General features: G+C 49.9%; 45 protein-coding genes and 5 pseudogenes (1 of these 50 running past the window's edge). 45 read left to right on the top strand and 5 right to left on the bottom strand.

Annotation, left to right across the window (positions count from 1 at the left end; genetic code table 11):
* From coaE to DWX76_RS09145, 5 genes are all read left to right on the top strand, one after another.
* Positions 1-187, top strand: partial view of a dephospho-CoA kinase gene (gene coaE, locus DWX76_RS09165; protein ID WP_107000385.1) — the 3' portion only. Its footprint begins 395 nt before the window's first position; 187 of the gene's 582 nt are visible here — the last part of the coding sequence; its start codon lies beyond the left edge, outside the window; it ends in the stop codon at positions 185-187.
* A 7-nt stretch (positions 188-194) separates the two neighbouring features.
* The gene (locus DWX76_RS09160; RefSeq protein WP_118570530.1) at positions 195-992 is read left to right on the top strand and encodes an MBL fold metallo-hydrolase; all 798 of its coding nucleotides are present in this window, start codon (positions 195-197) and stop codon (positions 990-992) included.
* Positions 993-1356: 364 nt separating this feature from the next.
* Complete coding sequence (locus tag DWX76_RS09155) at positions 1357-1629, top strand: ACT domain-containing protein (protein ID WP_022360436.1); 273 nt, start codon at positions 1357-1359, stop codon at positions 1627-1629.
* 30 nt (positions 1630-1659) lie between these two features.
* Entirely contained in the window at positions 1660-3024 is a 1365-nt protein-coding gene (locus DWX76_RS09150) for a PFL family protein (protein WP_106999746.1), read from the top strand.
* A gap of 58 nt (positions 3025-3082) precedes the next feature.
* A complete protein-coding gene (locus DWX76_RS09145; protein ID WP_243022511.1) occupies positions 3083-4441 on the top strand; it encodes a class I SAM-dependent methyltransferase in 1359 nt (452 codons plus the stop codon).
* Between the two features lie 44 nt (positions 4442-4485).
* On the opposite strand, the gene DWX76_RS09140 is transcribed toward DWX76_RS09145, so the two are convergent.
* Entirely contained in the window at positions 4486-5379 is an 894-nt protein-coding gene (locus DWX76_RS09140) for a selenium metabolism-associated LysR family transcriptional regulator (protein WP_147353847.1), read from the bottom strand.
* A 415-nt stretch (positions 5380-5794) separates the two neighbouring features.
* Between DWX76_RS09140 and yedE the strand changes: the two genes are divergently transcribed.
* Genes yedE through DWX76_RS09125 form a run of 3 tightly spaced genes read left to right on the top strand, consistent with a single transcriptional unit; the run spans position 5795 to position 7378 of the window.
* A complete protein-coding gene (gene yedE / locus DWX76_RS09135) occupies positions 5795-6868 on the top strand; it encodes a YedE family putative selenium transporter (protein WP_118570528.1) in 1074 nt (357 codons plus the stop codon).
* Positions 6869-6887: 19 nt separating this feature from the next.
* Complete coding sequence (locus DWX76_RS09130; RefSeq protein WP_118570527.1) at positions 6888-7109, top strand: sulfurtransferase TusA family protein; 222 nt, start codon at positions 6888-6890, stop codon at positions 7107-7109.
* Between the two features lie 32 nt (positions 7110-7141).
* Positions 7142-7378 carry a DUF3343 domain-containing protein gene (locus tag DWX76_RS09125; RefSeq protein WP_106999761.1) on the top strand — a complete coding sequence of 79 codons (237 nt, stop codon included), beginning with the start codon at positions 7142-7144 and terminating at the stop codon, positions 7376-7378.
* 223 nt (positions 7379-7601) lie between these two features.
* On the opposite strand, the pseudogene udk reads toward DWX76_RS09125, so the two are convergent.
* Both udk and DWX76_RS09115 read right to left on the bottom strand, forming a co-directional pair.
* Positions 7602-8252: pseudogene (udk, locus tag DWX76_RS09120) on the bottom strand (uridine kinase).
* 203 nt (positions 8253-8455) lie between these two features.
* On the bottom strand, positions 8456-9673 hold the full coding sequence (locus DWX76_RS09115) for a nucleotidyltransferase family protein (protein WP_118570526.1): 1218 nt from the start codon (positions 9671-9673) through the stop codon (positions 8456-8458).
* Positions 9674-9970: 297 nt separating this feature from the next.
* Between DWX76_RS09115 and pta the strand changes: the two genes are divergently transcribed.
* The 19 genes and pseudogenes from pta (at position 9971) to DWX76_RS09025 (ending at position 30914) form a co-directional block, all read left to right on the top strand.
* Positions 9971-10966, top strand: a complete 996-nt coding sequence (gene pta / locus DWX76_RS09110; RefSeq protein ID WP_117795259.1) for a phosphate acetyltransferase — start codon at positions 9971-9973, stop codon at positions 10964-10966.
* A 231-nt stretch (positions 10967-11197) separates the two neighbouring features.
* Positions 11198-12388: an acetate/propionate family kinase gene (locus DWX76_RS09105; protein ID WP_118570525.1), complete on the top strand. Its 1191-nt coding sequence runs from the start codon at positions 11198-11200 to the stop codon at positions 12386-12388.
* Positions 12389-12486: 98 nt separating this feature from the next.
* On the top strand, positions 12487-13005 hold the full coding sequence (locus tag DWX76_RS09100) for a YceD family protein (protein ID WP_022360443.1): 519 nt from the start codon (positions 12487-12489) through the stop codon (positions 13003-13005).
* Positions 13006-13007: 2 nt separating this feature from the next.
* On the top strand, positions 13008-13190 hold the full coding sequence (rpmF, locus tag DWX76_RS09095; protein WP_003499726.1) for a 50S ribosomal protein L32: 183 nt from the start codon (positions 13008-13010) through the stop codon (positions 13188-13190).
* Positions 13191-13472: 282 nt separating this feature from the next.
* On the top strand, positions 13473-14891 hold the full coding sequence (locus DWX76_RS09090) for a Na+/H+ antiporter NhaC family protein (protein WP_182429764.1): 1419 nt from the start codon (positions 13473-13475) through the stop codon (positions 14889-14891).
* Between the two features lie 168 nt (positions 14892-15059).
* Positions 15060-16400, top strand: a complete 1341-nt coding sequence (locus DWX76_RS09085; RefSeq protein ID WP_182429763.1) for a lanthionine synthetase LanC family protein — start codon at positions 15060-15062, stop codon at positions 16398-16400.
* Between the two features lie 233 nt (positions 16401-16633).
* The gene (locus DWX76_RS09080; RefSeq protein ID WP_118524102.1) at positions 16634-17635 is read left to right on the top strand and encodes a hypothetical protein; all 1002 of its coding nucleotides are present in this window, start codon (positions 16634-16636) and stop codon (positions 17633-17635) included.
* 157 nt (positions 17636-17792) lie between these two features.
* A complete protein-coding gene (locus DWX76_RS09075) occupies positions 17793-17972 on the top strand; it encodes a hypothetical protein (protein ID WP_118570522.1) in 180 nt (59 codons plus the stop codon).
* A gap of 73 nt (positions 17973-18045) precedes the next feature.
* Positions 18046-19398 (top strand): SLC13 family permease, encoded by a 1353-nt coding sequence (locus DWX76_RS09070; protein ID WP_118570521.1) that lies wholly within the window; start codon positions 18046-18048, stop codon positions 19396-19398.
* Between the two features lie 12 nt (positions 19399-19410).
* Entirely contained in the window at positions 19411-20025 is a 615-nt protein-coding gene (locus tag DWX76_RS09065; RefSeq protein ID WP_118570520.1) for an AAA family ATPase, read from the top strand.
* A 366-nt stretch (positions 20026-20391) separates the two neighbouring features.
* Positions 20392-21219 carry a patatin family protein gene (locus DWX76_RS09060; protein ID WP_412693813.1) on the top strand — a complete coding sequence of 276 codons (828 nt, stop codon included), beginning with the start codon at positions 20392-20394 and terminating at the stop codon, positions 21217-21219.
* A gap of 175 nt (positions 21220-21394) precedes the next feature.
* Positions 21395-22384: a phosphate acyltransferase PlsX gene (gene plsX, locus DWX76_RS09055; RefSeq protein ID WP_106999768.1), complete on the top strand. Its 990-nt coding sequence runs from the start codon at positions 21395-21397 to the stop codon at positions 22382-22384.
* A gap of 101 nt (positions 22385-22485) precedes the next feature.
* Positions 22486-22716 carry an acyl carrier protein gene (acpP, locus tag DWX76_RS09050; RefSeq protein ID WP_118570519.1) on the top strand — a complete coding sequence of 77 codons (231 nt, stop codon included), beginning with the start codon at positions 22486-22488 and terminating at the stop codon, positions 22714-22716.
* Between the two features lie 185 nt (positions 22717-22901).
* Positions 22902-23594, top strand: a complete 693-nt coding sequence (gene rnc / locus DWX76_RS09045; protein WP_107000387.1) for a ribonuclease III — start codon at positions 22902-22904, stop codon at positions 23592-23594.
* A 2-nt stretch (positions 23595-23596) separates the two neighbouring features.
* On the top strand, positions 23597-25936 hold the full coding sequence (smc, locus tag DWX76_RS09040; RefSeq protein ID WP_118570518.1) for a chromosome segregation protein SMC: 2340 nt from the start codon (positions 23597-23599) through the stop codon (positions 25934-25936).
* A gap of 310 nt (positions 25937-26246) precedes the next feature.
* Positions 26247-27053, top strand: a pseudogene (locus DWX76_RS15080) (AAA family ATPase); the annotation flags it as partial.
* 162 nt (positions 27054-27215) lie between these two features.
* Complete coding sequence (ftsY, locus tag DWX76_RS09035) at positions 27216-28166, top strand: signal recognition particle-docking protein FtsY (protein WP_182429765.1); 951 nt, start codon at positions 27216-27218, stop codon at positions 28164-28166.
* A 168-nt stretch (positions 28167-28334) separates the two neighbouring features.
* Complete coding sequence (gene ilvA / locus DWX76_RS09030) at positions 28335-29612, top strand: threonine ammonia-lyase (RefSeq protein ID WP_118293662.1); 1278 nt, start codon at positions 28335-28337, stop codon at positions 29610-29612.
* A 48-nt stretch (positions 29613-29660) separates the two neighbouring features.
* On the top strand, positions 29661-30914 hold the full coding sequence (locus DWX76_RS09025) for a chloride channel protein (protein ID WP_118570517.1): 1254 nt from the start codon (positions 29661-29663) through the stop codon (positions 30912-30914).
* Positions 30915-31042: 128 nt separating this feature from the next.
* Here the strand turns inward: DWX76_RS09025 and DWX76_RS09020 are convergent, their stop codons facing one another.
* Positions 31043-31336, bottom strand: coding sequence for a helix-turn-helix domain-containing protein (locus DWX76_RS09020; protein WP_022360458.1), 294 nt, complete (start codon positions 31334-31336; stop codon positions 31043-31045).
* A gap of 527 nt (positions 31337-31863) precedes the next feature.
* Between DWX76_RS09020 and pyrH the strand changes: the two genes are divergently transcribed.
* The 13 genes and pseudogenes from pyrH (at position 31864) to DWX76_RS08955 (ending at position 51478) form a co-directional block, all read left to right on the top strand.
* Entirely contained in the window at positions 31864-32565 is a 702-nt protein-coding gene (gene pyrH, locus DWX76_RS09015; protein WP_106999774.1) for a UMP kinase, read from the top strand.
* Positions 32566-32578: 13 nt separating this feature from the next.
* Positions 32579-33133, top strand: a complete 555-nt coding sequence (gene frr / locus DWX76_RS09010) for a ribosome recycling factor (protein ID WP_022360460.1) — start codon at positions 32579-32581, stop codon at positions 33131-33133.
* A 125-nt stretch (positions 33134-33258) separates the two neighbouring features.
* The gene (locus DWX76_RS09005) at positions 33259-33984 is read left to right on the top strand and encodes an isoprenyl transferase (RefSeq protein ID WP_117795278.1); all 726 of its coding nucleotides are present in this window, start codon (positions 33259-33261) and stop codon (positions 33982-33984) included.
* A 12-nt stretch (positions 33985-33996) separates the two neighbouring features.
* Positions 33997-34797: a phosphatidate cytidylyltransferase gene (locus DWX76_RS09000; protein ID WP_106999776.1), complete on the top strand. Its 801-nt coding sequence runs from the start codon at positions 33997-33999 to the stop codon at positions 34795-34797.
* A gap of 42 nt (positions 34798-34839) precedes the next feature.
* Positions 34840-35982, top strand: coding sequence for a 1-deoxy-D-xylulose-5-phosphate reductoisomerase (locus DWX76_RS08995; RefSeq protein ID WP_118467607.1), 1143 nt, complete (start codon positions 34840-34842; stop codon positions 35980-35982).
* 1 nt (position 35983) lies between these two features.
* Complete coding sequence (gene rseP / locus DWX76_RS08990) at positions 35984-37111, top strand: RIP metalloprotease RseP (protein WP_118570516.1); 1128 nt, start codon at positions 35984-35986, stop codon at positions 37109-37111.
* Positions 37112-37201: 90 nt separating this feature from the next.
* Positions 37202-38277, top strand: a pseudogene (gene ispG / locus DWX76_RS08985) (flavodoxin-dependent (E)-4-hydroxy-3-methylbut-2-enyl-diphosphate synthase).
* 4 nt (positions 38278-38281) lie between these two features.
* A pseudogene (locus DWX76_RS08980) lies at positions 38282-42807 on the top strand (PolC-type DNA polymerase III).
* 72 nt (positions 42808-42879) lie between these two features.
* A complete protein-coding gene (locus DWX76_RS08975; protein ID WP_117795288.1) occupies positions 42880-44154 on the top strand; it encodes an O-acetylhomoserine aminocarboxypropyltransferase/cysteine synthase family protein in 1275 nt (424 codons plus the stop codon).
* A 262-nt stretch (positions 44155-44416) separates the two neighbouring features.
* Entirely contained in the window at positions 44417-45958 is a 1542-nt protein-coding gene (gene cls, locus DWX76_RS08970) for a cardiolipin synthase (RefSeq protein WP_412694031.1), read from the top strand.
* A gap of 106 nt (positions 45959-46064) precedes the next feature.
* Positions 46065-46625: a DNA-3-methyladenine glycosylase I gene (locus tag DWX76_RS08965; RefSeq protein ID WP_118570514.1), complete on the top strand. Its 561-nt coding sequence runs from the start codon at positions 46065-46067 to the stop codon at positions 46623-46625.
* Positions 46626-46813: 188 nt separating this feature from the next.
* Positions 46814-49993 carry an ATP-binding protein gene (locus DWX76_RS08960; RefSeq protein WP_118570513.1) on the top strand — a complete coding sequence of 1060 codons (3180 nt, stop codon included), beginning with the start codon at positions 46814-46816 and terminating at the stop codon, positions 49991-49993.
* Between the two features lie 33 nt (positions 49994-50026).
* On the top strand, positions 50027-51478 hold the full coding sequence (locus DWX76_RS08955) for an AAA family ATPase (RefSeq protein WP_118570512.1): 1452 nt from the start codon (positions 50027-50029) through the stop codon (positions 51476-51478).
* Between the two features lie 136 nt (positions 51479-51614).
* On the opposite strand, the gene rpmB is transcribed toward DWX76_RS08955, so the two are convergent.
* A complete protein-coding gene (gene rpmB, locus DWX76_RS08950; RefSeq protein ID WP_003504147.1) occupies positions 51615-51800 on the bottom strand; it encodes a 50S ribosomal protein L28 in 186 nt (61 codons plus the stop codon).
* Between the two features lie 560 nt (positions 51801-52360).
* On the opposite strand from rpmB, the gene DWX76_RS08945 reads away from it, so the two are divergent.
* From DWX76_RS08945 to DWX76_RS14450, 5 genes and pseudogenes are all read left to right on the top strand, one after another.
* Positions 52361-52717: an Asp23/Gls24 family envelope stress response protein gene (locus DWX76_RS08945; RefSeq protein WP_022359718.1), complete on the top strand. Its 357-nt coding sequence runs from the start codon at positions 52361-52363 to the stop codon at positions 52715-52717.
* Between the two features lie 15 nt (positions 52718-52732).
* Positions 52733-54427 (top strand): DAK2 domain-containing protein, encoded by a 1695-nt coding sequence (locus DWX76_RS08940; protein ID WP_118570511.1) that lies wholly within the window; start codon positions 52733-52735, stop codon positions 54425-54427.
* Positions 54428-54705: 278 nt separating this feature from the next.
* A pseudogene (recG, locus tag DWX76_RS08935) lies at positions 54706-56761 on the top strand (ATP-dependent DNA helicase RecG).
* Between the two features lie 224 nt (positions 56762-56985).
* Positions 56986-57552, top strand: coding sequence for a hypothetical protein (locus DWX76_RS08930; RefSeq protein ID WP_243022510.1), 567 nt, complete (start codon positions 56986-56988; stop codon positions 57550-57552).
* A partial coding sequence (locus DWX76_RS14450) for a ParB N-terminal domain-containing protein (protein ID WP_243022513.1) occupies positions 57500-57671 on the top strand: 172 nt, incomplete at its 3' end. The genes DWX76_RS08930 and DWX76_RS14450, both read left to right, overlap by 53 nt.

The raw sequence follows: 57671 nt of genomic DNA, 5'->3' as shown, positions 1-57671 counted from the left end.
GGTGGAGAACCGCATCAAGCGTCTGATGGCAAGCCGCGGCTACAGCGAGGAAAAATGCCGGGGCATCATGGCAAATCAGGCATCCGAGGACGATTACCGGAGTTTTGCGACGCGTGTGCTGGACAACAACGGCGGGATTGAGGATATTCGGAAGCAGATAGCGTCATTTTTAGGAAAAGAGGATTAGGATACATATGCGGATGGTTAGTATTGCCAGCGGCAGCAGCGGGAATTGTATTTATATAGGAAGCGACAACACCCACGTTCTGGTGGATGCGGGGATCAGCAACAAGCGTATTGAGATGGGGTTAAATGACCTGGGGCTGAATGCGCGGGAACTGGATGGAATTCTCATCACGCATGAACATTCCGACCATATCAAAGGGCTCGGCGTGCTGGCGCGCAAATATGGCACACCTATTTACAGCACAAAAGAGACATTAGAGGAAATTCAGGATTCCAAGAGTCTTGGCGAGATTCCGGAAGATCTGATGCACCCGATTACGCCGGATGTTGATTTTATGGTAGGAGATCTGGAAGTCAAACCGTTCCGGATCGACCATGATGCAGCGAATCCTGTTGCCTACCGGGTTCAGAATGAAAAAAGATCGGTGGCGGTGGCGACGGATATGGGGCATTATTCCCAGTATATCATTGACCATCTGCAGGGGCTGGATGCGATTTTGCTGGAAGCCAACCACGATGTCAAAATGCTGGAGGTAGGACCGTATCCGTATTACCTGAAGCGTCGTATCTTAGGCGATTACGGACACCTTTCCAATGAAAATGCGGGACGGCTTTTAAGTTCCATTCTGCATGACAATTTGAAGCATATTTTCCTGGGGCATCTGAGTAAGGAAAATAATTACGAAGAGCTGGCATATGAGACGGTGCGTCTGGAGATCACAGAGGGAGATACGCCGTATAAGGCGAATGATTTCCCGATCACAGTGGCAAAACGCGATGCAGTGTCGCAGATTGTGACGGTGTAGAAGACGTAAAAGTATTAAAATTGGTTATACAAAGTCTGAAAACAAGCCAGAAGATATATTTGGGGTTATGGCTTGGAGGCATGGACAAACGTGTGGGGTTGACAGAAATATCGTTACTGTACACGCATACGTGTCCAGTAACGGAATTTGCCGTGGCTTCGCATTTAAATACGGCAAATTCCTGCTGGCACCACGTTTTCTTACGGCACTTTCGGTTCCAAAAGTGCCTACCCGTGTACAGCAACGAAATATCATTTTAGGTGTAAAAGTCAGCAGCCGGATGGCAGTTGAATTTTTATAGAAATTAGTAAGTCATAAAAACATTTCCGCCATAGGACGGAGAGCACACAGGAGGATGAAAGCTATGAGTAAGATTATTATTACTATCGTTGGACAGGACCGCGTCGGTATCGTTGCAAAAACGTGTAATTATCTGGCTGACCACAACATGAACATTCTTGACATCACGCAGACGATCCTGCAGGAATATTTCAACATGATGATGATTGTGGATATTTCCGGTTCCAAGACATCCTTTGATGATATGGCGCATGAGCTGGACAAGCTGGGACAGGAGATCGGCGTAAAGATTCTCTGTCAGAGAGAAGAGATTTTTACCAGTATGCACAGAATCTAAGCAAATATTTTCAGAAAGGACGTAAAACCAATGATTAACATGCAGGAAGTTCTGGAAACTAATAACATGATCGCGCATGAAAAACTGGATGTGCGGACGATCACGATGGGTATCAGCCTCTTAGACTGTGTGGACAGTGATCTGGCGAAGATGAATGAGAAGATCTACAATAAGATTACAACTTATGCGAAAGATCTTGTATCGACCGGCGATGCCATCGGACGTGAATTTGGGGTTCCGATCGTCAATAAACGTATCTCGGTTACTCCGATCGCGCTGGTAGGTGGAAGTGCCTGCAAGAAGAGCGAGGATTTTGTAGAGATTGCGAAAACACTTGATAAGGCAGCGAAAGAAGTGGGCGTCAACTTTATCGGCGGCTATTCTGCATTGGTTTCCAAGGGAATGACACCGGCGGAAGAGCTTCTGATCCGCTCGATCCCGCAGGCACTTGCCTGCACCGACCGTGTGTGCAGCTCCATCAATGTCGGTTCTACCAAGACAGGTCTTAACATGGATGCAGTCCGTCTGATGGGCGAGATGGTTGTGGCAACCGCAGAGGCAACGAAGGACAATGATTCCCTCGGCTGTGCGAAGCTGGTTGTATTCTGCAACGCGCCGGATGATAACCCGTTCATGGCAGGTGCATTCCATGGCGTGACTGAGGCGGATGCGATCATCAACGTCGGCGTCAGCGGTCCGGGAGTTGTAAAGACGGCTCTGGAAAAGGTACGTGGCGAGAACTTTGAGGTGCTGTGTGAGACGATCAAGAAGACGGCGTTCAAGATCACCCGTGTTGGACAGCTGGTAGCACAGGAGGCGTCCAAACGTCTGGGCGTTCCGTTTGGCATCATTGATCTGTCGCTGGCACCGACTCCGGCAGTCGGAGACAGTGTGGCGGAGATTCTGGAAGAGATCGGCTTAGAGCGCAGCGGTGCACCGGGTACAACAGCAGCGCTGGCAATGTTAAATGATCAGGTTAAGAAGGGTGGCATCATGGCGTCCTCCTATGTTGGCGGACTCAGCGGTGCGTTTATTCCGGTCAGCGAGGATCAGGGCATGATCGATGCAGTTTCTGAGGGTGCGCTTACGATTGAGAAGCTGGAAGCAATGACCTGTGTCTGCTCTGTAGGTCTTGATATGATTGCGATCCCAGGCGATACGAAAGCGACCACGATCGCCGGTATCATCGCGGACGAGGCGGCAATCGGCATGATCAACCAGAAGACAACGGCAGTCCGCCTGATTCCGGTCATCGGAAAAACAGTGGGCGATACGGCAGAGTTCGGCGGTCTGCTTGGCTATGCGCCGATCATTCCGGTCAACCGTTTCTCCTGCGACAACTTTGTCAAACGTACCGGACGTATCCCGGCACCAGTACACAGCTTTAAGAACTAATAGGAGTTTCATATGGAAAAATCACAGGAACTGAGAGAGGTGCTTCTGCGGTATCTCGATGCCGATCTGGAGCGAATCATTTTCAGCAACCCGAGAACCCTATCTGAAATTAACCGTGCGTCCTCTGCTTCTGCGGGGGGCGCTTGCTTTTCAGACGGAAGAATTTACGGAAAAACAGGCATTTCAGAAAAATCAGAACGCAGAAAAGACCGTCGAGTACCTGCTCGGAGAACTGGAAAACCGTTACCGCAATGCGGAGATCGCGTCGCTTCACGGGATTGTCAATATTCTGATCAGTAAGAAGGGGACAGTGACGATCAAAGAGAAGAAGGTAGGGGTTAAAAGGGCAGAGAATCGGACGGTATCGGTGGCAGCAGGTGATGTGCAGAAAGCTGGAAAGCAGATGCCGGCGAAGAGTCATGCAGATGTGAAAGAAAATTCGCTCGAAAAATCGGGTCAGAGTCAGTCAAGTCACGAAAACGGAAAGATGCAGAGAAGTGCTAAAATACAGGGAAATGGTAAACTGCAGAGCAATGCGAAACAGCAGAAAAATGCAGGAACAGGACTGTCGGCTGGCATGGATGCCGCAGCGTTTTCAGAACGTCTGGCTTCGTTATCCCATAACCGTACTAAAAAATACGTCCTTCAGGAAGGCGTCCCAGTCCCATTTCTGGTAGATCTCGGTGTCATGACGGCAGAAGGCAAAGTTGTGAAATCCCGCTACGACAAATTTCGCCAGATCAACCGTTTCCTGGAATTTATTGAGGATGTACTTCCGAATCTCGATCCGAACCGGACGAATACGATCATTGATTTCGGATGCGGGAAATCATATCTGACGTTTGCGATGTATTACTATCTGCATGTGCTGAAAAAATATTCGATCCGTGTCATCGGTCTGGATTTGAAAAAAGATGTCATTGCGCTCTGCAACCGCCTGAGCAAGAAGTTTGGATTTGAGAACCTGACCTTCCTGCACGGCGACATCGCCGGATATGAGGGCGTCGATCAGGTCGATATGGTCGTGACGCTGCACGCCTGTGATACAGCGACCGATTATGCGCTGGCAAAAGCGGTCAAATGGGGCGCAAAAGTCATTCTTTCCGTTCCATGCTGTCAGCATGAGATTAACAAGCAGATTCAGAACGACCTTCTGTCGCCGGTTTTACAGTACGGCCTTCTGAAAGAACGTATGTCGGCGCTTCTGACCGACGGAATCCGTGGGCAGCTCCTCGAAATGTCCGGCTACCGGACGCAGATTCTCGAATTCATCGACATGGAACATACACCGAAAAACATCATGATCCGTGCGATCCGCCAGGGCAAGAAAGCAGACGGGGCGGCATTAGAGACAATGATGAAGGAATTGCATGTGAAGCCGACATTGTATGGATTGTTGGTGGGGGAAGAGGCGTAGGAAATTTAGAAAGCACTTTTATGGGGGTTGATAATGCTGGACAGTTATAGCTGATAAAACCTCTTCGCAAATTCCAAAAACACCCCACCTTCCTCCGCCATATACTTAACCGGTGAATACACCAGATAGAGTTTCCGGAGAAAGGCAGCTTCCCCAAGCGGAAAGAGAAGCAGTTTCCCCTGCCGTGCATCTGCCTGTACAGTTGCTTTTGAGAGAATGGAGATGCCCATTCCCAGCATGATACACTGCTTGAGGGCGGCGGCATCGTCCATCACGGCAATAACATTTAAATTATCGAGTGAAAGCCCTTTATTTTTTAGGAAATGAAGGGTTTCCTGCTTTGTGCCGGAATTATCTTCCCGGAGCAGAAACGGTTCTTTTAAGAGGGCATCCAGCGGTGATGGCATAGTCTGGTAAGCCTGATAATGTGGCGTGGCGGGGGCGGCGATCACAAGCTCATCGGAGGCAAAGGGGAGAAATTCGCAGGAGGTGTCCGAGGTAGTAGTTCCGACCAGACCGATGTCGCAGATGCCGTCATCCACCTTATGTACAACGTCCAGACTGTCTGAGCAGGAGGCATAGACACGGATATCAGGATGAACTGCGTGATAAGCGCTTAAAAGTTCCGGCAGAAAATAAAGGGACGGAACGGAGGATGCGCCGATCCGAAGCTGCGGTTTCGTCTCGTTGGCGAGTTCCACGATTGCTTTCTGCTGCAGGGTCAGAATCTCCGTGGCATAGGAATATAATTTTGTCCCGGCAGGAGTCAGGGAGAGCGATTTGGTGGTGCGCTTTAAAAGCTGGGTGTGAAATTCCTCCTCCAGACTGCGGATGTGGGCGCTGACAGTTGGCTGTGAGATGTACAGCTTCTGGGCGGCAAGCGAAAAACTCTGATATTTGACGGTGTACACGAAAGCTTCTAATTGGCGGATGTCCATATATTTAAAATCCTTTCTATAGATAAAATCAATTTTTAATGATTCTGTGATAAAATCCAAAATTAAAATGAATAGTAGACAGGTGAAAACAATCTCTAAAGAAGAGTGTAGCTTTATTTATTGAAAATATCAATAAGTTTATAGCAAATATCAATATAAACGATTTTACCATAAAAATACAGGATGTTATACTTGTCTGCGGAAAGTATGGATAGATCCATGAAATGTACGCGCTTGAAATTTTTCTTGTTTGATTTTGTGAGATGATTTTTTTGCCAGATGCACTCAAATTTCTGATATGTATTGATGAAATGTGAGTGTGGTGCGTGAAATCACCCACAATGACGAGTGTGAGAAAAACTTTAAGAGTACATGAAATAAAAAAGGAGGCAGGTATGAAAGTATTTGACAAGACATGGAGCTGGCAGTGGCAGGCGCGCTTGTGGGTGTGCTGGCAGCATTGCTGGCGTATTTTGGAAATCCGGCCAATATGGCGATCTGTATTGCGTGCTTCGTACGTGATACGGCGGGCGCGCTGAAACTTCACTCAGCAGCACCGGTTCAGTATTTCTGTCCGGAGATTGTAGGATTTGCAGTGGGAGCATTTGCGATCTCACTGGCGACGAATGAGTATAAGGCGACGGCAGGCTCTTCACCGATGATCCGCTTTGTTCTGGGTGCGATCATGGTAATCGGCGCGCTGGTATTCTTAGGGTGTCCGCTGCGTATGGTTCTGCGTATGGCAGCCGGTGACCTGAATGCGTATGTAGCGCTGGTTGGATTTGCAGGCGGTATTGCAACTGGTTCGTTCTTCCTGAAAAAGGGATTTTCGCTGGGCAGAGCGTATGAGACGCAGAAATCAAGCGGATATGTGCTTCCGGTGCTCCTTCTGGCGCTTTTTATCATTGGAGCAGTAACAGGCGTATACGCAGCCAGCACGGAAGGACCGGGAAGCAAGCACGCACCGGTTCTGATTTCCCTAGTTGCGGCTCTCCTGATTGGTGCATTGGCACAGAAGAGCCGTATGTGTTTTGCAGGTAGCATCCGTGATGTGATTCTGATGAAAAACTTTGATCTGCTCAGCATTATCGGCGCACTGTTTGCAGTCATGCTGATTTTTAACCTTGCAACTGGCAATTTCCATTTGAGCTTTTCCGGTCAGCCGATCGCGCACTCCCAGCATCTCTGGAATATTCTGGGTATGTATGCCGTTGGATTTGCAGCCGTTCTGGCTGGCGGATGCCCGCTGCGTCAGATCATTCTGGCAGGGCAGGGCTCCTCGGACAGTGCGGTAACCTTTCTGGGAATGCTGTTTGGGGCGGCACTTGCACACAATTTTAACCTGGTTGGTGCGGCAGCAAAAGCGGCAACCGAGACAGAGGCAGCCGTTTTGGGTGGTCCGGCGATGCCGGGCAAAATTGCCGTAATTGTATGTATTGCCCTGTTATTCGTGATTGCAGCGGCAAATATGAAACGTAGAAAGAAATAAAGAAAAGAGGAAACGGAAAATGTCAGATTTTGTTGAGGTAGATGTGCGGGGACTCTCCTGTCCGGAACCGGTTTTGATGGTGATGGATGCGATGGACGAACATCCGGGAAAACAGATCCGTGTGCTTGGCGATGAGGCACACACCCGGACGAATATTGAGCGCACGTTGGAGTATCATGGAAAAGAGGGGCACACCGAGGTGCTGGAAAACGGCTGTTTCGCCATTACCTTTGAAGCGTGATGCTGCTCTGGAATATTAAATAGGTGGAAATGATGAGGCAGAAACGGGAATATCGGATTTTTACCTTTCACACGACGGCTGCGGCGATGGAGATGGAGGCATTCTGCCGGGAACAGGGAATCAGAGGGCGCCTGGTGCCTGTCCCACGCGAACTCTCAGCAGGCTGTGGAATTGCCTGGCGGATGGAACCGGCGGAATATGAACGGTTTCAGGGAGTGATTGCGGAAAGCCAAATTGAGATCGAGCAGAGCTGTGTGGTTATGAATTAAATAAAATGTTATGTTAGAGCAGGCATCATAGAAAAAGTATATAGGAAAAAGCGGCGGTATCGGCAGTGGCGAGACATTCAAAAAAGAATGGAGCGCTGACTGTGTGATACCGCTGCTTTTGGGCGTGTAAATCGAGGTCAGAATGAGGTCATTGAGGTCAGAAATCAAATCATGACCTCGATGACCTCATTTGTGACCTCGATGATCCCAATATTTTGAAATATTATTCTTCCGCCTTCGCCTCCTCCAGCAGCCGTGCAATCTCCCCCCGCACCAGCGAGAATGCAACCTCATTCCGTCCACTGTTTGTAACGACATCTGCATAGGCGCGGGTCGGTTCAACAAAGAGAGCATGCATCGGTTTGACGGTAGTCAGATACTGGTCGATGATGTTTTCGATATCGCGTCCGCGCTCTTTCGTGTCACGTAAGATTCGGCGGAGGATGCGCTCGTCGGCGTCGGCATCGACGAAAATGCGGATGTCGAGCAGATTGCGGAGTGCTTCGTCATAGAGAACGAGAATGCCCTCCAACAGGATAACCGGGCGCGGCTCGATGTGAATGGTTGCTTAGGCGCGGTTGTGGTTGGCGTAGTTGTAGGTTGGACAGTCGATCGCCTCCCAGTTTTTCAGTTTATTAAGGTGCTCAAGAAGCAGCTCTGTCTCAAATGCATCCGGGTGGTCGTAGTTCAGCTTTTTGCGCTGTTCAAATGGCATGTCATCGTGGGCGCGGTAGTAGTTGTCGTGGTAAAGCACGGTTACCTGGTCACCAAATGCGTCTTTCAGACAGTTTGTAAAAGTGGATTTTCCTGAACCGGTTCCTCCGGCAATTCCGATGATAATAGGTGATTTTCTATTCACTATGTTTTCCTCCATTTGTAAGTTTTATCTCAGTCGAGAAGAGTCCCACCTCTTTAGGTGGCGAGTAATAGCAAATTTGTCTCAGTGGGAGGTGGGTCTCCGACTGAGATAAACGCTCCGCGGGGATGCGCAGTGATTCTGTATGGAATATGTCAGCTTCGCTGACCAGAATCACGCGCCAAGTCTCACGGACGTTCGACTTGAAAATTGGTTCATTTTTATACAAAAACCAGTCCTTCTGTATATTCATTTTGAAATACGCCGCTGCGCTTCATCCGCACCGTCTGGTATAAATGCGAGGCGTACACCTCCTGCTCCAGCAGCGCGAGCGCCGACGGGGAGAGGTTCTGGGCGGCATCTGCCATTTTAGTGATGAGGGGGATGCTGCTTTTTTTATGCAGACAGGAGAGCAGAGGGCTGCTCTGCCTGCGAAAACCGAGAATCCGTGCATAGAGTGCATAGCCCTCTTCCTTCCACCGGGAAATATCTTCCTCGCGCATACCGAGTACCAGATGCAGAAGCGCCCGGCTGACACGCGTGTAGGTAAGCTGGCGCGTCTTTAATGCCTGAATCCGTTCTTCAAAAGAGAGAGGAAAGTAAGGTGGTTTTGCAAGGCGGGCGGCAAGCTCCGGGGAGAGATCTGCGATAGAAAATGTCGCCTGCAGCTGTAAAACAGCAGCATTCAAAAGCTCTGAAAAATCATCCACAAAAACTGGAACCGCACCTGTATATGCGGGATGTGTTACGGCTGGCAAGTGAGATGCCAGAATATCGAGCAAATCTTTGTCTTTTGAAAGTGATTTTCGAATTATCCCGCGAATTGCCGAAGCCGATGGAAAGTTAGCATCTGCCAGTGTATCTTCATGATATCCGCTTCCCTTCCGCGAAATCGTATAAAATTCCATCGGACTATGCAGATCTTCCGCCGCCCGCAGATATTCAATCCCGAGAATATTGTTCGGAGAACTCAGAACCGAAGCCCATGTATCCTCCATTTCCAGCGCCTTCGCCCGTGCCTGCGGATAAGTCAGTCCCGCCTTCAACCCTTTCCGCAGCCGTTCCTGAAATTCCGCCGATTCATGATTCAGCGCATAAGCAGCCTGCTTAAGGATTTCAATCTGCCCGCATTCACTGCCGAACACAACGGCATCCACACCGATTGCCGACAGAAGCGCAACCCCGTAGGCGGCAAATTCATGCGCCGAGGCGGTGGAAAAGGCGGCCGGTATCTCAAGTACCAGGTCAGCACCGGCGAGAAGGGCGGTTTTCGTGCGGAGATATTTATCAAAGATGGCGGGTTCGCCGCGCTGGACGAAGCTGCCGCTCATCAGGACGACACAGTAGTCCGCGCCGGTCAGTTCCCTTGCCTGCTGCATATGATACAGATGTCCGGCATGGAACGGGTTATATTCGGTAATTAAACCAACGATTTTCATAAATTTCAATCCTGTTTTTTGCATTTTTGCGAGGAATTTTGTAGCAGCCTTTTATAATAAAAGCAAGAATAAAAGACTGTTGCTGTTGCGGCAGAAAAATCTGTAAAAAATAGCAGCCATTTTCTGCTTCATTTACATTATATAGTGGAAGTGTGGGAGCGTAAAGGGAAAATTATAGTGCATCTTGTTAAAAATTTAATTAATCAAAAATTTGAAAATCGCTCTTGTATACAATAAACAACTGGTATATAATGTTAGCAGTAATAGACACACACTTATGAAAGGGGTTTTATAACCATGGCATTTATTGACAAAATTAAGGAAAGAGCAAAAGCAGACAAGAAAACCATCGTTCTTCCAGAGTCAATGGACAAGAGAACATACGAGGCAGCTGAGAAAATTCTGAAAGAGGGTATCGCAAATCTGATCATCATCGGTACTCCGGAAGAGATTGAGAAAAACGGCAAAGGCTTCGACATTTCCGGTGCCACCATCGTTGACCCGTACAATGATCCGAATAAGCAGAAATACATCGACAAGTTCGTTGAATTAAGAGGCAAAAAAGGTGTTACTCCGGAAGTCGCAAAAGAGCAGATGGAGAAAGACTATATGTACTATGCTTGCCTGATGTGCAAGTGCGGCGATGCTGACGGTGCTGTATCTGGTGCATGCCATTCTACCGGCAACACCATTCGTCCGGCTCTGCAGCTTCTGAAGACCAAACCGGGTATCAGCTCTGTATCTGGCTTCTTCCTGATGGAAGTTCCGGATTGCGAGTTCGGTGAGAACGGTCTGTTCGTATTCGCTGACTGTGCAGTAAACACTGACTTCGATTCCAACAAGCTGGCTGAGATCGCTGGTCTGTCCGCAGAGAGCTTCAAGATGCTGGTTGGCGCAGAGCCGAAGGTAGCTATGCTGTCCTATTCTTCTATGGGTTCCGCTAAACATGATGATGTTACCAAGGTAGCAGATGCAGTTAAGATTGCTCATGAGAAGTTCCCGGAACTGAAACTGGATGGCGAGCTTCAGCTTGATGCAGCACTGGTTCCGTCTGTAGGCGAGGCTAAGGCACCGGGCAGCACCGTAGCTGGACATGCTAACACCTTAGTATTCCCGTCCCTGGAAGCAGGCAACATTGGTTACAAACTGGTTCAGAGACTTGCAAAAGCTGGCGCTTATGGTCCGGTTCTTCAGGGTCTGTCCATGCCGGTAAACGATCTGTCCAGAGGATGCTTCGCAGACGATATCGTAGGCGTAGTAGCTATCACAGCTGTACAGGCTCAGCAGGCATAATTAATACCAATTGGAATCAAATGGATGGAGAACTGGCACCGCGTCAGAGAATCTTAAATCCGTTTAATTAAGAATTAAAAGTGATAATTACAGTTCAGCCCGGTATTCATACATAATCCTGCAGTTCACAACAGGGCAGTGCAGACGTTTTTGCAGATGCTTCTGTGTGAACCGCATATAGAGAATACCTGCGGCTGAATTATGATGTTATAAAGAAAGGAATCTATTACCATGAATATTTTAGTTATTAACTGCGGAAGTTCTTCCTTAAAGTATCAGTTAATCAACTCTGAGACAGAGGGCGTTCTGGCTAAGGGTCTTTGCGAGAGAATCGGCATCGACGGTATGCTGACTTACCAGCCGGAGGGCGGCGAAAAAGAGAAATCTGAGATCGCTATGCCGACCCATACAGAGGCTATCAACGCAGTTCTGGCAGCCCTGACTAACGAGAAGAGCGGCGTTATCAAGAGCCTGTCTGAGGTAGGTGCAGTTGGACATCGTGTCGTACACGGCGGCGAGAAATTTACTTCTTCCTGCTTAATCAACGACGAGTCCATGAAAGCGATCGAAGAGTGCAACGATCTGGCACCGCTTCACAACCCGGCAAACCTGATCGGTATCCGTGCCTGCCAGGAACTTATGCCAGGCGTACCGATGGTAGCTGTATTTGATACCGCTTTTCATCAGACCATGCCGGATGTTGCTTACACCTACGGTATTCCGTATGAATACTATGAGAAATACAAAGTTAGACGTTACGGCTTTCATGGTACTTCCCACAGCTACGTATCTAAGAGAACCGCTGAGATTATTGGAAAACCGTATGATCAGATGAAGATCATCGTTTGCCACCTGGGTAACGGCGCCAGCATCTCCGCTGTAAACTGCGGCAAATCTGTAGACACCAGCATGGGTCTGACTCCACTGGAAGGTCTGGTTATGGGTACACGTTCTGGTGACCTCGATCCGGCTATCATCGATTTCGTAGGTAAAAAAGAAGGTCTGTCCCTGGATGAGATGAACGAAGTCCTGAATAAGAAATCCGGTATGCTCGGTATCTCTGGCGTATCCAGCGATGGTCGTGATCTGGAAGCAGCAGCTGAGACTGGCAACAAGAGAGCACAGCTGGCCCTGGACGTATTCGATTACCGCGTAATCAAATATATCGGTGCATACGCAGCAGCTATGAACGGTGTAGATGCAATCGCATTTACCGCTGGTATCGGCGAGAACAACATCAAGATGAGAAAAGATGTTTGCAGCAGCCTGACCTACTTAGGCGTTAAACTGGATGAGGAGAAGAACAACGTAAGAGGTGAGGAGAGAATCATCTCTGCTGACGACTCCAAGGTTCAGGTTCTCCTGGTTCCGACCAACGAAGAGCTGGCTATCGCCCGCGAGACTCTTGCACTGGTAAAATAATTAAATATGAATTAAAATTTGCAAAAATATGTAAAATTAATCATTGACAAACGCGCTCGACCTTTGTATAATATCAAAGTGCGTATTAGGAGATTAGTATGCTGATTCATTTATCGGAACTTTTTAACTGCGAGGGTAGAAAGAAAGTCTATACAGTCGAGACTGCGCTGGACTCTGTTGATTTTGACGGAGAGACGTTTCAGATTGAGAAGGCTGAGCCTTTTGAACTGGAACTGACGGCTAAGACACGGCATAAGTATACGATGAGTGGTCATGCGACGCTGACGGTGGGAGGTCACTGTGCGCGTTGTCTGGAGCCAGTATCTTTCGACTGCGAACTGGATTTTGGACGAGAGTTTGAGGTGCAGGACGGTCAGGAGGAGAGTTTAGATGATGAACCCTTTATGAAGGGGTACAATCTGGATGTAGACCAGTTGGTTTGCAACGAACTGCTACTGAGCTTGCCTATGAAAGTCCTGTGCAGAGAAGACTGCAAGGGGATTTGCAATAGATGTGGTACAAATCTTAATCTTCGGACTTGTACCTGTGACACTAGGTCGCTCGATCCAAGGATGTCGGTTATCCAGGAGATATTCAATGAATTTAAGGAGGTGTAACCATGTCTATCTGTCCTAAGAACAAATCTTCCAAAGCAAGAAGAGACAGCCGCAGAGCTAACTGGAAAATGAGTGCTCCGAACTTAGTAAAGTGCAGCAAGTGCGGTGCTCTGATGATGCCTCACAGAGTGTGCAAAGCTTGCGGAAGCTACAACAAGAAAGAAATCGTTAAAGTAGAAGACTAATTCAATACTTTAATATCAGGGTTAGGTCGTAAAGACCTAACCCTTATGTACAAGCCAATATCCTATTTACATAATATGTATTAGGAATAAGGGCGCAAGAGCACTTTGATTGCTTTTGTAGTTGTAAAATATCTTTCATTTTCTTATTTAAATGCGTTGCAAGTTATTTTTAGCGAAATGGTTTTATTTTTTTTATTATATAAACCTATTAAAACGGTCGGAAAGATGGATTTAATACATTACTCCCACAAAGAAAATGAAATGAAAACAGACGGAGGAGTTATGACAAACGAAACGAAAAAGTATGCGGAAACGTATGGAGGAATGGCAGGAGCAGTTCTCCCGCTGATTATCATGATGGGAACGATGATCTTCATGGTTGCCTTTGGAATGCGTTCTACCAAAAATTTCTGGTCGGCTGGTTATTTTGCTGTTTTGGCTGGATTTCTTGTATATAAGGATAAGAAAGCATTTCAGAAAGCGCTGATCGACGGCGTGCGCGACAATATTTTTGCATTTATGATCGCCTGTTTCTTATTTGCGGGCGTGATGTCGAAGATTCTGACAGCGTCGCATCTGATCGAAGCGCTTTTATATGTAATGACAAAGATCAACATGTCACCGGCACTGATGCCGATCATCTGTTTCTTTATCTGTGTGGTGCTTTCCAGTGCAACCGGCAGTGCGGCGGGTGCGTTAAATACAGCCGGACCTCTTCTGATTCCGCTTTCCGTCGGAATGGGCTGTAATGTCAACCTGATCTGCGGTGCGATTCTGGCAGGCAGCTGTTTCGGTGATAACCTCGCACCGATCTCGGACACGACGATTGCATCCTCGCTGTCCCAGGAAGTCGATGTCATGAAGGTTGTCCGTTCCCGTTTTAAATATGCACTGATCGCAGGTGCTATTTCTGTGGTTGGCTATCTGGTATTTGGCTTTATGGACGCTGGAAATGGTGTTTCTGCTGAGATGGCGGCGGTTGACGCAACCTACGCTTCCAGCATCGTATTTCTGATTATCCCGGTTCTGGTGGTTGTGCTGATGCTGCGTGGCAGCGGACTCTTTACCTCTCTGTTAGTCAGTGAGATGGCTGGTTTTGTTTTACTCTTTGCATTTGGTTATCTGACACCGGTAGAGCTGGTTGCGAAAGATGGTCTGATTGCGAATGCGTTTGACGGCATGTTAAGTTCCATCATTTTCATCCTGTTTATCTTCGTTATGGTCAGCCTGATCAGCGAGGCAGGTGTGCTGGATGCGATTCTTGTATGGATGCGTAAATATGCGAAATCTGAGAAGTCGGCAGAAATTGCAGCCGGTGCGATGGTCAGCGTCATGGGTATCGTCATCAGCAGCGGTACTTCCGCCATTTCTTTTTGTGGCCCGATCATCCGCAAGCTGCTCCGCCCATTCAAGATTGACCGTGCCCGTGCGGCTAACTTCCTGGATGGTCTTGGATGTGGCGTCGGCTATCTGGTTCCGACAAACCCGGGGTGCCTGAACCTGGCGGCGATCGCGGTTGCCAGCGGCGTTGTGTCCGAGGGCTATAACGCGGTATCTTTTGTCGGCTACAACTTCCACAGCATGGCGCTGACGCTGGTTTTCTGGTTTGCCATTCTCTCTGGATGGGGAATGAAGCATGAGACAGACGAAGAGCTGGCGGCAGATGGAGTCGTGATTGAAGACGGCAATTCTGGGAAATAAAAAAGAATAGATTTTTGGCGTACATACATGACAGACGATAAAAAAGAATTTATAATAGAGTCTGTGTGAGAAAAAGAACAACTGTGCTATATCACCTGCATTGAAGCCTATTGTATATGGGAAAATCAGGTATATAGCATGCTTGCTATAGAAGAGAGGTTCAAATACGTGGGAACAGCAGAAAAATATTTAGATGCTGCGAAGGCAGCCATGAATTTTATCAACACAAGAAAGAGAACGGATGAGGAAGGTATCTACTGGACGCTTGCAGATGCGGCGGCGGGAAAGCCGAGCTATTATGACGAAATATGCATGTACGCAGGTGCTTCGGGCATTATCTGTTTTCTTCTGTCTCTGTATGAAGATACGCAGGATGCGGCATATCTGGATGAGGCGAAAGAAGCGGGCTGTTATCTGGAATACCGTTGGAGAAAGAGACGCGAACTGAAACGCAATTTCTCCCCGTATGCATTTTCAACCGGATGGGGCGGCGCCTCGTTTGCCTTGCTTCAGATGTATCTTGTAACGAAGGACGAACATTACCGCGCGCTGGTAGAGGAGATTCTCGACCAGGCGGTTCGGGATGCAATCCCGGTCAAAGAAGGCGAGGGCTATTACTGGTCCACATATCCGGGCATCGTCGGAACCGCGGGAACCATTCTCGTTATCTTAAATGCGGCTGAGAAATTGGGACGCGAGGACTGGAAGGAGTTTGCGGTCAAAGCAGGACGCTATTTTCTGACAAGAGGACGCGATATGGGAAATGGAATGATCTGCTACACGGGCGTCGATCCGACCTACTTTGGCGCTGGAAAAGATTATATCGACCCGAATTTCCCGATGGGAACCGGCGGAATCGGATTCCTGATGCTGAAGCTTTACGAAGTCAGCGGAAAGAAGGAATTTCTGGATGCGGTCAAGGGCGTGCCGGAGTATATGGACACGGTGGCAGTCAAGATGCGTGCTGGAAAATTGCTTCCGCATGCGCTCCCGGATCGTCCGGATCTCTTTTATCTGGGCTACTGCCACGGACCGGCAGGAACCAACCGTTTCTACTATGAGCTGTACAAATTCAGCGGCGATGCGAAATACCGCCATGAGATCGAGGAGCTTGTCAAAGGACTTGAGGCGACCGGTGCACCGGAGAAACGTTCGGCTGGATACTGGAATACGGAAAATATCTGCTGCGGAACCGCAGGTCTCTTAAATATGTACCTGGGGCTCTGGGCGGCATTTGGCGAAGAGCACGATCTGGAGTACGCGAGACGCTGTGCAAAGGTGCTGATGGATACGGCGGTCTTCGAAGATGGTGCGGACGGCGGACAGGCAAGCTGGAAATTTGCGCTTGATCGCGTAGCACCGGAACGCCTGAGCACGCCGATTGGTTTTCTCGATGGTGCGGCAGGTATCGGTTCGGTTCTCCTTCAGATGGCGCGGGCAGAGCGCGGCGATTTCCATACGGTAAGAGCGGTGGATGATCCGTTCCCGGAGAGAAAGTTAGAGAAGTAAAATGGCTGTTCAGGCAGAGGTGCTGTTTGTGGGCGGTATATTTGAATGTGTTTGAAATAAAATGTGCTGTGAGATAGTTACTGTTCACGTATGCGTGTACAGTAACTGAGATAATGTATAGATGGCGGTGTTGTATGCAAAAAGGTGTACAATACCGCTATTTTTTGTTAATATAGAGAAGAAGAAAAAAGAGGGATAATGTTTTATAAATATCACGTTAGGAGGTTTTACATATGAAAAAGGGAAAATATTTACTTTTGACCGTCACAGCCGCCGCGCTTCTGGCGGCGATCCCATTTCAGGCATTTGCATCGAAGGATACGGAGGACCGCAGCCCGGTTGGCTCGATCGGCTTAAATGTTTCGTCCTCGATCCATGTCGGTGATGAGAGTTCAGATGTGGATGTTTCGCTCGATTTCGGTGATTGTGATATTTCCAATGTTGATGTGATCAACGAGCCGTCCGGTAAATGGGTGGACAAGGATAAGCCAAAGCTGGAGGTTACTCTGGAGGCGGACGATGATTATTATTTTAAATCCGGTTATGCGAAAAAGAATGTAACCCTGAGCGGTGACAGTGCGACGGTTACTTCCATCAAGCGCAAGGGCGATGAGGAACTCCGGGTCGTGATCACCCTGAAAGCTTTAAAAGGAACCTCCAGTGATTACAGCCTGGATGTTGATGAGGCAGAGTGGGATCAGATGGATGGCGTTGCAGAGTGGAACAGCAGTGAGGATGCGAAATACTATGAGCTGCGCGTTTACCGGGATGAGAAATTTTTAAGTACGGTAAAACCGGGAAAAGAAACGAAATACAATCTTGGACGTTATCTTACGCAGGCGGGAACCTACACGTTTGATGTGCGCGCGGTTTACAGCGATTCACGGCACGGCGAATGGCAGACATCGGATTCCTTCACAATCACGGCGGAGCAGGCGCAGGAAATTCAGAAGACGCTTGTCTTCAAGGAAGCAGGCAGCGGTCCGGCAGCCGGTGCGTGGGAACAGGATGCGCTTGGCTATAAGTACCGCAATTCCGATGGAAGCTATGTGACCAATAACTGGCAGCAGATCGGCGGTGTGTGGTATTTCTTCGATGAAAATGCATATTGCAAGACGAATACCTGGGTGTTCTGGAATGGAAAATGGTATTATCTGGATGTAAACGGCGCGATGTTAGTTAATACGACGACGCCGGACGGCAAGCAGGTCGGGGAAGACGGGGCGCTTCTGTAAAATGTTTAAGAAACAATTTTGATGAAAATCCGTCAGGGAAGATGGAGACAGAATTGTAAAATAGATGTGAGAAGAGGCAGATTGCACGGAATATGCGGTCTGTCTCTTTTACATTAAAAAATAGAGAAAAATAAAGAGAATATTTGCAAACAGAACGATGGTAGAGAATGAAAACACATACATGAAAAGAGCGCTGAAGGACAAGCTGGCAGTTATTTCTGATGAAATAAAAAAAATAACAAAAAGTATACTTGCATATTGTGAAATAAGTAGTAAGATAGAGGTGGTATCTCATGACTGCCTATTTTTTAACAATCTAGGGGAAGGGGCGGTCTGAGAAGAGACTGCAAGGGGTTCTAAGCCAGTATGGAGGATGGCAGAAAAAGGACTGACAAAGGAGGGGCACAAAGATGGCAGCACAAATTTTGGCTGTGATTATTTTTATTGTAATGTTTGGACTTATCATCTGGGATCACATTGAGAGGCATATCGTATCGCTCGGATGCGGGCTTCTGACGCTGGTGCTGGTGTTTGGCGTCTGTATGCACAGTGAGGCGGCAGCGGCGGAGACACTGAGCCTGCACAGCTTCATGGTTCCGAACTTCTGGTTTCAGACCGAGGCGGCGGCAGAGTCCTCGAGCGGCATCAACTGGGCGACGATTCTTTTTATTGCCGGTATGATGCTGATGGTGGAGGGCATGGAGCGCGCGGGATTTTTCCGGTGGCTGTGCCTGACAATCGCCAAGGCGGTACATTATAAGACGATCCCGATTTTTATTTCATTTATGCTGATGTCGGCGTTTCTGGCGATGTTTATCGACAGTATTACCGTTATTCTTTTTTTGGCAGCGGTCACGGTAGAGCTGGCCCATCTTCTGCATTTTGATCCGATTCCGATGATCATTTCAGAGATCTTCTGTTCGAATCTGGGCGGCTCTGCGACGATGTGCGGCGATCCGCCGAATATCATCATCGGAACCTCGCTCGGATATTCATTTAAAGATTTTATTTTAAATACAGGTATGATGGCGGGTGTTTCGCTGATTTTTGTCGTACTGTTTTTCTATTTTTCCTTTAGGAAAGAATTAAAGGCGAGTGAAAAGCATGACGAAGCGGTTACATATCCATCCCCACAGGAGGCGATCACGGATCGGAAACGGTTTGCGGTCAGCGTGGTGATCTTTGCGGCGGCGATCGTAATGCTGGTGACGCATGCACAGACGGGACTGACAGTTGCGACGATTGGCGTATTTATCGGTGCTTTTTCGCTGCTGGCATCCGGCGGTGAGGCGCTCAGCATGATTAAGAAGCTTGACTATAAGACGCTGCTATTCTTCATTGGTCTTTTTGTCGTGGTCGGCGGCATGGAGCAGACGGGCGTCCTAAATTCTTTAGCAGGGATCATTGACGCAGTCAGTGGAAATAATGTAAAATGGGTAGTAGCGATTGTGCTGTGGCTGTCGGCGCTTGCGAGTGCATTTGTGGACAATATCCCATTTGCGGCGACGATGATCCCGGTTATCCGGAGTCTGGCGCAGGCAGGCGGCATGGATCTCTCGGTTCTGGCGTGGGCGCTTTCGATGGGTACGGATATTGGCGGCTGCGGAACTCCGATCGGAGCCTCGGCAAACGTAGTTGGTATCTCAGTGGCAGCGAAAAACGGACATTTTATCGGCTGGGGGAAATATTGCCGGTATGCAGCTCCGGCGACGGTGCTGGTAATCCTGATTTCCATGGTTTGTATATATGTGAGATACTTTTAAGGGGGCTTTTATATGGAGGAGAGGAAAAACAGAGTGATCATCTCGGTCAGCAGACAGTTTGGCAGCGGCGGACACAAGATAGCGGAAGCGCTGGCAGAGCATTTTGAACTTCCGATTTATGATCATAGGATGCTGGACAGTATTGCCAAGGAAAAGGGTGTGGATCCGCGTGTGCTGGAAAAATACGACGAGAAGCCGCTAAACCGTTTTCTGGCGCGCAATGTCAGCGGATTTTCAAGCTCTCTGGAGAACAATCTGGCGCAGATGCAGTTCAGTTACCTGAAAGACAAGGCCGATTCAGGGAAATCGTTTGTGGTAGTTGGACGGTGTGCGGAGACGATTTTAAAGGAATATGACGGACTGATCACGATCTTTGTGCTGGGCGATGAGGAAACACGGGTGAAGAGAATCGAGCAGCTGCACGGACTTTCAGAGGACGAGGCGAAACGTCTGGTAAAGACGAAGGACTGGAGGCGGAAATCCTACCACAACTGTTACAGCCGCGGACGCTGGGGAGATTCCAGAAATTATGACCTTTCGATCAACAGTAGCCGGCTGGGAATTGAGGGAACGACGAAGATGCTGGAGGAGTATGTGCAGGCGCGGATGGACGCGATGCAGAAATAAAATAATAGAGATATCGAAGGAAAAGAGAAAGGGGAACGTGTGCATAGGCGGCGCACGTCCCCCTTTCCCTTTTTCTGCCGAGGTGTTATACTGTTACTGTTTCCGGGTGGGCACTTTTGGAACCGAAAGTGCCGTAAGAAAACGTGGTGCCAGCAGGAATTTGCCGTATTTAAATGCGAAGCCACGGCAAATTCTGTTACTGGGCACGTATGCGTGAACAGTAACGTTATACTAAAAAATATGGAATTAGATAGAAAAATCGTATTTGCTATCTGTTCGATCTTGTTTTATAGTATATAAGATATTTAATAGGAGTTTGATGATATATGACAGAGTTAAAAAAAAGAAAAAAAGACCGGTCTCGTTCTGGAGGGCGGCGGGATGCGCGGCATTTACACAGCGGGCGTCCTGGATGTGTTTTTGGATCATGATATTTCATTTGACGGCGTGATCGGCGTCTCGGCGGGGGCAGTGCATGGGGCTTCGTTTGTGTCGGGGCAGAAGGAGCGGAGCATCCGCTATTATAAAAAATACTGCAATGACAAGCGTTTTATGAGCTTTAAAAACTGGCTGCGGACGGGAAATCTGGTGGACGAGCAGTTCTGCTTCCATGATATACCGGAACGGCTGGATCCGTATGATTACGAGGCATTTGACCGGGGAAATACACGGTTTTATGTGGCATGCAGCAATGTGGAGACAGGGAAAGCAGAGTATCTGGAGATCAAAGATATGTTCAAAGATGTCGAATATTTCCGTGCGACGGCATCCCTTCCGTATGTGTCCCATATGGTCGAGGTTGGTGGAATGAAGCTTCTGGACGGCGGCTGCACGGACAGCATTCCGTTGCGTGCGTTCGCTAAGATGGGGTATAAAAAATGCGTCGTTGTGCTGACCCGTCCGGCGGGCTACCGTAAGAAACCAGGCAATTTCTGGCTGCCGGAGGCGGCATATCACAAATATCCGGCGTTCGTGAGGGCGCTTCGCAGCCGCTATTATTTCTATAATAAGACAGTGGAATGGATCGATCGCCTCGAACAAGAGGGAAAAATTTTTGTTATCCGTCCGAGCGTGGCGCTTCCAATCGGCAGGACCGAACATAGTGTTGAAAAATTGCAGGAGACGTATGATATCGGCAGGAAGGATGCTGCCAATCAGATGCATGCAATGGAAAATTGGTTCAAATCTTATTGATTTATAGATTGATCTCTAGTATAGTAAAGATTGATGTAATGTGGCTGTGGACAATAAAAAGCGGGACAGCTGCAGCGTGACGATGAAAGAGCGATTCGTTCGGACCACATATGCCGCAGTGGCGGAAGACAGGTTTGGTATGTGTATCGCTATAAATATAGAAGGAGAAGAGGCAATGGTTAAGATAGCAGTAGATGCCATGGGGGGCGACAACGCACCGGGTGAGATCGTGGCAGGTGCCGTGATGGCAGCCCAGTCGAGGGAAGATATTCAGATTTTCCTGATCGGCAAGGAAGAAGTCGTATCAGAAGAATTAAAAAAGCATACATATAAGAAAGAACAGATCGAGGTTGTCAATGCGACTGAGGTCATCGAGACGGAGGAACCGCCGGTCAATGCGATCCGCACGAAGAAAGATTCGTCCATCGTGGTCGGCATGAATATGGTCCGCAGGGGTGAGGCGGATGCATTCTGTTCCGCGGGCAGCTCCGGCGCGATTCTGGTCGGCGGACAGGTGATCGTCGGCAGAATCAAGGGCGTTGAACGTCCGCCACTGGCTCCATTGATTCCGACAGAAAAGGGCGTGTCCCTGCTGATCGACTGCGGCGCCAATGTCGATGCAAGACCGTCCCATCTGGTACAGTTTGCAAAGATGGGATCCATCTACATGGAACACGTGGTTGGAATCAAGAATCCGCGTGTGGCGATCGTCAACATCGGTGCGGAGGAAGAGAAGGGCAATGCGCTGGTGAAAGAGACATTCCCGCTCTTAAAAGAATGTAAGGACATCAATTTCATCGGCAGCATCGAGGCACGCGAGATTCCGCACGGCGGCGCGGATGTCATCGTTTCCGAGGCATTTGTCGGAAATGTCATCCTGAAACTCTATGAAGGTGTCGGTGCAACCCTGATTTCCATGGTAAAACAGGGCATGATGACGAGCCTGCGCTCAAAGATCGGCGCATTGCTTGTAAAACCGGCGTTAAAGACGACGCTCAAAGCATTCGATGCGAGCCAGTACGGCGGCGCACCGCTTCTGGGATTGAAGGGGCTGGTTGTCAAGACGCACGGAAATTCCAAGCGCATCGAGGTGTGCAATTCGATTCTTCAGTGTGTGACCTTTAAAGAGCAGGCGATTAATGAAAAGATCAAGGAAAGTCTGTGAAACTTTCGTGAAATTATAAAATGTAGCGAAAAAACGATATGTTTTTAATCAATCTAGAATTCTAAATATTTTAAAATAAGTTCATAGAAAGGAAGAAAATTATGGAATTTGAAAAATTACAGAACATTATCGCGGAGGTACTGAATGTAGAAGCGGATGAAATTACGTTAAATACGACGTTTGTGGATGATATGGGCGCTGATTCTCTGGATATTTTTCAGATTATCATGGGAATCGAGGAGGAGTTTGATATCGAAATTCCGACTGAGGAGGCAGAAAAGATTGTATCTGTGGGCGATGCAGTAGAGCAGATCAAGAACGCACTGAACTAATTCAATGTTTGTTAAAAAGTTATAGAGAAGTCTGTCAGGCAAAGGGGCTGGGCGGGCTGCCGAAGGGCAGGATCGCGACAGCTCCTTTCCAAAAAGAACGGATGTTTGACTCTGGCTCACAGACACAAATAGCAATGATTGCCGGAATCAGTCAGCAGCAGGACAGGCTGGAAAGAGAGAAATATATGGAGTATACATTAAATAAATTGGAAAAACGGATTGGCTATTCGTTTCAGGACAAGAAGCTTCTGGAACACGCGATGATACACAGTTCGTATGCCAATGAGCACCATCTTGGAAAACTGGGATGCAACGAGCGTCTTGAATTTTTAGGCGACGCGGTGCTGGAAGTGGTATCGAGTGATTTTCTGTTCCGCACGTTTCCGGAGATGCCGGAGGGCGATATGACAAAGACACGTGCGAGTCTGGTCTGCGAGCCGACGCTTGCATTCTGCGCACAGGAGATCGATCTGGGTGGATTTTTGCTGCTTGGAAAAGGCGAGGATGCGACCGGCGGACGGGGGCGCGATTCGGTGGTGTCGGATGCGATGGAGGCACTGATCGGTGCGATTTATCTGGACGGTGGTTTTGCTAATGCAAAAGAGTTTATTCATCGATTTATTCTCAACGATATGGAACACAAAAAGCTCTTTTATGATAGCAAGACTATCTTGCAGGAGATTGTGCAGGGACACACAGACGAGACACTTACATACGTTCTTCTGAAAGAAGAAGGACCGGATCACAACAAGAGCTTCGAAGTGTCCGCGATGCTGGACGGTCAGGAGATCGGCCGTGGCATCGGACGGACGAAAAAATCAGCGGAACAGCGTGCGGCGTACCGTGGGATCCTCACTATCAGAAAACCGCAGGAGTAGGTATGTATTTAAAGAGTATTGAAATACAGGGTTTTAAGTCATTTGCCAATAAAATTCTGTTTGAGTTCCACAACGGAATCACGGGCATCGTCGGACCGAACGGCAGCGGCAAGAGCAATGTCGCCGATGCAGTGCGCTGGGTGCTCGGTGAGCAGAGAAGCAGGCAGCTGCGCGGCGGCACGATGCAGGACGTTATTTTTGCTGGTACGGAGCTTCGAAAACCGCAGGGATTTGCCTACGTGGCGATCACACTGGATAATGCCGATCACAAACTTCCGATTGAGTACGACGAAGTCACGGTTTCAAGACGTCTTTACCGTTCTGGTGAGAGTGAATATAAGATTAATGGAACGAGCTGCCGTCTAAAAGATATCAACGAGCTCTTTTATGATACGGGTATCGGTAAAGAGGGATATTCCATCATCGGACAGGGACAGATTGATCAGATTTTAAGCGGGCGACCGGAGGAACGGCGCGAGCTGTTTGACGAGGCGGCTGGAATCGTGAAATTCAAGCGGCGCAAGGCGATCGCACAGAAGAAGCTGGAAGATGAAAAGCAGAACCTGATCCGCGTGACGGATATTTTGTCCGAGCTGGAAAAACAGGTAGGACCACTGGAACGGCAGTCGGAGGAGGCGAAGGAGTATCTGCGTCTGCGGGAAGAGCTGCGCTGTCTGGACGCCAACCTGTTTTTGGCAGAATCGGAGGAATTGAAGCGCCAGATCCGGGAAGTGGAGCAGAAGGAGATGATTCTGACCGGCGATCAGGAGAGTGTGCGGGCGGAATCGGAGACACTGAAATCGGAGTACGAATTGCTCGGAACCGAGCTGGATGCGCTGGATGCGGCGATTGCCGCGGATCGTGAGGCGTGCAGCCGGGAAGATCTGGAACGCCAGGAGAAGACCGGACGGATCGGGGTTCTCAGAGAGCAGATCCGGACGGAGCAGATGAACGAAGAACATATCCGCAGCCGGATGGCGTCGATCGACGGCGAAATGCATCAGAAAGAGGAAGAACAGGCGGAATATGAGTCTGAAAAACAGGCACTAAATGCATTGGTGCAGACAATCGAGACAAAACAGCAGGAAGCGGAGGCAGCAGTCCGTTCGATGGACGAGGCGGTCAGCCGGACGGAAACCTTGATCGAGAAGGCAAAAGCCGAGATCATGGACGCTCTGAACCAGAAAGCGGAACTTGCCGCCCGCCGTCAGCGCTATGAGACGATGTTGGAGCAGGCGGATGTGCGCCGGGCGGAAGTGACGCAGAAGCTTTTGAAATTCAAGAGCGATGAGTCGGTTCAGGAAGAGCAGAAAAAAGAAGAAGAAGCCAAATTAGGGAAGGTGCGGGAATGTCTGGAAGCGTTTTCGGCGCAGGAAAAAGAGCTGCAGGAGCAGACGCGCACGGAGGAAGAACAGGAACGCCGCCTGAACCAGAAACTTTTGAGCCTTCAGCAGGATTACCACACGAACCGGACAAAGCTGGAATCGATGCGGAATCTGGCGGAGCGCTACGAGGGCTACGGCGGTAGTATCCGCCGCGTGATGGAAGTCAGGGACCGTGTTCCGGGCATTCATGGCGTTGTGGCGGATTTGATCAGCACGACGAAGAAATATGAGACGGCGATCGAGACGGCGCTTGGCGGCAGCATCCAGAACATTGTGACGGATTCCGAGGAGACGGCGAAACGCCTGATTGAACATCTGAAAAAGAACCGGTATGGCCGTGCGACGTTTCTGCCGCTGACCAGCATGGAACGCCGCCAGAGTTTTGGACAGCCGGGGGCGCTGAAAGAAATGGGTGTTCTTGGACTGGCAAGCGAACTGGTCTCTGCGGATGAGAAATACAGCGGGCTGGTGTCCTATCTGCTGGGACGCGTGGTCGTGGTGGATCAGATCGATCATGCGATTGCGCTGGCAAAGAAATACCGCTATTCTCTCCGGATCGTGACGCTGGACGGCGAGCTTTTAAGCCCTGGCGGTTCGATGACCGGTGGTGCATTCAAGAACAGCAGCAATCTGCTGGGACGACGCCGTGAGATCGAAGAACTGGAAGCTGCCTGCAAAAAGGCATTGGAACAGGTGGAAGCGGTACAGAAGGAGCTGGCAGAGACGGGGCGCAGGCTGACGGAAGCGAAGAGAACACTGGCATCCGTCCAGGAGAGGCGCCAGCAGATGCAGATCCAGCAGAATACGTTGGAACTGACGATCTGCCAGCTAGAGGCGAGACGGCAGGAGATTGCAGATTCCTCGCAGGATCTGTCTTCAGAAAATCAGGAACTCGAACTGCAGGTAGGCGATCTGCGCGGGGCGCTGCGGGAGCTGCAGACCGAAGAGATGAGCTGAAACGCTAAGCAATGAGAAGAACCAGTACGTGGAAGAGCAGCAGACAGGTCTTGAGACGGCGAAAAAGCAGCGTGGGGAAGCGGCGGCAGCCCTTTCGGAGATACAGCTTGGGCATTCCCAGGTGGAGCAGAAAGGCGCGTTTATCAAGGAAAATCTGCGCCGTGTATTGCAGGAGCAGGAACGTCTCCGGGCAGAGAAAGAGAAACTTTCCGGCGGTCACGCGGACAGCAGCGAGACGATCGCTGCCAGAGAGCGCGAGATTGCAGCGCTGGAAGCCGAGATACAGGCGTCCGGGGACAAGCGGACGCAGATGGAACTGGTAATCCAGAACAAGCAGCGTGAGAAGGAAGAAAAGGCGGGGCGGCAGAAAACTTTCTTTGATAAAAAGGAAGAACTGAACGAACGTCTCCAGCTTTTAGATCGCGAGAAATTCCGTCTCCAGAATCAGAGAGAACGCCTGAATGAGCGCCTGGAGTTGCAGGTCGATTATATGTGGAGTGAGTATGAGCTTACGTATTCGCGCGCGGAAGAGCTGCGGAAGGAAGAGTTGACCTCGATTCCGGAAATGAAGCGGTCGATCAATGAGAAAAAGATGGAGATCCGCGCTCTTGGGAATGTCAATGTCAACGCGATCGAGGACTACAAGGAGATATCCGGCCGCTACGAATTTATGAAAAACCAGCATGAAGATCTGGTAGCGGCACAGGCGGCGCTGGAAAAAATTATCGAGGAGCTCGATGAAGGAATGCGGCGTCAGTTCCGGGAAAAATTTGGTGAGATCCGCCGCGAGTTTGATAAAGTATTTAAGGAATTATTTGGAGGCGGAACGGGTACGCTGGAGCTGTCGCAGGAAGAAGATATTCTGGAGGCAGGCATCCAGATTATTTCACAGCCGCCGGGCAAAAAACTGCAGAATATGATGCAGCTCTCCGGTGGGGAGAAAGCATTGACGGCGATCGCACTGCTTTTTGCAATTCAGAACTTAAAACCGTCGCCATTCTGCCTGCTTGATGAGATTGAGGCGGCACTCGACGATTCCAACGTAGACCGGTTTGCCGGGTACCTGCATAAGCTGACGCGCTACACGCAGTTTATCGTCATCACCCACCGAAGAGGCACGATGGTGTCGGCAGACCGCCTGTACGGTATCACGATGCAGGAAAAAGGTGTGTCCACGCTGGTATCGGTCAGCCTGATCGAGGCGCAGATGGAGCGGGAAGAGGAAAAGCAGAATTATAATTGCAAAAAAGAGTTCAGAAATAGAAAAGGAGGCGCAGCCATGGGAGATAAGAAAAAGGGTTTTTTCAGCCGTCTGGTAGAAGGGCTGACGAAAACGAGAGATTCCATTGTAGGCGGAATTGATTCCATATTCAGCGGTTTTTCCGCGATCGATGATGATTTCTATGAGGAGATCGAAGAGACGCTTATCATGGGCGATCTAGGTATCCAGACGACGATGGCGATCGTCGAGGATCTCCGGAAAAAGGTAAAAGAAAACCACATCAAGGATCCGGCAGAGTGCAAGGATCTTCTGATTGCCAGCATCAAGGAACAGATGGATCTGGGCGAAAATGCCTACGAATTTGAAAACCGCAAGTCGGTTGTGCTGGTGATCGGCGTCAACGGCGTCGGGAAGACGACCTCGGTCGGCAAGCTGGCGGGTCAGTTAAAGGATCAGGGCAAGAAGGTCATTCTGGCGGCGGCGGATACATTCCGTGCGGCAGCGATTGAGCAGCTGACGGAGTGGGCAGGACGCGCGGGCGTTGAGCTGATCGCCCAGCAGGAAGGTTCTGATCCGGCAGCTGTTATCTACGATGCGATCGCGGCGGCAAAATCAAGAAATGCCGATGTGCTGATCTGCGACACGGCAGGTCGTCTGCACAACAAGAAAAACCTGATGGAAGAGTTAAAGAAGATCAACCGGATCATCGACAAAGAATATCCGGACGCCTACCGTGAGACATTGGTTGTCCTTGACGGAACGACCGGTCAGAACGCGCTTGCACAGGCAAAACAGTTTATGGAGGTGGCAGATATCACCGGCATCATCCTGACGAAGCTGGATGGCACGGCAAAGGGCGGTATCGCGGTTGCGATTCAGTCCGAGCTTGGTATTCCGGTTAAATACGTCGGAATCGGCGAGAAGATCGACGATTTACAGAAATTCGATGCGAATGATTTCGTCAATGCACTGTTTAAGAGAAATGAAGCATTGACAGAGAATGAATAAAGCTCTAAAAATAGCTGAGCATGCCACGGCTGAAACTGGTTTGGCGGAGAACAAATCTGCTTAAGCCGTAGATTCAGATAGAGAGGACACACCCGGCAGACTGTCTGGTCAGAGAACCGACAAAAGCAGGGCGCATTCTGAGAAATACGGATAAATGGAGGAAAGACAATGAGTGAGACAATAAAGGAAGAGACAGCAGAGGCAGTACAGGCTGAGCCACAGGGACTGACACTGGAGAAATTCGAAGAAGCAACGGAGGTTGTCAGCAAGGTTATTTCCGAGACAAAACTGGTTTACAGTGAATATTTTTCGAATTTGACCGGCAATAAAGTATATTTAAAGCCGGAAAATATGCAGTATACAGGTGCTTACAAGGTAAGAGGTGCATTTTATAAGATCAGCACCCTGAGCGATGAGGAGAAACAGCGCGGTCTGATCACCGCATCGGCTGGAAACCATGCACAGGGCGTTGCATACGCGGCAAAACTGGCTGGCTGCAAGGCAACGGTTGTTATGCCGACGACCACGCCGCTCATGAAGGTAAACCGTACCAGAAGCTATGGCGCAGAGGTGGTTCTTCACGGCGATGTATTCGATGAGGCGCTGGCATATGCAAATGAGCTGGCAGCGGAGCACGGATATACCTTTATCCATCCGTTCAACGATCTGGACGTAGCCACCGGTCAGGGAACCATCGCGATGGAGATCATCAAAGAGCTTCCGACCGTTGATTATATTCTGGTTCCGATTGGCGGCGGCGGACTCTGTACCGGTGTTGCAACGCTGGCAAAACTGCTGAATCCGAAGATCAAAGTGATCGGTGTAGAACCGGCAGGCGCAAATTGTATGCAGGAATCCCTGAAAGAAGGAAAAGTAGTGACTCTCCCGAGCGTCAACACAATCGCGGATGGTACTGCCGTTAAACGCCCGGGCGATCTGCTGTTCCCGTACATCCAGATCAATGTGGATGATATCATCACCATCGGGGATTCCGAGCTGATCGTGGCATTCCTTGATATGGTAGAAAACCACAAGATGATCGTTGAGAACTCCGGTCTTCTGACTGTGGCTGCTCTGAAACACCTGAATGTGAAGAAGAAAAAAGTCGTATCCATCCTGAGTGGCGGCAACATGGACGTGATCACAATGGCATCCATCGTACAGCATGGTCTGATCCAGAGAGACCGCGTATTTACCGTATCGGTACTGCTGCCGGATAAGCCAGGAGAGCTTGCAAAGGTTGCAAATCTGATGGCAGCGGAGCAGGGCAATGTCATCAAACTGGAGCATAACCAGTTTGTCAGCATCAACCGCAACGCAGCAGTGGAGCTGCGGATCACCGTTGAGGCGTTTGGTACGGATCACAAGAATAAGATAGTGGAAGCGCTCAAGGAAGCAGGCTATCGTCCGAAGCTGGTAAAATCCAAAAATATCTATGATGTCTAAGGTGGAAATGAAAAGCAGTGTAGATAGAGCAGACAGGGGAGAATTGAAATGAAGCGGGAGAAATATGAGCCGGTGTTAAAAAATATTTCCTATTTTATAAAATGGGCGGAAGGCGCGATTGTGATTGGAATTGTGAGCGGCTGCATCGGCACGGCATTTGGAAAATGCGTCCTATGGGTGTCAGCATTCTTTCAGAGCCACCCGTGGATGGTCTTTCTGCTGCCGCTCACCGGTATTCTGGTTCTGGGTGTTTACCATGTGCTGGGAGAGGATAATAACCGGGGCACAAATATGGTGATTGAATCGATCTATTCGAATACAGAGATCAGTTTTGCGACTGCCCCGGCAGTCTTTGCAGGAACGCTTCTGACGCATTTGGGCGGCGGTTCTGCCGGACGCGAGGGCGCGGCGCTGCAGATGGGAGGAAGCATCGGAACCCAGATCGGAAAATGGCTGAAATTTGATGAGAAAGATAAGAAAATTGCGGTCATGTGCGGCATGAGCGGTGTGTTTGCCGCCTTGTTTGGCACACCGATGGCGGCGGCGATCTTTTCGATGGAGGTTATCAGCATCGGCGTTATGTACTATGCAGCGCTGGTTCCATGTGTCTTTTCTGCCTTTACGGCGGCGGCGCTGGCGAGGTTCTGGGGACTGATGCCGGAGCAGTTTGCGATTGGTGCGGTTCCTGCGTGGAGTATTGAAACAGCGATCGTGGCTGTCGGTCTGGCGGCTGGCTGCGCGCTGGTGTCGGAGCTTTTCTGCATCACGCTTCACACAACGGAACATCTCTACAAAAAATATCTTCCCTCGCCGGTCTGGCGGATTCTATCCGGCGCGGCGATTGTGATTGTTTTGACGCTTCTGACCGGTTCGACCCGCTACAACGGAAGCGGCGTCTCCCTGATTGAAAAATGTTTCGAGGGCGAGGGACTTCCATGGGATTTCCTGATGAAAATTCTCTTTACGACGGTTACGCTGGAGGCAGGCTTCAAGGGAGGCGAGATCGTGCCGACCCTGACGATCGGCGCGGCGTTTGGCAGTTTCTTTGCATTTCTCTTTGGACAGCCGGTCGGTCTTATGACCGCCTGCGGTATGCTGGGACTCTTTGTGGGAGTCACAAACTGCCCGATCTCAACGCTTCTGCTGGGCTTTGAGCTTTTTGGCTATGAGGCGATGCCGTTTTTCGTGCTGGTGATTGCAGTCAGCTTTAGTTTCTCTGGTTATTACAGCCTGTATGCGAGTCAGAAATTTATCTACTCGAAGACGAGGACGGAGTTTATTAACCGGAAGACGAATAAATAGGTGGAAAATGCTCACCATAATTTTGATTTTTTACTTTTGAATACCACAAAAAGGGTTCCAATTTATCTTTGGAACCCTAAAATGTCATGCTTTAAAGAAATTCATGAATCTACGTGCTCTATCATGATTTATTCATGAAAATCCTGCGGTTTCTCATCACGGAAATCGAGCAGGGCGCGCGGTGCAACCTGCAGAACACCTGCAATATCAAAGAGACTCTCTAAGGAAAGACTCGTTTTCATGTTCGGTGCTTCGATGTTGGATATATGAGTCCGGCTTAAATCGGTCGCCTCTGCTAAAGCCATCTGGCTCATGCCACGGAGTTTGCGGTAATAAGCGATGTTGAGACCTATCTGACGGTAATATTTTTCATAACGGTTTGTCTGCTGCTTGTTAATTTGTTTTTGATCGATTGCTGTCATATTTTTCAAGTGCCTCCCCGATCCGAAAGAATCATGCGTTATTGTTATTTCAGAGATAATAAATAATTACAACTGATATAACTATTGTAGCTGGAAATTGATTTTTATCAAACAATATAATGGTTCAAATTTGCAATGTTATAAAGTGCATATTCAATAAAATAATGCACATACATGGATTGCACCTAGGAAGGCTGTTAAATAATGCACAGAAAAAGATTGCAGAGGATAAGTGCAGATAAATAATGAGAAACTGGGGGCAGAATGAGAGCGGCGGGAAAAGGTGAAATAGAAAAAAAGTAAAACGGGCGCTAAAATTTGAGAAAAAATGAAAAATAGGGCGAAGAATCCGTATACAGAAAGGCGTTTGGGGAAAATGATGAAAGGATGCACAGGATTTACGAAAATTCTATCGCACATTCGGATTTTTTGTGGTAGAATATCTTTGATAAGGTGACGCAGCTTTTTACGGTCATCACAGATAAAATGTACATCAGAACGTACATATAGACAGGGAGAACCGAATTATGGAATTAAAGCGGGTATTACTGAAGCTGAGCGGAGAAGCGCTGGCAGGCGACAAGAAAACCGGGTTTGATGAAGCAACGGTCAAGGAAGTAGCCAGACAGGTTAAGACGGCGGTCGATGACGGAATCGAAGTAGGTATCGTGATCGGCGGCGGAAACTTCTGGAGAGGCCGCCAGAGCAATGCAATCGATCGGACCAAGGCGGATCAGATCGGAATGCTGGCAACGGTCATGAACTGTATTTACGTGTCGGAGATCTTCCGGAGCGAGGGCATGATGACACAGATTCTGACACCATTTGAGTGCGGTTCCATGACGAAGCTGTTTTCAAAGGACAGAGCCAATAAATATTTCTCAAAGGGTATGGTCGTATTTTTTGCAGGTGGTACAGGCCATCCGTATTTCTCAACTGATACCGGCGTAGCGCTGCGTGCGATTGAGATGGATGCAGACTGCATTCTTCTGGCCAAGGCGATCGACGGCGTCTATGACAGCGATCCGAAGATCAACCCGGATGCAAAGAAGTATGATACGATCACGATTCAGGAGGTGATCGATAAGCAGCTGGCGGTCGTAGACCTCACAGCTTCCATCATGTGTATGGAAAATCACGTTCCGATGGCAGTATTCAGCCTGAATGAAAAAGACGGAATTGTAAATGCAATGCGCGGAAAAATTAACGGTACAGTGGTTACCGCATAACTAGGAGGATTTTATGCAGGAGAGATTAAAAGTTTACGAAGAGAAGATGAATAAGTCCTATGACGCACTGCTGAATGAGTATACATCCATTCGTGCTGGACGTGCGAACCCGCATGTACTGGACAAAATCAAGGTAGATTACTACGGCGCACCGACCCCGTTACAGCAGGTGGCAAATATCTCTGTACCGGAGCCGCGTATGATTCTGATCCAGCCGTGGGAGAAGAAGCTCATTAAGGACATCGAGAAAGCGATCCTGACTTCCGATCTGGGTATCAACCCGAACAACGATGGAAGTGCAGTCCGCCTGATTTTCCCGGAGCTTACTGAGGAACGCCGTAAAGATCTGGCAAAGGATGTTAAGAAAAAGGGCGAGGGCGCGAAGGTTGCAGTTCGCAATATCCGCCGTGATGCAAACGACCTGTTAAAGAAGCTGGAAAAAGGCGGCGAGATCACCGAGGATGAGCTGGCAGATGGCGAGGATCAGATCCAGAAGCTGACTGACAAGATGATCGCAAAGGTTGATAAAGCAGTAGAAGAAAAAACAGCTGAGATCATGACTGTATAAAAATACAATAGAGTTTAAATGTAAAAATCAGGCTGCCTCAAGCAGGGCTGGCCGGCATTGCAGATGCGGATGGCCGGCTGGTCCTGTTTTCTGGCTATTAAGGGAATATTATGGAGGAAAACTGGATGGAAAGGGACATCGAAAACCTGGTAATTCCGCAGCATGTCGCCCTCATTCTGGATGGCAACGGCAGATGGGCGAAGAAGAGAGGTCTTCCGAGAACCGTAGGTCATAAACAGGGGTGTGTGACGGTTGAACAGACGGTTGAGGATGCAGCGAGACTGGGAATCCGTTATCTGACGGTATATGGTTTTTCAACGGAAAACTGGAAGCGTTCTGCTGAAGAAGTAGGGGCGCTGATGCAGCTCTTCCGTTTTTATCTGAAACGTCTTTTAAAGATTGCCAAGAAAAATAATGTAAGAGTCAAAATGATCGGCGACCGCACGCGATTTGACAGCGATATCATCGAGGGCATCAACCGCCTGGAAGACGAGACGGCGGCAAACACGGGCATGACCTTTGTGATCGCAGTCAACTACGGCGGCAGAGATGAGATCACGCGCGCGGTGCGCCATATGATGATGGACTGTCAGGACGGAAAGCTGGTGCCGGAGAACGTGACAGAGCAGACCGTTGCGTCCTATTTAGATACGGCGGGCATCCCGGATCCGGATCTTCTGATCCGCACCAGTGGCGAGATCCGCCTGTCCAATTATCTGCTGTGGCAGCTTGCCTACAGTGAGATTTATATCACGGACTGCCTGTGGCCGGATTTCAACCGCGACGAGCTTATAAAGGCAATTGAGCAGTTCAATCAAAGAGACAGACGCTTTGGCGGAGTCAAGGCATAAGGAGGAGTTGCCATGTTCAGAACGAGGCTGATAAGCGGGATTGTGCTTGTAGCACTCGCGATTTTACTGGTTACAAAGGGCGGTGTCCTTCTGTACTGTGTGACCGCCGCGATCTCCCTGATCGGTATGTTTGAGCTTTATCGGGTTATGGGAATTGAGAAAAAAGCGCCGGGCATCGCCGGGTATCTGGCGTGTCTGGGATATTATGGGCTGGTGTGGTTTGAAGGGCAGCATTATGTGACGCTGCTTGCGATTGCAGCCCTGATGGTGCTGATGAGCATTTACGTGTTTACGTTTCCGAAATATGGGACCGAGCAGATTACAGTAGCATTTTTCGGCATTTTTTATCTGGGAATTATGCTTTCCTACCTGTATCAGGTGCGGGCAATGGCGGACGGAAAATACCTTGTCTGGCTGATCTTTTTAAGCTCCTGGGGCTGTGACACCTGCGCATACTGCGCGGGAATGCTCCTTGGAAAACACCGTCTGGCACCGGTTTTAAGCCCGAAAAAATCGATCGAGGGCGCCGTCGGCGGTGTGGTCGGATCGGCTCTGTTAGGCTGCATTTATGCGTATTTCTTCGGTGCGAAGATGGACGAGGTCAGCAATCCGATGGTGGCATGCGCGGTGGCGTGTGCGATTGCGGCGGTCATTTCCCAGATCGGAGATCTGGCGGCGTCGGCGATCAAGCGGAACCACAATGTCAAGGATTACGGAAACCTGATTCCGGGACACGGCGGCGTGCTGGATCGGTTCGACAGCATGATTTTTACGGCACCGGCGATTTATTTTGCACTGACGTTTTTACGATAAAACGGAAGCATGTATGAAAATACAGAAACAGGAGAATAAGAAATGAAAAAAATTGCGATACTTGGATCAACCGGATCGATCGGAACACAGACATTGGAAGTGGTCCGGGCGAATAAAGATATAGAAGTAACGGCTCTGGCGGCTGGCAGCAATATTGATCTTCTGGAGAAACAGATCCGGGAGTTTTCTCCGAAGATCGCGGCGGTCTGGAACGAGGAAAAAGCAAAAGAACTGAAAGACCGTGTGCGCGATCTGGATATCCGTGTCGAGAGCGGCATGGATGGACTTCTCGCAGTGGCAACGGAGCTGGGGGCGGAGATTGTGGTGACAGCGGTAGTCGGAATGATCGGTATCCGCCCGACGATCGCAGCGATGAATGCTGGAAAAGATATTGCACTTGCAAACAAAGAGACCCTGGTAACGGCGGGGCATATCATTATGTCGCTGGCAAAGGAGAAGCATGTCCGCATTCTGCCGGTGGACAGCGAGCACAGCGCGATTTTCCAGAGTTTGAACGGTGAGACGGGAAATAAGATCCACAAGATTCTCCTGACAGCGTCCGGCGGACCGTTCCGCGGATGGACGAGAGAGCAGATGAAGAGTGTGCAGGTCGAAGATGCGCTGAAACATCCGAACTGGACGATGGGGCGCAAGATCACGATCGACAGTTCCACGATGGTAAACAAAGGTCTGGAAGTTATGGAGGCAAGATGGCTCTTTGGCGTGGAGATGGATCAGGTGCAGGTGGTTGTGCAGCCGCAGAGTGTGATTCATTCAATGGTAGAGTACGAGGACGGCGCGGTAATAGCGCAGCTCGGCACGCCGGATATGAAGCTTCCGATCCAGTATGCGCTGTATTATCCGGAACGCCGCTTCCTGGCGGGCGACCGGCTGGATTTTGCAAAGCTGGCACAGATTACCTTTGAAGCGCCGGATTTTGAGAATTTCCACGGACTTTCCCTGGCATACAAAGCCGGACGGCGCGGCGGCACGCTTCCGACCGTGTTCAACGCGGCAAATGAGCGGGCAGTCCAGAAATTCCTCGATCGCGAGATCGGATATCTGACCATCACTGATATGATTGAGGCGGCGATGGAACACCACACCGTGAAAGAGAATCCGACGGTTGAAGAGATTCTGGCAGCAGAACAGGAAACCTATGATTTTATAGAGAGCAGGTGGTAGATTGGTAAGTTTGCTGGCGGCACTGATTGTATTCAGCCTGATCGTGCTGTTTCACGAATTTGGACATTTTTTATTGGCAAAACGGGGCGGAATCTGCGTCGTTGAGTTTTCGCTCGGCATGGGTCCTAGACTTTTCAGTTTTGTGAAAGGCGGGACGCGGTACTCGCTGAAGCTGCTTCCGTTTGGCGGTTCTTGTATGATGCTGGGGGAAGATGAAGGATATGATGCGCCGGGTGAGATGGAAAAAGGGAGTTCCTGCGATCAGAACCAGAGTCTGACAGATGGAAAAACGGATCGGCTCCTGTTGCCTCCGGGCGCAACGGGGACTTATTTTAATGCGGTTTCTGCCTGGACACGTTTTAAAGTCGTGGTGGCAGGACCTGTATTCAACTTCATTCTGGCATGGTTTTGTGCCTTTTTCGTGATCAGCTGTGTGGGATTTGATGCGGCGTCGGTTGTCAGTGTTGAGGACGGCTATCCGGCACAGGAGGCGGGGCTGCAGGCGGGCGATACGATCGAGCGCTTAAATGGTACGCGCACCTATCTGTACCGCGATGTGCAGACGTATCTGCAGTTTCATCCGGGAAAGAGTGTCACGGTGGAGTATGTGCGGGATGGGAAATCCTACACGACGCAGATGGTTCCGCGCTATTCTGAGGAAGCGGGACGCTATCTTATTGGAATCAGCGGTGGTGTTTACCAGAAACCGGCGTCCGTGATTCAGACGGCGCAGTATAGCTTCTATGAAGTGCGCTATTGGATCCGTGTGACGTTCAGCAGCCTTGGCATGATTCTGAAGCGGCAGGTCAGCTCGAACGATATCGCGGGTCCGGTGCGGATTGTGTCGATGATCGGCACGACGGTCAAGGAGAGCCAGAGCTACGGACTTATGATTGTGCTTGTCAATCTGGCCAATATGTGTATTCTGCTCAGCGCCAATCTGGGTGTCATGAACCTGCTTCCGGTTCCGGCGCTGGACGGCGGACGGCTTGTATTTATCATTCTGGAGATGCTGCGCGGCAAGCCGGTTGATCCGGAAAAAGAGGGCATGGTCCATATGGCGGGCATGGCGGCGTTGATGACGCTGATGTTATTTGTATTGTTTAATGATATTAGAAATTTATTGTAATGATAATTCATTTGATTCAAAGGCATGAAAGATTCGCTCGAAAAAGGCCGGAAATTTTGTGTCGGAGAAGAATGGTTTGGGAGGAACGATATGGGATACCGGGACGAGACGAAAGTGGTGCAGATTGGAAAACGACAGATCGGCGGCGGCAATCCGATTCTGATCCAGTCGATGTGTAATACGAAAACAGAGGATGTGAAGGCGACCGTCGAGCAGATTCTGGCGCTGGAGCACGCGGGCTGCGATATTATCCGTGTGGCAGTGCCGACAATGGAGGCGGCTGCTGCCCTGACGGAGATTAAACGCCAGATACATATTCCATTGGTGGCGGATATTCATTTTGACTATCGTCTCGCGATCGCGGCGATCGAGTGCGGCGCGGACAAAATCCGTATCAATCCGGGAAATATCGGTTCCAGAGAGCGGATCCAGGCGGTGGTTGACAAGGCAAAAGAGTATGGCGTGCCGATTCGTGTCGGCGTCAACAGCGGTTCTTTGGAAAAGCCATTGGTAGAGAAATATGGCGGCGTGACAGCGGAAGGACTCGTTGAGAGTGCGCTGGATAAGGTTGCCTGATTGAGCAGATGGGTTATGACAATCTGGTTATCAGCATCAAATCTTCGGATGTTATGATGTGTGTAAAAGCACATGAACTAATTGCAAAAAAGACTCATTATCCGCTGCATGTCGGTATCACAGAGGCGGGAACTGTGATTGCGGGCAATATCAAGTCAGCGGTCGGTCTGGGACTGATTTTGAGTCAGGGAATCGGTGATACGATCCGCGTGTCCCTGACAGGCAGCCCGCTGGAGGAGATCAAGTCGGCAAAGCTGATTTTGAAGACGCTGGGCCTTCGTCGGGGAGGCGTGGAAGTTGTTTCATGTCCGACCTGCGGACGCACGCAGATCGACCTCATCGGTCTGGCAAACCAGGTGGAGACGCTGGTACAGGGATATCCGCTGGATATCAAGGTTGCCGTCATGGGCTGCGTGGTCAACGGACCGGGCGAGGCGAAGGAAGCCGATCTCGGTGTAGCCGGCGGTATCGGCGAAGGACTTCTGATACGCAAGGGCGAGATTGTGAAAAAACTGCCGGAGAGTGAACTTTTACCGGCGCTCAAAGCGGAGCTTGACCGGATGGTGGAAGAGAAAAAAGCAAAGGAATGATAGAATGAAAACATTTCTGGAGGTATTTCCAGATTTACATATTGCGGAAAATGTACGGGGACTGCTTGAAATGGTCGGGATCGAGAAGATCTCGACGAACCGTGACCGGAGCGTGATCCGCGTATACATCGACAGCCCGCGCCTGATGCACAAGCAGAGTATCTACGATCTGGAAAAAGGCATCAAGGAGCAGTTGTTTCCGGGCAAACGGGTGACGATCAAGATTTTGGAGAAATACCATCTGTCCAGCCAGTACACGCCGGAAAAACTCATGAATGTATACCGGGACAGCATTTTGATGGAGCTGAAAAATTACAGTATCCTTCTTTATAATATGTTCCGTAAGGCGGAGATGAATTTTGAAGAAGAAGGATACCTGAGCTGTCGCTAGAGGACACGATGATCGTGCGCGATAAGGCACCGGAGCTGGTGCGGATTCTGGAGAAAATCTTCACCGAGCGCTGCAATGTGCCGGTGGTTGTGAAGACTTCCTACCGTCCGGTTGAGAAGAAGAATACTGAGCCGGAGATCATCTACATGAAGCCGCAGGCGGCAGGCGAGAGTGGCACGGCAGGCGGAAGCGGCGCGGCTGCCGGAGCAGCAGGTGCCAATGAGGCGTATATGGAACCATCGGGGGCAGAACCTGCCTCTGGCGGTGTCGATCTGCCATTTGACGAGGGAAAGACTGTTTTAAAACCGGTTGGTAAGCTGAAAGCCGGGGGGAATCCGGCAGGAGGCAGAAACCAGGCAGGCAGCGCAAATGCTGGATCTGGCAAGGGCGGCGAGTACCGCCGTTCGGGCTATATGAAGAAATCCGACAATCCGGATGTGCTGTTTGGGCGCGATTTCGATGAGGAGGCGAGCCCGATCGAGGAGTTGGAAGGCGAGGTTGGGCAGGTTGTCATCCGCGGAAAGATCCTGACTTGCGAGCTAAGGGAGCTTCGCAGCGGCAACACACTGTTTATGTTTTCGGTAACGGATTTTACAGATACAATCGGCGTCAAGATCTTTGCACGGGAGGATACGCTGGATGATTTGAAGACGGCGACCAAGGCGGGACAGTTTGTCCGCATCAAGGGTGTTGCCAACATTGATAAATTTGATGGCGAGCTGACGATCGGTTCGGTTTCCGGCATCAAGAAATGCGAAGATTTCACCAGCAAGCGGATGGACAACAGTCCGGTCAAGCGCGTGGAGCTTCACTGTCACACAAAGATGAGCGATATGGACGGTGTTTCCGAGGTCAAGGATATCATCAAACGTGCCAAACAGTGGGGCATGGACGCGATCGCTGTCACCGACCACGGCTGTGTGCAGGCGTTTCCGGATGCGAACCATGCGGTTGATAAGGGCGAAAACTTCAAGATCCTCTATGGTGTTGAGGGCTATCTCGTCGATGATATGAAGGAACTGGCGGAGAATGAGAAAGGACAGACGTTAGATCACACCTGCGTTGTATTCGATATCGAGACGACCGGTTTCAGCCCGATCAAGAACCGCATCATCGAGATCGGCGCGGTGCGTGTGACGGATGGAAAGATTGTGGACAAATTCAGCACATTTGTCAACCCGGAAGTGCCAATCCCCTATGACATTGAACAGCTGACAAGCATCAACGACGGCATGGTAATCAGCGCGCCGACGATCGAAGAGGTTCTGCCGGAATTTTTGGCATTCTGCGAGGGTGCGGTCATGGTCGCGCACAACGCGTCGTTTGATATCAGTTTCATCAAAGAAAATGCGAGACGGCAGGGACTCACATTCCAGCCGACGGTTCTCGATACGGTTTCGCTGGCGCGTGTTCTGCTGCCGAACCTGAACCGCTTCAAGCTCGACACGGTAGCGAAAGAGCTTAAAATTTCCCTCGAAAACCATCACCGGGCGGTCGATGATGCGGGGGCGACGGCAGAGATTTTTGTCAAGTTTATCGAGATGTTAAAAGCTCGTGATATCGAAAATCTGACGCAGCTCAACGAACTCAGCAAAATGACGCCGGAAATGATCCGGAAGATGCCGACCTACCATATTATTATTCTGGCGAAGAATGATGTCGGGCGAATCAATCTGTACCGGCTGATTTCCCAGTCAAACCTGACGTATTTTGCAAAACGTCCGCGGATTCCGAAGAGTCTGCTGGCGAGCCACCGCGAGGGGCTGATTCTTGGATCGGCGTGCGAGGCGGGCGAGCTGTTTCAGGCGATCCTGCGCGGGGTTCCGGAGGAGGAACTGGGAAAAATAGCGAATTTCTACGATTATCTGGAAGTGCAGCCGCTTGGAAACAACGCATTTATGCTGCGGGATGAGAAAAGTTCGGTCAACACCTGGGAGGATCTGCAGGATCTGAACCGCAAAGTGATTGAACTTGGCGAGCAGTGGAACAAGCTGGTCTGCGCGACCTGCGACGTACATTTCCTCGATCCGGAGGATGAGGTCTACCGTCGTATCATCATGGCGAGCAAGGGCTTTAAGGATGCAGACGATCAGGCACCATTGTATCTGCGGACCACCGAGGAAATGCTGGGGGAATTTGAATATTTAGGCAGCGATAAGGCGGAGGAGATCGTTATCACAAACACGCGCAAGATTGCGGCGATGTGCGAGCGCATTTCACCGGTACGCCCGGACAAGTGTCCGCCGGTTATTCCGAATTCGGATGATACGCTTCGTACCATCTGCTACAACCACGCGCATGATATGTACGGCGATAAGCTGCCGAAGGTGGTAGTCGATCGGTTGGAGCGGGAACTTCACTCGATCATTTCCAATGGATTCGCCGTTATGTATATCATCGCGCAGAAGCTGGTTTGGAAGTCGAATGAGGATGGATATCTGGTTGGTTCGCGAGGATCCGTTGGTTCCTCGCTGGCGGCGACGATGTCTGGTATCACGGAGGTAAATCCGCTGAGCCCGCATTATTACTGCCCGAACTGCCATTATTACGATTTTGATTCCGAAGACGTAAAGAAGTTTTCGGGTATGGCGGGCTGTGATATGCCGGATAAGATATGTCCAAAGTGCGGAAAACCGCTGAAAAAAGACGGGTTCGACATCCCGTTTGAGACGTTCCTGGGATTCAAGGGCGATAAGGAGCCGGATATCGACTTAAACTTCTCCGGCGAGTACCAGAGCCGGGCGCACAGCTATACGGAGGTCATCTTCGGAAAAGGACAGACCTTCCGTGCGGGGACGATCGGTACGCTGGCGGATAAGACAGCGTATGGTTTTGTGGCGCATTATTATGAGGATAAAGGAATCCGTAAGCGCCGGTGCGAGATTGAGCGCATCGTGTCCGGCTGCGTCGGCGTGCGGCGTACCACCGGACAGCATCCGGGCGGTATCATCGTATTGCCCCTCGGAGAGGAGATTGACACGTTTACACCGGTGCAGCACCCGGCGGACGATATGACGACACGTACCGTCACGACGCATTTCGATTACCACTCGATCGACCACAACTTGTTGAAACTCGATATTCTCGGACACGATGATCCGACCATGATTCGTATGCTGCAGGATTTGACGGGACTCGACCCGGTTAAGGATATTCCACTGGATTCGAAGGAGGTCATGAGTCTCTTCCAGAACACGGAGGCGCTCGGTGTCACGCCGGAGGATCTCGGCGGCTGTAAGCTCGGGGCGCTTGGCATTCCGGAGTTTGGTACAGACTTCGCGATGCAGATGTTGATCGATGCCAAACCGAAATATTTTTCGGATTTGGTGCGGATTTCCGGTCTGTCCCACGGTACGGATGTATGGTTAGGAAACGCGAAAGACCTTATCCTGAGCGGACAGGCGACGATTCAGACGGCGATCTGTTGTCGAGACGATATTATGATTTATCTGATTCAGAAAGGACTCGAAGAGGGACTCTCCTTCACTATCATGGAGTCTGTCCGAAAAGGAAAAGGACTGAAACCGGAGTGGATCGAGGAGATGAAAGCTCACGATGTGCCGCAGTGGTATATCGATTCCTGCCTGAAAATCAAGTATATGTTCCCGAAGGCGCACGCGGCGGCTTACGTTATGATGGCGTGGCGTGTGGCGTACTGTAAGGTATTTTACCCGCTGGCGTACTATGCGGCATATTTCAGCATCCGTGCGAGTGGATTTACCTACAAGCTGATGTGCCAGGGGCGCGATAAGCTGGAGTACCATCTGGCGGAGTACAAGAGCCGGTCGGATTCTCTTTCCAAGAAAGAGCAGGACACGCTGCGCGATATGCGTATCGTACAGGAAATGTACGCGCGCGGATTTGAGTTCATGCCGATCGATATTTACCGGGCAAAAGCCCGCAATTTCCAGATCATAGACGGAAAGCTGATGCCGTCGTTAAGCAGTATCGACGGACTCGGCGAGAAAGCGGCAGACGCGATTGTTTTTGCGGCGGAGGACGGAAAGTTCTTGTCGAAAGAGGACTTTATCAACCGTACCAAGGTTACGAAGACGGTGTGCGATCTGATGGCAGAGCTGGGAATTCTGACGGGGCTGCCGGAGAGCAATCAGCTTTCGCTGTTTGATATGGTGATGTAAAAGAGCCGTACTAAAAAATGGGCTCAATTACTATATAATTATTTAAAAATAAACATATGAAGGAGAAGAAAAATGAAACGTTCAATGGAAACAACGTGCATCCAGGGCGGATGGCAGCCGAAAAATGGCGAGCCGAGAATTCTGCCGATCTACCAGAGCACGACCTTTAAGTATTCAACCAGTGAGCAGATGGGAAGACTCTTCGATCTGGAGGAAAACGGATATTTTTATACCCGTCTGGCAAACCCGACCAATGATGCAGTCGCAGATAAGATCCGTGAGCTGGAGGGCGGCGCGGCAGCAATGCTGACATCCTCCGGACAGGCGGCAAACTTTTATGCGGTATTTAATATCTGTGGCGCGGGCGATCATCTGGTCTGCTCGGCAACCGTATACGGCGGCACATCAAACCTGTTTGTCGTTACGATGAAAAAAATGGGCGTCGATGTTACGTTAGTTGACCCGGATGCGCCGGAAGAGGAGATCGAGAAGGCGATCCGCCCGAACACAAAGTGTATCTTCGGTGAGTCGATCGCAAACCCGGCTCTGGTAGTGCTGGATCTGGAAAAATTTGCCCGGATTGCACACAGAAATGGTATTCCATTTATTGTAGATAATACGTTTGCAACTCCGATCAACTGCCGTCCGTTCGAGTGGGGCGCAGATATTGTAACGCATTCTACTACAAAATATATGGATGGACATGCGATGACCGTCGGCGGCTGCATCGTGGACAGTGGCAACTTTGACTGGGAGGCACATGCAGATAAATTCCCGGGTCTGACGACGCCGGATGAGTCTTACCACGGCATTATTTACACGAAGAAATTCGGTAAGGCGGCTTATATCACCAAGGCAACCGCACAGGTAATGCGTGATCTCGGTTCCATCCCGTCCCCGCAGAATTCCTTCTTATTGAATATCGGTCTGGAGACACTGCATCTGCGTGTGCCGCGCCACTGTGAGAATGCACAGAAGGTCGCCGAGTATTTACAGAGCCGTGAAGATGTGGCCTGGGTGAATTATCCGGGACTTGAAAATGATAAATACCATGCACTGGCGCAGAAATATATGCCGAACGGTACATGCGGCGTTATTTCTTTCGGCTTAAAGGGCGGTCGTCAGGCAGCTGGCGAGTTCATGGATAAACTGAAACTGGCAGCCATCGTAACCCATGTTGCCGATGCGAGAACCTGCGTTCTGCATCCGGCAAGCCATACTCACCGTCAGCTCTCCGATGAGCAGCTTAGGGAGGCAGGCGTTGATCCAAGTCTGATCCGTTTGAGTGTCGGAATTGAGAATGTGGATGATATCATCGAGGATATCCGTCAGGCGCTGGAGGACTAAAATGCCAGGAATGGCGATATAACAGCCTTATGCCGGGTATCCGTGAGATGTTTCAATGCGGTTGTTAAAATGAGCGCTTACAACGGCAGGTCAGTCGGGATGACACATAAATCTGTGTCAGTCTCCGGCTGACCTCTTGTTTTATTTGCAAAAATCTGCCATACTATGAGAGATGGCACTGTAGTTTTCAATGATACAGCAGGTGCCTGATGAATGAGACAGAGAAATGGACTGGTAGAAAATGGAGAAAATACTTAAAAAATTGAAAAAACTGCTGCGTCTGATTTTCGGGCGTACCACGCTGGGAACGCTGTTTCTGCTGATACAGATTCTTGTGCTCTTTGCCGGGTTTGACTGGTTTAGAGAGTACCTGATCTATATGTACGGCGGATCTGCGATGCTCAGTGCGCTGGTTTTGATCTATATTATCAGCGATGAGGGAAACAGCACGATCAAGCTGTCCTGGGTAGTGCCGATATTGATATTTCCGGTGTTTGGAACGCTGTTTTATCTGTTTTTGACGCTGCAGCCGGGCACGCGCCGCATTAACCGGCGGATCGAGGAGGTTGGGACAAAACTGCGTCCGTACCTTTTACAGGATCCGGAGGTGCTGGCACACTATGAGAGCATCAGCGCCAGCGGCGGCAATCTCGTCCGCTATATGAACCAGTACGGACGTTTCCCGGCGTATGAAAATACGGGGGTACGCTATTTCCCGCTGGGAGATGATATGTTTCCAGTATTATTGGAAGAACTCAAAAAAGCGGAACATTTTATATTTATGGAATATTTTATCGTAGAACACGGAGTGATGTGGGATGCGATTTTACAGGTGTTAGAGACGAAGGCCGCCGAGGGCGTGGAAGTCCGGTTTATGTATGACGGCATGGGAAATCTCTTCACGCTGCCGCACGGCTATGAGAAAGCGATGCAGGAGAAGGGGATCCAGTGCAAGATTTTTGCGCCGGTGCGTCCGGCTCTCTCGAGTTACCAGAATAACCGCGATCACCGGAAAATCTGTGTGATCGATGGTCATACCGCGTTTACCGGGGGCGTGAACCTGGCAGATGAGTATATTAACCAGCGGGTGCGCTTCGGACATTGGAAGGACACGGCGGTCATGCTCAAGGGAAAAGCTGTAGACAGTTTTACAATGATGTTTTTGCAGCTCTGGGATGTGACGGAACGGGATGCGGAAGAATATCGCCGTTTTCTGTGTCCGGAGACATTTCATATGCCGGAGGGCATGGACTATGGCGGCTTTGTGATGCCATATGCGGACAGCCCGCTCGACGGGGAAAATGTCGGCGAGTCGGTGTACCTCGATATTTTAGGGCGTTCACGCCGGTATGTGCACATCACGACTCCGTATCTGATTCTCGACGATACGACGCTGGCGGCGCTCAAGTTTGCGGCAAAGCGCGGCGTGGAGGTCATTATTATCATGCCGCATATACCGGATAAGTTATATGCGTACCTGCTGGCGCGCAGCTACTACGCGGAGCTTCTGCGGGCTGGTGTTCAGATCTATGAATACACGCCGGGCTTTATCCATGCGAAGATGTTTACGAGCGACGATGAGAAGGCGGTGGTCGGAACGATCAACCTTGATTTCAGAAGCCTGTATCTGCATTTTGAGTGCGCGTCCTATTTCTTCCGCAATGCGGTTGTGATGGATGTGGAAGAAGATTTCCAGAAAACACTTGCAAAGAGCGAGCGGATCACTCTGGAAAACTGCCGGAAGTATCCGTTTATCCGGCGGTTTGCGGGGAAGGCACTGCGGATTCTGGCGCCGCTTATGTAGAACTTCAAAACGAGAGATATGGCATATTTATGTTTTCTTGAATGAAAAACAAGGATAAATAAGAAAAAAATGTGAGAGCAAATGACGAACAGGGAGAGATAAACGTATGGAATGGCACGATGGAAGACACCGCTGCCGCTGGGCGAATCCAAAGAATGAATTGTATATCCGTTATCACGACGAGGAGTGGGGAAAGCTGGTTCGGGATGATGCGAAGCTCTTTGAGATGCTGATCCTTGAATGCTTTCAGGCAGGGCTTTCGTGGGAGTGCATCCTCAATAAGCGGGAGGCGTTCCGCGCCGCGTTCGATGAATTTGACCTGGACAAGGTGTGCGGTTACGACGAGGCGAAGGAGGAAGCACTCCGGACCGCCCCGGGAATTGTACATAACCGGCTGAAAATTCATGCCGCTGTCACGAATGCACGGATATTCCGGGAAATTCAGAATGAATATGGGAGTTTTGACGCGTATCTGACTCACTGGACAGGAGACACGGTGATTCATGAGACAGGCAAGGTCAGCTCGCCGCTCTCAGATGCAGTGTCGGCAGATCTCAAAAAGCGCGGGATGAAGTTTGCCGGGACGGTGATTATTTATTCGTATCTGCAGGCGGTCGGGCGGATTGAGTCGCATGAGGATGGATGCTTTCTGGAATATAAGATGTAAAATAACAAGATGGCAGGTGCAGGGAAAAGAGCGTGCCAGGGTTTTTGTTTCATGGGAAATTATGTCCTATGAAACAAAAAACGCTCCGCGAGGATGCGCACTCGCGCGAAGCAGAAACATGTTGCAAGCGACCGCGCTTGGCGCGAGAATGTGCCAAGGCACATTCTTTTTCACGGGAGGACGGAGCGATGGATTCCGAGAATGCGAATAAGAGTAAGAAGAAAAAGACTTCAAACATAATACAGATCTGCATCGGCGTGCTGGCGGTTGTGCTGGCGGCACTGATTATCGTGATGATGGGAATTGTCTCCAGTATTCAGGGAACGGCGCGTGTGGTCAATTATGCGGGACTGGTGCGCGGAAAGACACAGCGTATCATTAAATTGGAAATTTCCGGTCAGCCGGAGGATGGTATGATTCAGGATATTGAGGCCTTCGTCGACGGTCTGCGGAATGGCAATGGCGAACTGGGGCTGGTGCGCCTTGATGACGGGGCGTTTCAGAGTAAGATGCAGGAGTTGGAGGAGTACTTTGCCGCGCTTCACTATGAAATCCTGCGTGTCCGAGAAGTCGGCTATGAGAATACAGAGATCATTGATAAGAGCGAGCGGTTCTTTGAAATCTGTGATGAGGCGACGGGACTGGCGGAGGCGTATTCCCAGAGGAAGGCATCCTCGCTGACGGTAATTGAAAAATATATCACGATTGATATTATTGTTCTGATGCTTCTGATTGGATATGAATTTATCAAGGCGGTGCGCTTTGCGGCGATGAACCGTACGCTGCAGAAAAAGGTGTATTTGGACAAGGCGACCGGACTTCCCAATAAGAATAAATGCGAAGAATTGCTGGATGATCCGGAACCGGCGGCAGAGAATGTGGGAGTATGCAGTTTTGACCTGAATAATCTCCGCCGAATCAACAACAGCATGGGGCATGAGGCGGGGGATGCCTACATCAGGCGGTTCGCCGTCTGTCTGCGCGCGTCCATGCCTGCGGAACAGTTCGTAGGGCGGGACGGCGGCGATGAATTTATTGCCGTTACGCATGGTCTGGATGAGGATGCTATGCGGGAATGCCTCGCCCATGTGCGGGAGGCGATGACAGAGGAGTCAAGGGGATATCCGGATATGCCGCTCAGCTATGCGGTCGGGTATGCACTTGCCAGTGATTTTCCGGGCAATACGATGCGGGAGCTTTTCAATTTTGCCGATAAAAATATGTATATCAACAAAAACCATGTAAAGCGTGAGGAAGCGGCAGCGGAAAAACGGCTGGATTTTCACCTGCTCAAGCTTTTAAACCGGTTCGGGAGAAACTTTTCGGATTGTCTCTACTGCGACGCGCACATGGATACCTACCGGGCACTCCGTGCCAGTGCTGATTTCTTTCTGGCGTCAGACGGAAGCTATTCCGGTGCGGCGGAGCAGATAGCAGCGGAACGGGTGGCTCGTGCTGACCGCGCCAACATCCGCCAGAGCCTGCAGGTTTCAGAGCTTTCCGGGAAGCTGCAGGCGGAGGGAGATCTACTCGAATTGCAGTATGATACCAACGGTCAGGGACTCTACAGCCGCCTGACGCTGATCCCGGTAGATTGGGATGAGGAAGGAAAGCTGCATCATTTCCTGCTGGCATTTGAGACGATCCGGAAAAGTTCAGAAGGGCGGGCAGATGCGAAGGAACAGCTGACGCTTTATTATGAACAGCTCAAACAGTCGATTCTGGAAAATGACAGCTATGTGGATGCACTCCTGGATCTGTCGGATATGATATATACAGTTAATTTGACAAAGGATATTCTGGAGAAGAGTGTTGTCTTGAATGGAAAAGACGAGGAATGCCGGGAGCTATTTATGGACTATCCGCTGCCGTGTTCTTACCGTGATTATTGCAGTGAATATATGAAGATGGTCACCCAGGAGACCTTGGGAAGCTATCGCATAGCAGATGATCCGGCTAAGCTGTTGAAGCGGTTTGAGGCAGGGGAGAAACATATTTCCGTGGAATACTGTATCCAGGAGGAAGATGGCACGATCTGCTGGGTACAGAAAACAGTTCTGATGACGCAGACGATCGTGTTTGATACGGAGCTTTCTTGTGAGATGCCGGTGGTTCATGCGATCATTCTTCTGCAGGATACGTCGCAGATGCACGCGCGGGATGAACAGGAGCACGCGCGCCTGCAGGCGGCATTTGATGAAATGCGGACGGCAAACCGGGCGAAAACAGATTTCTTAAGCCGCATGAGTCACGATATCCGGACACCGCTCAATGGCATTATCGGGCTTTTGAAAATCGATGAGGCACATTTTGATGATAAGGAGATGCTGATGGAAAATCACCGGAAAATGCAGGTGGCGGCGGGGCATCTGCTGTCCCTCATCAATGATGTGCTGCAGATGAGCAAGCTGGAAGAAGGAAAGATCATTCTGGCACATGATTATATTTCATTGGCAGAGATGACGCACGATATCGTGAGCATCATCATCGAGCGCGCGGTAGATGCGGGCATTCAATGGGAGTATGATAAAAGAAAAGCGGAGATTCCGTATCCGTATATTTATGGCAGCCAGCTCCATCTGCGCCAGATTTTCCTGAATATTTATGGAAACTGCATCAAATACAATCATCCGGGCGGAAAAATCAGTACCAGGGTGGAGGCGCAGGATGTACGGGACGGCTGGTGCGTCTATAGGTGGACGATCTCGGACACGGGAGTTGGCATGAGCCAGGAATTTCTGGACCACATCTTTGATCCGTTTGTACAGGAGAAAAATGATGCGCGCAGTGTTTATCAGGGAACTGGGCTTGGTATGACGATCGTCAAAGGGCTGATTGAACAGATGCACGGAACCATCGAAGTGACGAGTGAGGTCGGCATTGGAACGACGTTTGTGGTGGAAATTCCATTTGAGATTGCACCGCCGCCGGAGGAGCTTCCGGTTAAGGAAGCAGCGCCGTCAGGAGATATTCACGGTTTGAAGCTGCTTTTGGCGGAGGACAATGAGTTGAATGCAGACATCGCGGAGACACTTCTGACCGATGCGGGTGCCCATGTCACGATTGTGGAGAACGGGAAGAAGGCATTAGACTGCTTTGAGGCGGCACCTCCGGGGACGTTCGATGCGATTCTCATGGATGTGATGATGCCGGTGATGGATGGTCTGGCTGCGACACGCGCGATCCGGGCGATTCCACGGGCGGATGCAAGGCAGATTCCGATTCTTGCCATGACGGCAAATGCCTTTGAAGAGGATGCCAGGCAGTGCCTGGCGGCTGGGATGAATGTGCATCTGGCAAAACCACTGCAGATGGATAAGGTGGTAGCGGCGCTCATGGAGTGCTGCGGCAAAAAGAGGGATCTATAAAGTTTGGAAAGGGCGAAAAGGAACGCAGGTGGTATGAAAGCAATCTCTATTTACACGATTACCCGAAATCAGAATACGGAATACCTTCAAAAGCTGGAACGACAGCTTTCGGGGCGGGATGTGTTTCTGAAAATACGGGAATGGGAGCTGGACAGCATGAAAGCGCTGGTTTCGGAGTTGGAGAGACATATACAGGCGGTGTACGCACTGCGTTTTTTCTATTCCTTTCAGATTCCGAGACTGGGAAAAGAGTTTGATCTGCTTCAGATCAAGGAAGAACAGATTTTAAACCTTGAATTAAAGAGCGGACAGGTGTCGGATGAGGCGATCCGCAAGCAGCTCATACAGAACCGGTATTATCTGGCAGCGCTGGGAAAGCCGATTCGTTCGTACACTTATATTAGCAGCCAGAACCGCCTGGTGCGTCTGACGAATCATGACCGCATTGTGGAGGCGGACTGGGAACAGCTCTGCCGGGATTTGCAGCAGGAGAGTGCTGATTATCCAGGCGATATCGAAGACTTGTTTCAGGCGGAGCTGTACCTGATTTCTCCGCTTACAGAGCCGGGACGGTTCTTAAAGAAAGAATATTTCCTGACATACCAGCAGAGGGATATTGAACGCCAGATTTTAAAGAAAATCCGGGCAGACCGGACGGGATATTTCTGGTTTACCGGGCTTCCGGGGACGGGAAAAACGCTGCTTTTATATGATATTGCGATGAAACTCTCCGGGCGGCAGCGGGTGTGCATGATCCACTGCGGTGAAGCGGGAAAAGAGTGGAAGGTGCTGCATGAGCGGCTGCGGCGGGTGGAGTACCTGGCGGAGGATAGTGTTCAAACGGGAGCGGAAATCAGGTTTGAAGCATACAGCGCGATCTTAGTAGATGAGGCACACCTTCTGTCGCCCAATACATTGGAAATTTTGCTGGAGATCGGCAAAACGCGTCCGGTTATTTTTTCCAGTAACTGTGAGGATATGATTTCGCCGGAAGAATTGGATCTGGGTGCAATAAAGCTCTTGGGGGAGCAGCCGGGAATCCAGACATTCCACCTGACGAATCGGATCCGTGCGAATGCAGAACTTTCCTATTTTATACAAAATATGATGCACCTGCCGCACGGACGCGGAATGCGGCACTATCCCCATGTCGCGGTGGTTTATGCCAACGATGAGTCAGAAGCAGCTAATTTGCTGAATGATTACATCCGTCAGGGATATGAGTGCCAGGAATCCGATTGGCAGGAAAAACTGGAAAAGCAATCCGATTCTGCCGTAGAAATACAATCTCGCCATACGCGAGAAGTCGATCGCATGGTGCATCGGCTGGATGGGCGCTATTATTATGATGAAATGGGATATCTGCGCTCGACGGAGCGCGATGTGAGACATCTTTTTTATCAGCTCAGCGAGGCAAAAGAAGAACTGGCGCTGGTGGTGATGGGAAATGAGAAGCTGTATGGAACGCTGCTGAACTTGTTTTAAGGTGTTTTGAAGGAAAGGTTTTATATAAAATGTTGGAATGTGCTCAAAAAGCATATTTCCAACATTTGTTGTCGTTCATTATGCTAAGGACAAGAAAAAAGCCTCAGGCAGACACCTGAGGCCAGTTAAACTCGATTTAGGCTCTTTCAACTAAACCGGATCTTAAGCAAGAAGTACATACATACATCTTCTGAGCTCCGCCATTAGTTTTAACCTTAACAGACTTAACGTTAGCTTTCCACATTTTGTTAGATCTTCTATGTGAATGACTCACTGCATTACCAAAATGAGCAGCTTTCTCGCAGATTGCACACTTAGCCATCGTAGCACCTCCTTAACCGATCATTGGACTTCCTATTAAAATCCATAACAAAGGTATAATAGCAGAAAATAGGAAAATATGCAAGTGAAAAACCAAAAAAAATAAAAAAAGTTTTCGACAGATGTCTATTTTCTATTTCCTTTTTAACGTGGGTGGTGTATAATATACACGTAAGCCATGAGTCATGCGGATAAAAAAGGCTGAAAAACGGTGTTGTGCTTGCACATAAGCCGTATTTCAGACATTTTTATCCATAGGGCGAAGCCCGTGAGCGAGATGGAGCGAAGCGGAATCGAGCTGCATGACGGGGTAGAGAGACGCATATATTTCATTCCACGCGCCGACACAGGAGCCGCCTCGGCTCCGCATGTCCAGCCCGTGAAGTACTCACCCCACGCGCCGACACAGGAGCCGTCCCGGCTCCGCATATCCAGCCCGTGAAGTACTCATCCCACGCGCCGACACAGGAGCCGCCCCGGCTCCGCATGTCCAGCCCGTAAAAAATCATGGCATAAAATTCGAATCAAACAAAAACAAGTAAAGAAACGGAGGCTGTCAATATGAAAGGACGCATCGACAATAAAATGGGTTCGATCCAGATCGATCCGGAAGTAATTGCAATGTACGCCGGAACGACAGCAGTAGAATGCTTCGGTATCGTTGGCATGGCGGCTGTCAGTATGAAAGATGGTCTGGTAAGACTGCTTAAAAGAGAAAGCCTGACACACGGCATCAACGTAGCCATCAAGGACAATGCACTCAGCATCGATTTCCACGTAATCGTGGCATACGGGGTCAGCATCTCTACCGTTGCGGACAACCTGATCGAGAGTGTAAAATATAAAGTAGAAGAGTTTACTGGCATGAAGGTTGAGAAAATCAGCATTTATGTTGAAGGCGTAAGAGTGATAGATTAAGGAGGAACAAACCCTGTGGGCATGAATTATATAGATGCCGGGATGTTAAAGAATGCATTTCTGGCTGGAGCAAAGGGCCTGGAGGCCAACAAGGAATGGATCAATGAGCTGAACGTATTTCCTGTTCCAGATGGAGATACCGGTACGAACATGACGATGACGATTCTGTCAGCCGCCAGAGAAGTGGCAGCCGTTGAAAATCCGACGATGGAGGCGTTAGCAAGAGCGATTTCCTCCGGTTCCTTGCGCGGCGCACGAGGCAATTCCGGCGTTATCCTTTCACAGCTCTTCCGCGGATTTACGAAAGAGATTAAGACGGTAGATGTCATTACGACGAGTGTTCTCTCAGACGCATTTAACCGTGCGACGGAGACAGCTTATAAGGCAGTTATGAAGCCGAAGGAAGGTACGATTCTGACTGTTGCCAAGGGAATGGCGGATAAAGCGGCAGAACTGGCACCGCAGACCGAGGACGTACTTGAATTTTCAGAGAAAGTATTGGAGTACGGCGAATATGTTTTAAGCCAGACACCGGAGATGCTTCCGGTTCTGAAAGAGGCAGGAGTCGTGGATTCTGGCGGACAGGGTCTGATTCAGGTTATCAAGGGCTGTATTGAGGGCTTAAAAGGAAAAGTCGTGGATATCGACGCGGCAGTTACTCCGTCTGTATCGGGAAATGGAGCGGCAAAAACAGCAACAGGCGCCGGAAGCACGCAGGCAGCGGATATCCGTTTTGGTTATTGTACGGAATTTATTATCAATGCAGAAAAACCGGCGGATGAGACGACAGAGCAGGAACTGAAAGATTATCTGAGCACGATCGGCGACTCCCTGGTAGTTGTGGCAGATGATGATATTGTCAAGATTCACGTTCATACAAACGATCCAGGTCTGGCGATTCAGAGAGCACTGACCTACGGTTCCCTGTCCCGCATCAAGATTGACAATATGCGTGAGGAACATCAGGAGAAACTGATCAAAGATTCCGAACGTCTGGCGGCACAGCAGAAGGCAGAAGAGGAAGCCAAAGAGAAGAAGGAAGAACCACGCAAGAAATATGGATTTATCGCCGTATCGGTCGGAGAAGGTCTTTCTGAGATTTTCAAGGGTATCGGCGCTGACTATATCATCGAGGGCGGACAAACGATGAATCCGAGTACGGAGGATATGCTGGAAGCAATCGAAAAAGTCCATGCCGAGACAGTTTACATTCTGCCGAACAATAAAAATATTATTCTGGCGGCAGAGCAGGCAAAGAGCCTGTCAGAAGATACCAAGGTATATGTAGTTCCGTCCAAGACGGTTCCGCAGGGTATCACGGCGCTGATTAATTTTGCTCCGGATCTGACGGCGGAAGAAAATATGGAACAGATGACCGAGGAGATGAGTCACGTTAAGACCGGTCAGATTACCTACGCAGTCCGCAATACATCGATCGATGGTATGGAGATCGCAGAGGGCGATATCATGGGGATCGGCGACAGCGGCATGCTGGCAGTTGGCAAGAATATCGAGGAGACCGCGATGGAGTCACTTCGTAAGATGGTAGATGATGAGTCTGAGCTTGTGACGATCTATTATGGTGAGGATGTCACGGAAGAGGACGCAGAGGCATTCTGTGAGAAAGCCCGCAAAGAATTTACATCCTGCGAATTTGAATGCCAGAATGGCGGGCAGCCGATTTACTATTATATGATTTCGGTAGAGTAGATTTAGGTCGTTTAAAGTGATTGAAATGCGTTAAATGAATCTGCACTATTGGCTGAGAAAATGCAGATAACGAGAAAATGAATTTTCTATGTGATGGCGCAGATAAAACATTTGACGTATAAAACAAAATAATTCATAAGTATGAAATGAGGCAGGTCAGGGGAGAGATCCCTGCGTCCTGCCTCTCTTTCATTCCAATGTATTCCCGGATTTTTTGTCCGGTAACTGTCCGCGTGGCTGATTTTCCGGAGAATATTCTGAAAAGCAGGAGGAGATAAATGGAACAGCAGAATATAACCGCTGTTAAGGGCATCGGTGAAAAGACGGCAAAGTTATTTCAAAAAATAGGCGTGGAAACGGTGGAAGAACTGCTCCATTATTATCCGCGTGCTTATGATGAGTTTAAGGAACCGCAGCCGATCTCGGAACTGAAGGAGGATACGATCGCGGCAGTCGGCGGAATCCTGGCAAAAACGGCGGATGTGGTGCGGTATGGAACGCGCCTGCAGGTTACGACGGCTGGATTGCGGGACAGCGGAGGCACACTGGCGCTGGCATGGTACAATATGCTATCTGCGCGGGACGCTCAAGGCGGGGGAACGCTTTATTTTCCGTGGCCGTGTGGTAAAAAAACGGGGAAGACTTACGATGGAGCAGCCGGAGATCTACCGCCCGGAACAGTATGCGAAAGTCGTGTCGTCTATGCAGCCGGTTTACGGACAGACGAAGGGACTTGGCAATAAGACGATCGCAAAGGCAGTCACGGAAGCCCTCACGATGCGCCAGATGGAACGGGAATATCTGCCGGCTGGTCTGCGGGAAAAGTACGGATTGGCGGAAATCAACTATGCGCTGGAGCACATCCATTTTCCGGCAAACCGGGAAGAACTGATGTTTTCCCGGAAACGTCTTGTGTTTGATGAATTTTTCATGTTCCTGATGTCAGTGCGCCTGCTCAAAGACAAAAAAGAAGATAAAAAGAGCGTATATCCATTTACGTTTTCTGGGGAAATGGCGTCGGTGGAAGAGCGCCTCCCATATGCTCTGACCGGGGCACAGAAAAAGGTAATCCGGGAGGTGTACGCCGATTTGTCCGGCGGGCATATCATGACCCGATTGATTCAGGGCGACGTTGGTTCGGGTAAGACGATTGTGGCGATTCTGGCGTTGCTGCAGGCGGCGGCAAATGGATATCAGGGGGCGCTGATGGTGCCGACGGAGGTACTGGCGCGCCAGCATTACGAGTCGATGACCGAATTGTTTGCGTCGCTGGGAATCACATATCGTCCGGTGCTTCTGACCGGTTCGATGACAGCAAAGGAAAAACGGCTTGCCAGAGAGTCGATTGAAAATCATGAGGCAGATATCGTGATTGGAACCCACGCGCTGATTCAGGAAAAAGTGGTGTACGACAATCTGGCATTGGTAATCACGGATGAACAGCACCGTTTTGGAGTGGCGCAGCGGGAAATGCTGAGCAAAAAAGGCGGCGAGCCGCATGTGCTTGTCATGAGTGCGACGCCGATCCCGCGGACGTTGGCGATTATTTTATATGGGGATCTTGATATTTCCATCATCGATGAACTTCCGGCAAACCGGCAGCCGATCAAGAACTGTGTCGTGAACCGTGAATTTCGCCCGAATGCCTACCGTTTCATCGAAAATGAAGTCCGCGCCGGCCGTCAGGCATACGTCATCTGCCCGATGGTCGAGCCGAGCGAGATGCTGGAGGCAGAGAACGTCATCGATTATACCGAAGAGCTGCGCCGCGCCCTGTCCCCGTCGATCCGGGTGGAATATCTGCACGGAAAGATGAAGGGAAAAGAAAAAAATGCGATCATGGAAGCATTTGCGGCAAATGAGATTCATGTGCTGGTATCCACCACGGTCATCGAGGTCGGAATCAATGTCCCGAATGCCACCGTTATGATGATCGAAAATGCCGAGCGCTTCGGACTGGCGCAGCTCCATCAGCTCCGCGGCCGTGTCGGTCGAGGAAAAGATCAGTCCTACTGCATCATGGTCAACGCCTCCGGCGAAGAAGACGCCGGAAAGCGGTTGGGTATTCTCAATAAGTCAAATGACGGCTTCTACATCGCCTCCGAAGACTTAAAACTGCGCGGTCCCGGAGACCTCTTCGGCGTCCGCCAGAGCGGTGATCTCGAATTCCATTTAGCGGATATATTTGCAGATGCAGATATATTGAAGGCAGTTTCGGACGAAGTGAAGAAATTAATGGATAAAGATCCGCTGTTGGAGGCGGAGGAGAATCAGGAGCTGAAACGGAAGATGAATGGATATTTAGAGAGAGGATGGGAGAAGGTGAATTTGTAAAAATTAAAATTTATTGTAAATTATATTGGAGTTTGCAACGGTGTACAAAGGGAACATAATAAAAAACTTAATAATGGACTGCCAATCTTACACAAAGTACCGCCCAAACGAGACTACGGGCGGTATTTTTGTATCATGGCGGAGAAAGGAGGAACTTCCCACGGGGGCTTGACTGAAAAGTTGAGCCCCTTTTTTCATGCCAAAAAAACAGGAGGTAAATGCTTATGGCAGATGATAAAACCACAAAAATGCCGGAACAGCCGGTAACGGATAGCGGGCCGGGCAAGGAAACGCCTCCCGCTCCCCCAAAAGAGCCGGAGAAGGTTTCCGTTTCCCCGGAGCCGGAAAAAAAGACGGAACCGGAGGTAAAGAACCCACAGGTTTCTGTCTATAACTTCGCTGAAATTATGAAGGAAAAGAAAGTCGAGGAACGGGCGGCAGCTCCCAGCGGGGAAAAGCCTGTCCCGGCAAAAACGGAAAAACCGGAAAAGCAGCCGGAGGCTCCGAAGAAAGCGGAGGAAAAACCCAAAGAGCCGGAACAGCCGAAGCGCCGGGGCCGTCCCCCGAAAGCAGATAAGGACAAGGACGCAGCCCCGAAGCCCAAAGCTCCCGTACAGAAACCGGAAAAGGCGGTCAAAAAGGAACCGGAGAAAAAAAACGGCTCCAACGGTGCAGACTGCTCCCACTCCGAAGGAACCCGAAAAGCCGAAGGATGCACCACGCCGGGGCAAGGAGCAGATCGTCTATATCAAGCTGAACGAGCTCTACGCCTTCAAGAACCATCCCTTTGAAGTCCGGGATGATGAAGAAATGCGGGCTATGGTGTCCAGCGTTAAGGACAAGGGCGTGACCCAGCCCGCTATCGTCCGTCCCCGTGAGGATGGCGGCTATGAGATCGTGTCCGGCCACC

This window comes from Clostridium sp. AF21-20LB, from assembly GCF_003478795.1.
GTDB classification, from domain to species: Bacteria; Bacillota; Clostridia; order Lachnospirales; family Lachnospiraceae; genus Otoolea; species Otoolea fessa.
Note: the sequence above shows the minus strand (reverse complement) of the source record. Positions and strands in the feature narration are given on the sequence as shown.

What these genes read in the sequence shown, in the direction of transcription:
- DWX76_RS09020 (WP_022360458.1), bottom strand. Translation starts at nt 31,336, where the DNA reads ATGACAGCAATCGATCAAAAACAAATTAACAAGCAGCAGACAAACCGT.
- DWX76_RS09080 (WP_118524102.1), top strand. Translation starts at nt 16,634, where the DNA reads ATGAAAAAGGGAAAATATTTACTTTTGACCGTCACAGCCGCCGCGCTT.
- rnc (WP_107000387.1), top strand. Translation starts at nt 22,902, where the DNA reads ATGGAGTATACATTAAATAAATTGGAAAAACGGATTGGCTATTCGTTT.
- pta (WP_117795259.1), top strand. Translation starts at nt 9,971, where the DNA reads ATGGCATTTATTGACAAAATTAAGGAAAGAGCAAAAGCAGACAAGAAA.
- DWX76_RS08930 (WP_243022510.1), top strand. Translation starts at nt 56,986, where the DNA reads ATGGCAGATGATAAAACCACAAAAATGCCGGAACAGCCGGTAACGGAT.
- DWX76_RS08965 (WP_118570514.1), top strand. Translation starts at nt 46,065, where the DNA reads ATGGAATGGCACGATGGAAGACACCGCTGCCGCTGGGCGAATCCAAAG.
- DWX76_RS09150 (WP_106999746.1), top strand. Translation starts at nt 1,660, where the DNA reads ATGATTAACATGCAGGAAGTTCTGGAAACTAATAACATGATCGCGCAT.
- ftsY (WP_182429765.1), top strand. Translation starts at nt 27,216, where the DNA reads ATGGGAGATAAGAAAAAGGGTTTTTTCAGCCGTCTGGTAGAAGGGCTG.
- DWX76_RS09100 (WP_022360443.1), top strand. Translation starts at nt 12,487, where the DNA reads ATGCTGATTCATTTATCGGAACTTTTTAACTGCGAGGGTAGAAAGAAA.
- acpP (WP_118570519.1), top strand. Translation starts at nt 22,486, where the DNA reads ATGGAATTTGAAAAATTACAGAACATTATCGCGGAGGTACTGAATGTA.
- DWX76_RS09090 (WP_182429764.1), top strand. Translation starts at nt 13,473, where the DNA reads ATGACAAACGAAACGAAAAAGTATGCGGAAACGTATGGAGGAATGGCA.
- frr (WP_022360460.1), top strand. Translation starts at nt 32,579, where the DNA reads ATGCAGGAGAGATTAAAAGTTTACGAAGAGAAGATGAATAAGTCCTAT.
- pyrH (WP_106999774.1), top strand. Translation starts at nt 31,864, where the DNA reads ATGGAATTAAAGCGGGTATTACTGAAGCTGAGCGGAGAAGCGCTGGCA.
- DWX76_RS09115 (WP_118570526.1), bottom strand. Translation starts at nt 9,673, where the DNA reads ATGAAAATCGTTGGTTTAATTACCGAATATAACCCGTTCCATGCCGGA.
- plsX (WP_106999768.1), top strand. Translation starts at nt 21,395, where the DNA reads ATGGTTAAGATAGCAGTAGATGCCATGGGGGGCGACAACGCACCGGGT.
- yedE (WP_118570528.1), top strand. Translation starts at nt 5,795, where the DNA reads ATGGAGCTGGCAGTGGCAGGCGCGCTTGTGGGTGTGCTGGCAGCATTG.
- ilvA (WP_118293662.1), top strand. Translation starts at nt 28,335, where the DNA reads ATGAGTGAGACAATAAAGGAAGAGACAGCAGAGGCAGTACAGGCTGAG.
- smc (WP_118570518.1), top strand. Translation starts at nt 23,597, where the DNA reads ATGTATTTAAAGAGTATTGAAATACAGGGTTTTAAGTCATTTGCCAAT.
- DWX76_RS09155 (WP_022360436.1), top strand. Translation starts at nt 1,357, where the DNA reads ATGAGTAAGATTATTATTACTATCGTTGGACAGGACCGCGTCGGTATC.
- DWX76_RS08975 (WP_117795288.1), top strand. Translation starts at nt 42,880, where the DNA reads ATGAAACGTTCAATGGAAACAACGTGCATCCAGGGCGGATGGCAGCCG.
- DWX76_RS09075 (WP_118570522.1), top strand. Translation starts at nt 17,793, where the DNA reads ATGGTAGAGAATGAAAACACATACATGAAAAGAGCGCTGAAGGACAAG.
- DWX76_RS09125 (WP_106999761.1), top strand. Translation starts at nt 7,142, where the DNA reads ATGAGGCAGAAACGGGAATATCGGATTTTTACCTTTCACACGACGGCT.
- DWX76_RS08945 (WP_022359718.1), top strand. Translation starts at nt 52,361, where the DNA reads ATGAAAGGACGCATCGACAATAAAATGGGTTCGATCCAGATCGATCCG.
- rpmF (WP_003499726.1), top strand. Translation starts at nt 13,008, where the DNA reads ATGTCTATCTGTCCTAAGAACAAATCTTCCAAAGCAAGAAGAGACAGC.
- DWX76_RS09005 (WP_117795278.1), top strand. Translation starts at nt 33,259, where the DNA reads ATGGAAAGGGACATCGAAAACCTGGTAATTCCGCAGCATGTCGCCCTC.
- DWX76_RS09025 (WP_118570517.1), top strand. Translation starts at nt 29,661, where the DNA reads ATGAAGCGGGAGAAATATGAGCCGGTGTTAAAAAATATTTCCTATTTT.
- DWX76_RS09000 (WP_106999776.1), top strand. Translation starts at nt 33,997, where the DNA reads ATGTTCAGAACGAGGCTGATAAGCGGGATTGTGCTTGTAGCACTCGCG.
- DWX76_RS09145 (WP_243022511.1), top strand. Translation starts at nt 3,083, where the DNA reads ATGCCGATCTGGAGCGAATCATTTTCAGCAACCCGAGAACCCTATCTG.
- DWX76_RS08995 (WP_118467607.1), top strand. Translation starts at nt 34,840, where the DNA reads ATGAAAAAAATTGCGATACTTGGATCAACCGGATCGATCGGAACACAG.
- DWX76_RS09065 (WP_118570520.1), top strand. Translation starts at nt 19,411, where the DNA reads ATGGAGGAGAGGAAAAACAGAGTGATCATCTCGGTCAGCAGACAGTTT.
- DWX76_RS08960 (WP_118570513.1), top strand. Translation starts at nt 46,814, where the DNA reads ATGGATTCCGAGAATGCGAATAAGAGTAAGAAGAAAAAGACTTCAAAC.
- DWX76_RS09130 (WP_118570527.1), top strand. Translation starts at nt 6,888, where the DNA reads ATGTCAGATTTTGTTGAGGTAGATGTGCGGGGACTCTCCTGTCCGGAA.
- DWX76_RS09140 (WP_147353847.1), bottom strand. Translation starts at nt 5,379, where the DNA reads ATGGACATCCGCCAATTAGAAGCTTTCGTGTACACCGTCAAATATCAG.
- DWX76_RS09160 (WP_118570530.1), top strand. Translation starts at nt 195, where the DNA reads ATGCGGATGGTTAGTATTGCCAGCGGCAGCAGCGGGAATTGTATTTAT.
- DWX76_RS09105 (WP_118570525.1), top strand. Translation starts at nt 11,198, where the DNA reads ATGAATATTTTAGTTATTAACTGCGGAAGTTCTTCCTTAAAGTATCAG.
- DWX76_RS09070 (WP_118570521.1), top strand. Translation starts at nt 18,046, where the DNA reads ATGGCAGCACAAATTTTGGCTGTGATTATTTTTATTGTAATGTTTGGA.
- rpmB (WP_003504147.1), bottom strand. Translation starts at nt 51,800, where the DNA reads ATGGCTAAGTGTGCAATCTGCGAGAAAGCTGCTCATTTTGGTAATGCA.
- DWX76_RS08955 (WP_118570512.1), top strand. Translation starts at nt 50,027, where the DNA reads ATGAAAGCAATCTCTATTTACACGATTACCCGAAATCAGAATACGGAA.